The organism is Erwinia sp. Eh17-17 (assembly GCF_039675725.1).
Taxonomy (GTDB): Bacteria; Pseudomonadota; Gammaproteobacteria; order Enterobacterales; family Enterobacteriaceae; genus Erwinia.
In genome coordinates, this window is record NZ_JBDFQT010000010.1 from 1 (window position 1) to 57,671 (window position 57,671).

Below are 57,671 nucleotides of genomic sequence, written 5' to 3' on the forward strand. Positions count from 1 at the left end.
CGGGGACAGTTACTGTGGTACAGCTCTTAATGATCTGGCCGGGAAGAATCAGACGGTAGCAGACAGCGTGAAAGCGCTGATGCAAAGCGAAACCTGGTCAGCAGTCGCCGACACAATCAAACAGGCGTCTGAAGGCAATCAGGCAGCGCTGGAAGCCACAGGCGGGATGGTGGCGGGTATATTCCTGCCAGGTAAGAAAGTCCCGAATATTGGAACCGTTATTGTCTCTGATAGTATCGCCTTTAGTGCCAAACAGTTAGATAAGAAGTTTAAACATGCTTCTGATTTTGGCGTGGTAACTACTAAAAAAAATGGTGATACCATTACTCAATATCAAACAGCGATCAAGTCACACTTAGATAATAAAAATACTTATGAACACGGAACATACTTGTCAGTTCCAGATTCGAAAGTGTTCTTTAACCCGCAAACTAATAATGTCGTTGTGGTTGATAAAAAAGGTAATTTTGTCAGCGGGTGGAAACTTGACCCCCAAACAAAACAGTATGAAAACTTCATGAATAACGGGACATTAAGATGAGCCAATCACTTAAGAACTATATTGATAGTTTTATCTCCAAGGATATAAATGCTGACTGCTTTGCAGACGCTTATATGATGAAGTGGAAGATAGAACGCGATAGTAATTTACTTGTACAAGATGATGATAACTTAAGCGAATTGTTATCCAGCGTATTTTGCATCGCTGATATGTATAATCAAGATGATGATCGTGAAGAGTATGAGTTTAATGAAGAGCAGCTTCGGCATGAAATAAACAAACTCATAATCACTTATAATAATTAAAAGAAAATCCCGCCCTTATCAGGCGGGATCTTCGCTACTTCAGTTCCCGTGCATGATACCCGCTGTTGCGTTTAAACTTCGGCACGTCACAGGTGTTGTGTAACGCTCCCGGAAATTCCTTCAGCCACTGCGCCACCTTCCTGCGGTTAATCGGCACCACGTTCAGGCCCTCGATGCAGCCCCAAAGCTCGTGGATTTCCTGGTGGTGATCACGATGCAGTCCGGCATCGCGATGATAATGTTAAGCAAAGTACTGTGCTGATGACTGTGCGCGGTGATGTTAACCGGGGCGGTAGCGTGTCCGGGGGTGAAAAGGCGCGTCTGGGCAAAAGCAGCGGTCCCGAAAGTGCGTGACTCACAGAGCAGAACTCATCAAAAGCTCGTGTGCAAACAAAAGAGGAGTTCATGAATGAATTTGGAAAATAATTATCAGGGGTTGCTCAGAGCGCTTTTTGATGGTGAAAAGGCAATAGCTGTTTTTGTGGTTAAAGGAAATAACTATTATGTTGTTGATAATAAAGAAAATTATTGCATCGATGTGAGGCCGGAATATAAGTCCTATATTGAAAAGGGGCTTATGAGTGAATCTCTTTATGATGAAGCTATAAGACTGTTCAGGAATGGGGTGCCTGTTCTGACAGAAGATAATTTTCATGAGTATATTATGAAAAACAATGTCGCAACTTATTCAGTTGAAGACATGAAAAGGTTCTTTATATCAGGGCAGTCAGAATCTTATCTATGTAATTTTTATGATTATGTTGAAAGGTTTTTATCAGTGTTAACAGATCCTGTTTCAGATGAATGGGATCAGTGGAAAATGCGATTACCTAAGTTCTATATTAATTTTGATAAAAGAATATATCGTCATACTGATGGGGAGCGAAGTCACGAAACATCTGTACCATCAGACTGGAATGCTCAGGCTAAGAGTGATTTTGGTTTATTCATTCCAGATAAAGAACAATACTGGCTGATTGATGGTATGAATTTTTGGAAATTACAAATGTAGTATAACCCCGGTTAACGGATGCAATGATTAAGCCCTGAAATAGCTCAGCAGGAAGCTATTGATATTTTAAATAAATACCCGATGACAAAAGGAAGCGTTACGTGGTCAGCAATAAAACATTCAGATTATGAGAGTATTAATGCTCTGCTGAGCGCATATCATATCGAAAATGATCATACAACCTTTATTCCCCACTGACATGTTTTGTTTAGGGATAAACCCATAATCTGAAATAAAAACCCCGCCCAGCGTACTGTCCGTATCAGACAGCATAAGCCCTTGTTGTTATAGCGGAAAAATCACGACAGCACGACAGTCAGTCTGTTAAGAAGAAGGTATAATCTTGCTGAGTGCCATCCGCTAGCAACGGAAATAATGCGTTGTTTAGCGGGCAGAACGGAGTAGAGGATTGATATGACCCGAAGATTTGCATTCACAAATAAGAAATTGCGGGGCATCCCGCGCCGGTTACGCTCATTGAAACGATGGACGGAATCCTGCGAATCTTTCTTTCCTGATATTTCTGACGATGACTATAAGGCCGGTTACTGGAACGAGAAAATTCCAGTGGATATGGCCCTGGTACAGGGAAAACAGACTCATGCCGGCATCCAGTCGCTTTGCGCACAGGCCCTGATTGATGCTGCTTATAAGATTTATCACGCCAAACCTGCTGATGATGATGTCAGGGTGACCTGCTGTATTGTGCTACCCGATATGTTTGCCAGTGAATTATGCCTGTTCACAGCCGAAGAGTATTACAACCTGCATACCACGGTAGGAACAAGCCGGTTTGGTGAAATCACATTACTTCACGATCGCAGCCTGGCGACAGAGTGGTCTCTGCATCTTCCTGATGGCTTTTCCGAGCTGGGTGTTCTGAGAACCGAAGTGACTGAAGAGGGGAACGTGTATTGTTCAGAACACTGGTATCTGGGTGAAGTGGGGCCGCGACACCGAACTCTTTAGCGGGGCGGCAGACTCACCCCTTAACCTGTCCGTCATATCTCTGGCAGCGTTAAGGGGGAAACTCATTTTTTACAGGCTGTTAATTATTCTCTTTCTCTTGTGCTTCTTCACCTTCTTGCTCTTCACCGCCGCCCGAAATAAAATCAGACAGCTTCATCTCGCCCAGCTCATTCATCTTTTTCTTTGCGTCTTCCAGCGGCTGTACCGCATTCAGTTCGGCGACTTTGGCATCGGCCAGGTCCGTCGCCTGTTTTCTGGTTTCATCCCACTGGGTTTGCGCAGATTCCACCAGGCTGGAAGTGCGCTTGTCCGCCTCTTCTTTAATATTCTCTTTTGTTGCGTCATCACAGGCTGAAATTAATGTCATCATTGCCGTTAAGGCGAGAATGCCAAACTTATTCATCATATTAACCTTTATTAAACCTTAGTCAGATGCCGCTCAGGACGGGGCAAAAACAGTAATTGCATGTGCTTTAATGGCAAACCGGGCAGGCGTCTGCCCGATCAGTTCGCCATCGGCGTTAATATCATGGGGGCGTCGTGTACTCAGCGTCATGGCGGTGGTGGATATCGTACGCACTTTGCGCCAGCGGCCGTGGGTGCCGCGCCGCAGGGCGGGAAGCAGAGCAATCATCTCCCACCAGTGCGCCACTTCCAGGCTGTACACATCCAGGCGGCCGTCGTCGGGGGCTGCGCTCTGCTCCACCGTCATACCGCCGCCGTAAAAGCGGCCGTTGCCGACGGAAACCTGCACGGTTTTCACCCTCTCAACGATGCCGTCATGCTCCAGCGTGGCGCTGAACGGGCGGCTCTGCTTCAGCAGCCTGAACGCCGCCAGCGCATAGCCAAAGGTGCCCCAGCGTTTCTTGGATTCTGCGGTTAAGTGGTGTGCCAGCGTGGCGGAAAAGCCGATGCTGGAAACGTTGAAAAACAGGTGGCCGTTGACCTCGCCCAGGTCGACGGGGCGCTGATGCCCGGCGGCAATCACGCTGACCGCCTGGGTCAGGTTGTTGGCGATGCCAAGAGTGCGGGCGAAATCGTTGGCGGTGCCCAGCGGCAGCACACCCAGAGGCAGACCGCTGTGCATCAGCCCTTTCGCGGCGGCGTTCAGGCTGCCGTCCCCGCCGCCGACAATCACCAGATCGATGCGGTCAGCGTAGTCGAGTATTATCTCGCTGCTGTCACGCCTGTCGCCGGGTTCAGGTTCAATCACCTGAATTCCCTGTGCGATTAATTGTGATATTGCCTGCTGTTTATTCGCCTTTCCATTGCGGGAATTTTCATTAATCAGTAACAATCCGATTGGCTTTCCCTGAATATTTTCGTTGTTAATGCTCATCGTTATTTTCTCAGGTGGTGAAGCACAATTTGTGGAGGGTTGATGAAATCACAAAAAATTACGACGAGGCAATCCGCATTTCTTAATTTTACATTTATAGATAAATAATGACGCCGCCGCACCGGTCACGCGCGAAATAAAACCTAAAACCGATGAGAGTTTTTTCTGTAATAAATCTGTCATATTTTCCGGCTGCCGCTGAATGTTATTTTCTATTTTCCGGCCTCTTACTGGCGCGGGCGGCAATCATCAACGGTTATGACGATGCGCGGGTGATAACTTTTTCTTATGACCTGGTGGCGGTTTTTTTGCGCGTCAGCGCAGTGTTTATGCTGTCTGGCGACTTGTCCGCCGCTTTTCCCGAAACTTTACGGGTCATAAGTTTTTTGTTGTACACATAAAAGCCAGTGATATAGTCGCTGAGGTACAACATCATCCCTCTGATTACCCTAACAATACTTAACAACATCAGGGTTAGATCATTTCGCACAAGGAATCAGTCATGACAGCGTTTCACTCTCTGGAGTCGTTTCTCACCTCCGTTCAGCAGCGCGACCCGCACCAGCCGGAATATCTGCAGGCGGTGCGTGAAGTGTTCACCTCTCTGTGGCCGTTCCTGGAACGTCACCCGCAGTATCAGCAGCAGAGCCTGCTGGAGCGTCTGGTAGAGCCGGAGCGTGTGATCCAGTTCCGCGTAGCCTGGACGGATGACAGCGGGCAGGTGCAGGTGAATCGCGCATGGCGCGTGCAGTTCAGCTCGTCCATTGGCCCCTATAAAGGCGGCATGCGCTTCCATCCGTCAGTGAATCTGTCGATTCTCAAATTCCTCGGCTTCGAGCAGACGTTTAAAAATGCCCTGACGACCCTGCCAATGGGCGGTGGTAAAGGAGGGTCTGACTTCAACCCGAAAGGGAAAAGCAGCGCGGAAGTGATGCGCTTCTGCCAGGCGTTGATGACGGAGCTGTATCGTCACCTGGGGCCGGATACCGATGTGCCTGCCGGTGATATTGGCGTAGGTGGCCGTGAAGTGGCGTATATGGCCGGAATGATGAAGAAGCTGTCGAATAACACCGCCTGCGTGTTTACCGGCAAAGGTCTGTCGTTTGGCGGCAGCCTGATCCGCCCGGAAGCCACCGGCTACGGCCTGGTGTACTTCACCGATGCGATGCTGAAACGTCATGGCCTCGGCTTTGAGGGCAGCACCGTTGCGGTATCCGGCGCGGGCAACGTGGCGCAGTACGCCATCGAAAAAGCCATGGAGCTGGGCGCGCGCGTGCTGACTGCCTCTGATTCCGGCGGTACTGTGGTGGATGAAGCCGGGTTTACCCCGGAAAAGCTGGCGCATCTGGCGGAGATTAAAAACGTGCGTTACGGCAGCGTGGAAGATTACGCGCGTGAACGTCACCTCGTTTATCTTGCCGGGCAGCAGCCGTGGAGCGTGCCGGTGGATATCGCCTTACCGTGCGCGACCCAGAACGAGCTGGACCTGCCGGCCGCCCGTCAGCTGATTGCCAACGGCGTGAAAGCCGTCGCTGAAGGGGCCAACATGCCGACCACTATCCAGGCGACCGATGCGTTCCTTGATGCGGGCGTGCTGTTTGCGCCGGGCAAAGCGGCCAATGCCGGAGGCGTCGCCACATCCGGGCTGGAGATGGCGCAGAACGCAGCACGCCTGAGCTGGAAGGCCGAGAAAGTGGATGTTCGTCTGCAACACATCATGCTGGATATCCATCACGCCTGCGTTGAGCACGGCGGGGAAGGGAAGCAGACCCACTATGTCCACGGTGCGAATATCGCCGGGTTTGTGAAAGTGGCCGATGCGATGCTGGCACAGGGCGTGTTGTAACGCCGGTATTGTCAGGTGTTTTATGGGCGGACCTTCTGTACGGGTCCGCCCCCTGATGACTCCCGATAAAAATTTGCCGGGATACCCCGGCGGTCGCCCCCTACGAAACCGTAACGACTGCGTGCTGTTCACGGCGCTGCTTCACCCGCCAGACCCATGCCAGCAGAATAAACCACAGCGGCATCGCGCACAGTGCGGTCAGGGTATCCGGGTCAAACACCATCACCACCAGTGAAAACAGAAAGAACAGCAGCGTTACCCAGCTCATCACAATCCCGGCGGGCATTTTAAACGTCGAACGCTGGTGCAGCGCCGGGCTGCGTTTGCGGTACACCAGATACGCCACCAGAATCATCCCCCAGGTATAAATCACCAGAATCGCCGCCAGCGTCGATACCACGGTAAACAGCGTCATCACGTTCGGCACCAGGAACAGCAGCAGCGTCCCGCTCAACATGCAGCAGCAGGAGAACAGCAGGCTGCGCACCGGAATGCGCGTGGTGCGCGACAGAATACGAAACTGCCAGTGAGCGTGCTGCTCCAGCGACAGGCCGTACAGCATACGCGTACTGGAGTAGACCCCGCTGTTGGCGGAGGACATCGCCGATGTCAGCGCCACGAAGTTAATCACCGCAGCGGCGGCCGGCAGCCCGGCTTTGGCGAACAGCGTGACGAACGGGCTGGTCTCCGGCGAGATATGCTGCCATGAGGTGACGGCGATAATCACCACCATCGACAGAACATAAAAGATAATAATACGCAGCGGGATTGCTCTGATGGCCTTCGGCAGCACCTTCTCCGGCGAGCGGGTTTCCGCGCTCATGGTGCCCAGCAGTTCGATGCCGGTGTAAGAGAAAATAGCGATCTGGAAACCGGCGAAAAAGCCGACGATACCGTGCGGCATAAATACCGCCGGGTCGCTCAGGTTGTTCAGCGAGGCGGTCACCCCATCCGGCGAGGTCCAGCCGCTGGCAATCATCCAGATGCCGGTGGCGATCAGCGCGACAATGGCGATCACTTTAATAATCGCAAACCAGAACTCGGCTTCGCCGAACATTTTCACCGACAGCAGATTAAACAGGCACAGCAGCCCGAGGGTGAACAGCGCCGGGATCCACGGTGACAGCTCGGGCAGCCAGAACTGCATATAGCCGCCGCACACCACCACATCGGCAATGCAGGTCACCACCCAGCTGAGCCAGTAAGACCAGCCGAGGAAGAAACTGGCCTTCGGGCCAAGGTAGTCGGAAACAAAATCGGCGAAGGAACGGTAATCCAGCCGGGTCAGCAGCAGCTCACCCATTGCGCGCATCACCATATACATAAAGAAGCCCACCACCACATAGGTGATGAGGATCGAGGTGCCGGAGACGGCAATGGTTTTGCCCGCCCCCATAAACAGCCCGGTGCCAATCGCACCCCCCAGGGAAATCAGCTGGATATGGCGCGAACTGAGGCCACGATGCAAATTTTGCGGTGCATCTGTTTGGTCAGACATAGCATTCCTCTCAACATCGTCTTTTTAGCAGGCAAAACCTCCCTGACCCGGATAAAGATCAGGGCGACACGTCAAGGGGTAATGGGCAACTGGCGTTCATGCTGGCGCTGCGCTGTAACAATGTCAACACGCTGAAATCCTCATTTATTCACTTTTTGATCGCATTCAACTTTTTGAAAAACAGAGGAAAATATTTTTATATGCACGCTGAGTGAATAAAGAATGCATAGATAAGCTTTTCCTATAGGTTAATAAAAAGTTAAATATTTATTCATTTTTCCCGGCCGTCGCGAACAAAAAAAAGATTCGCAGGCTGGAATAAACGGCCCTGTCCGTTATGGCATCGCTGTTCATGTCACAACCTGACGGTTTTTCATAACCCGGCGCTGGCCCTGGCGCAGACCCCTCAGGTACAATCGCCGCTGCTAAAAAAATGAGCTATGGAGAGGCAGTCATAAGATGCAACACACCCTGACCCTGCAACAACTGGGCGATCTTGTCGGCTCAGACAATCTGATCACCGACAGCTATCAGAAAGCGTATTACTGCAAAGGCTTCCGCGTGGGCCACGGCGATGCGCTGGCGGTGGTGCTGCCGGAAACGCTGCTGCAACTGTGGCAGGTGCTCAGGGTATGCCAGCAAAATGACACCATTATCCTGATGCAGGCTTCTAATACCGGGGTGACCGGCGGCTCCACGCCGCACGGCGATGACTATGACCGGCCGCTGGTGATTGTCAGCACGCGCAGGATTAAAGGCGTGCAGGTGATCGATGATGCCCGGCAGATTATTGCCTTCCCCGGCAGTACCCTGACTGAACTGGAAGAGAGCCTGAAACCGTGGAATAAAGAACCCCATTCGGTGATCGGCTCCTCCTGCATCGGTGCGTCGGTGGTGGGCGGGATCTGCAATAACTCCGGAGGGTCGCTGTTGCAGCGCGGCCCGGCGTTTACCGAAAAATCCCTGTTTGCGCAGATCGACGATCGCGGCCAGCTGCACCTGATTAACCATCTCGGCATTGACCTGGGGCAGACCCCGGAAGAGATCCTCACCCGGCTGGAAGCGGGAGACTACACCACCGGCACCACGCCGGACTGGGAAGGGAAAATCTGGGCCGATGACTACGCGGCGGTGATCAAAGATGTCGATGCCACCACCCCGACGCGCTTCAACGGCAATCCGCAGTATCTGCATGACAGCGCGGGCTGCGCCGGGAAAGTGATCGTTTTCGCCGTCCGTCTCGCCACCTTCGACGCCACGCCGCAGGAAGATACCTTCTATATTGGCACCAACGATGAGCAGGTGCTGCTTGACCTGCGTCGCTATCTGATTGAACAGCTGGAGACGCTGCCGATTCAGGCGGAATATATCCATCGCAACGCCTTCCGCCTGACCCTGCGCTATGCCCGCCATATGTTCCTGTCGATCAAACGCTTCGGACCTGCGGCGCTGCCGGAGCTGATGCGAAAAAAAGCGGCGTGGGATGCGCGGGTGAAGAAGCTGCGGCTGCTGCCGGCCAATACCATCGACCGGCTGATCCAGTGGGGCAACCGCATCACACCGTCCACCGTGGCACCGCGCCTGCTCTCTTATCATCGTCGCTATGAGCATCATCTGATGATCAAACTGGCGCGTGATGAGGTCGCGGCAATGAGCCGCCTGCTGACGGCGTTCTTCGCTGCACGCAACGGTGACTGGTTCCACTGTACAGAGGCAGAGCAAAAAGATGCGTTCCTGGTGCGGTTTGGCGTCGGGGCCTGCACGGTGTTCTACTGCGATCGTGCGGGGATTAACACCGATGAGCGGCTAATCGCCTTCGATGTGGCGCTGCGCCGTAACGATGACCAGTGGCTGATCCGCCTGCCGCCGGAACTGCAGGCGCAGGTGCTGGAAGACTCCTGCTGTGGGCACTTTTTCTGCCTGGTAAACCATCAGGACTACATTCTTAAGCCGGGCGTGGATGGCGCACAGTTCAAAGCGGATGTGCTGGCTTATCTTGACCAGCGCGGGGCGAAATATCCGGCCGAACACAATATTGGCCACCTTTATCACGCCTCCGACGCGCATCAGCGCCACTTCCATCAGCTTGACCCGACCAACAGCTGCAATCCGGGCATTGGCAAAACCAGCAAGAAGAAGCACTGGGCCTGAACCTGCTGCGGGCGTTGCCTGTGCAACGGTTGCAGGACGTGCCGCGCAACGCGGCATAAACAGTTACTAAAAAAACCGCTGCACAGAGCCGCAGACGCTGGATTAGCCGGATAAATTCAATACAATCACTGTCGGCCAGGATGACCTGCGCCGGGAGTGAAAGGGGTGTTTTTTTCGGGATGGTTTGCATGAAAAAGTGGTTGCTGATGCTGGTGGTTTCGTTCGTTGCTTTTCAGGCAGCGGCGGCAGCACATAATGACGATCCTCAGGGCACCAGCCTGACATTTTACAGCTGGTACCTGGCGGCGCTGGATAAAGAAGAAAGCCCGATCGATGAACATGACCCGCTATTAAATGAGTACGTTACCGAGCGATTGCTGCAAAAAATTAACCTGCTGATCAAAAGTCCCGATGGTATGGATGATGATTACTTCCTGCAGGATCAGGACTACAGCGACGGCTGGGTGAATAACGTCAGCGCCAGCCGCTTTACGCTGAACGGCGACCGGGCAACGGGAGAGGTGATCCTCGGTCGCGACCCCGCTGACCAGCAGCATCTGCTGGTCTCTCTGGTTCACGAACGCGAAGGCTGGAAGATTGATGAAGTGGAAGCGGAGTCCACTCCGTCTGCTGCGCCTCAGTGAAAACGGCTGAACTGCTCGCGGATGTTTTCCAGTAGTTCATAGCGGCGGCGATACTCCGCACGTTTTTTACTGGGGATCTCCTCCATGGGTTTCTGGCTGAAGACCTGCGGTAGCTGCCAGAGCTGTTCAGAAACCGGTTCAGCACTCAGCGACTGCCAGAACTCATCATAGCTGGCGAGGAACACCGCTTTCTTTTTAAAACGATAGCGCACGCTGCGATAGGTATGGCTGCGATCGCTCACCGCCTGAATCGCCTGGATGCCCATAGCGCGCGCCAGCAGCGAAACGCCCTCCATCAGCACGCGTTTAGGGAACAGCCCGTAGCAGGACTTGGTCGCGGTGCGGATTAGCTCATGCGGGGTTGACGCATCCGCGCCCTGCATTCCGCCGACGATCATCACCGGCAGGCCCTGTTGCTCAACCACGGCAAAGGTCACAATCGCCAGCGTTTTACCATCGCAGTCCAGCAGCATATTCACTTCCCCCTCGCGCTCGCAGCGTCCGCGACAGTTCATGGTTATCCTGAACTCCTCACCGTCTTTCCCGCAGAAACGAGTCAGCTCCGTCGGCTGCGAAGAGAGCATGGCGTTGCGCAGAGCGATGCTGTTGAGCTGTTGCAGGAACAGATAATGCTGGCTCAGGGCCTGCACGCGCTGGCTGGCCGATAACCCCAGATACAGATAAGGGCGGTGGATCTTACCCGGCAACATCGGCTGCACGTTCAGGGCCTGGCGCATCGCAGGCTGGCTGGCGATGTGCTGCATATGGTGTGCCGTCGCGACAGGCCAGGCGAGCGCCCGCAGGAGGAACTTCAGGCGGCAGGAACTCCTTTTCCATGCAGCACTGGGGACGACCCTGCCGTTCAGCAGAGACAGAAAGAGCGCAAGACCACTCTCAGGACGTGTGATAAGTAAGGTGTCTGACATGTTGTGGTTAACCCATCCCGGTTAATAGAAGCGTATTTGAACACGCTGAAAATAAATGGGACGTCAATGTCAGATGAGCGAGGCCACCCCTTCGTGCGGTGGTTGAGATGGCGTTTAATATTGGGGGTCAAAAGAGGGGATGTCGTGGCATCAACCGCTAAAGAAGGCGTAGACTGACTCGCGTACTCTGAACCCCCTCATTTAAAGGAATTAAGTCTGATGAAACTGTTCTATACCCCAGGTGCCTGTTCGCTCTCCCCCCATATTGCACTGGAAGAGATTAATGCGACCTTCACGCTGGAAAAAGTCGATCTGAAAACTAAAAAAACGGAATCTGGCGCTGACTTCACTACCATCAACAGTAAAGGCTATATTCCCGCGCTGCTGCTGGATGACGGCAGCCTGCTGACGGAAGGCACGGTGATTGCGCAGTATGTTGCAGACCTGAAGCCCGAAGCGGGGCTGATCCCGGCGGCAGGCACGGCTGAGCGTTATAAGGTGCTCGAATGGTTGAGTTTCATCTCAACCGAGCTGCACAAGCCAGTGGGGTCGATGTTTAACCCTGCACAAAGTGCTGACTGGAAGCAGGCGACCGTCGCCACGCTGAATAAACGCCTCGACTGGCTCTCTTCTGCGCTGGCGGGGAAAACCTGGCTACAGGGCGAGCAGTTCACCATCGCTGACGGCTATCTGTTTACCGTGCTGGGCTGGACTAAAGTCGTAGGCTTCAGTCTTGACGCCTGGCCCGATCTCCAGGCATATGCTGGCCGCGTGGCAGCTCGCCCTGCGGTGCAGAGAGCACTGAAGGCCGAAGGCCTGATTTAAGGCGGCTGGATCGCGACAGGTAAAGATCGTAAGCTGACTCCCTGATCATTTTTTTACGGAGTTGGCTGTGGAAGGGGTTCCCGATCGGTTTAGCGATGAGCTGTATCGTGCCCACATCACCCGCTACGCCTTTGAGCCTCACACCCATGAAGCGTTCGGCATCGGCATCATCGATCGCGGTGCCGGGCGTTTTCGTTACCGGGGCGTGCAGCATTTAGCCCCGGGCGTTATGGCATCACGCCTTCGCGCTGACCGCAACTTGCTACAATCACTCCTTTCCATATCCCCTCATAATGGCGTTTTATCTCTGTCTGGAGTTGTCGATGTTAACCGGTATTTTATTCGCCCTGAGTGCGGGATTGATGTGGGGCCTGATCTTTGTCGGGCCGCTGCTGGTGCCGGATTATCCCGGAACCTTACAATCGATGGGGCGCTATGCTGCGTTTGGCCTGATTGCGCTACCGCTGGCGTGGCAGGATCGGCGGCGGCTGGCCGCGCTGACCCGCCGGGACTGGCAGGAGGCGCTGAAGCTGACGCTGGTCGGCAATTTGCTCTACTACGCCTGCCTGGCCACGGCGATCCAGCGCACCGGTGCACCGATCTCGACCATGATTATCGGTACGCTGCCGGTGGTGATTTCCGTCAGCGCCAATCTGTTTTACGGTAAAGATGAAGGGCATTTACGCTGGAGAAAGCTCTGCCCGGCCCTGATCTTCATTGTCGCCGGGCTGATATGTGTCAACGTCGCGGAACTGAAAGCCGCACAGCAGCAGATTGACCTGTGGCGCTACCTGAGCGGCATCGCTCTGGCGCTGACGGCGGTCGTGTGCTGGACGTGGTATCCGTTACGTAATGCCCGCTGGCTTCGGCAGCATGCGATACGCCCTGCTACCTGGGCCACCGCGCAGGGGCTGGTTACCCTGCCGATGGCACTGCTGGGCTACCTGCTGGTCATGGGGCAGCTGCATTTCAGCCAGGCTGACTTTACGCTGCCGTTTGGGCCCCGACCAGGGGTATTTATTGCGCTGATGCTGGCGATTGCCCTGTTATGCTCCTGGCTGGGGTCACTGTGCTGGAACGAAGCCAGTCAGCGTTTACCTACGGTGCTGGTGGGGCCGCTGATTGTTTTCGAAATCCTCGCCGGGCTGGCCTATACCTTCTTATTACGTCAGGCGTGGCCGCCGTCGCTCACCGTGGCAGGCATTATCTGCCTGATGCTGGGCGTAGTGGGGGCGATGCGTATCAAGCCAGAGCCGGTAGTAAAGTCCCTGAAAGTAAGCGATTAAACGTGCGCCATTCCGGCTGGAAAAAGCCGGATTTGGCCGCAAGGGCGGCGCATTCCCGCCTGGTCCGATCGTGAGACATTTAATCGTGATAATGTGATATCAGTCACTTTTTCTCCGGCATGATATCCGCTTCATTCATCACCACGTCACCCAATCGCCTGGCACAGGCAGGGATTGTTCGGCTATAAGAATAATCGCTAATCAGGATAACCTTTTTTTTGTACAGTGAATCCCGCCTACTGAATGTCAAAATCTCCATTTTTGAGACGACTTTCTCTATCAGAGACCAGACTTAACTCGAATTAGCCGACGAAAAAAGCGATGCTGTGGACAGCCCCTGTGAAGGAACAGATTAGCTAATGATAAGCCGGGGCGTCTCAAAAACATCATATTGCCTGGCCGGAGCAATGCAGTGATAAGTAGTGATAATGTATTTACCTCAGGCTGTATACTGGCGTGCCGCGCTGCAGGCAGTCATAGTGCGTAAAGCAATGTAAATTCCCTCTGGTGTGCTCCCGCCATTCATCAGAAATGGACGTCATTATTGAACCATTAAAAAAAAGAGAAGCATGACGGGGACTAACGTTTTTCTGTCGGAAGGGGAAGTGTTTATCAGAATCTATAAGATTTCTTTAGGCGCGTTTATCTTTGCCTGCAAAGATAAACGCGCATTGAACGCCTTGATGCTATTGAGGTTTTAGCTGGTGCCTGAGTAAGTTACAGCCAAATAACTGGGCGGGGTTTCAAATAAAACATTAGTAAACATCCGCGCAAAAAAATCGATCTGAACTTTTCAATAAGCTCTGAGAATATTTTAATTTGGTACTATCGCATATCATAATGACGTCGTTTGAGTAATAGCTAATTTTCCAGGTTATAGGGGTAATGGTAGACGCTACGGCTGATATCCAGCAGACGACAGCTGCGGCGTGTACCAATGTCATAGGTATCCTGCAGGAAATTAACGGCTTGTCGTTTATCATGGGTGGTGAAGAAATTTTTCAGGACACTTTGTAGCATCTCTTTGTCAGATGACAGAGCCTGAAGCTCGCGTTCCATGCTGTGAACCTTTTCTTCCAACTCTTTGATTTTCCTTCCCTCTTCTGAGGACAGACCGGCATATTTCTTTTTCCAGCTATAGAATGTGGCTTCAGAAATGCCGAGTTCATCACAAATCTCTTTCACCTTAATGCCGTTCTCAGAAGCTTTAATGGCGCTGGTGATTTGCTCTTCGGTATATCGTGACTTTCTCATGAATGCTATTACCTTTCTTAACAATAATGGGATGAGAATAACTGCATTAATCGATGGATCTGTTTTGTACGAATATTAGCGCAGTGTTTAAAAGTACGCGATTGGAATGGCAGGCTTTAAGTTAAGGGATTATGAAGAAATAACATCATGGGATTTCTCCTATTTTATTTCAAAAGGGTTCTGATAGCTTTCGATATTGGTTTTTTTGATATAGATTCGTCTCATGCCAGTTCAAGGCCACGGTGTAATTAGGAAAACTCCAGCGTGCAGGGAAAAAAATGTGTGCTAACTTTAATCCCGGTCACAGGGATGAGTGGATAAGAACACGCAAAAAATAAGACCACATAAAACCATAATCACAAAAATAAAAGTCTGTTTCGGTTAAAAAATAGTCTCAAAAATTGAAGGGCACAGCGATGCCTGCAATTAAAAAACATTTTATTTCCACCTTCTCGCCAGGGCTTCACTGTGCGTTATTGAATCAGTTGTGGACACGGATGTGTTGGTTTGAGGTTTTAAGTTAGTTGGAAACACAAAGGATGCTTCGATGAAATACAGTGTCATGTCAAATGCGGCGTGGATGATGTCCGAAAAAGTAGTGTCTGTTTTCGGTGTGATTTTTGTTACTTCATACGTAGCTAAATCTTTCGGCCCGGTTATATTTGGGCAAATAGCATTTTCTGCCTCACTGTTTTCAATTATTCAGACTATTGCCATTTTTGGCACTGAGACGATTCTCTTTAAGAGCATCAGCAAAAGTACGCCTAAAGGTATGCGGCTGATGGCGGTGGCAAAAACATTGCGTCTGAGTTTATTACTGGTGCTGTCACTGCCGGTATTGCTCTACGTCTGGCTGACCATGCGCGAAAATTTTATGGTGTTTGCTGTCGCCTCATTTTTAGCCGCGATGTTTGTGACCCAGGATATTTTTAGCGTCTACAATAACGCGCGCCTCGAATCGCGCAGGAATACGGTCGCTAATGCCATTGGAATGATACTGAGTTTTACCCTCAGCTTCATGGTGGCCTGGTGCAAACTCAGCCCACTCTGGCTATCCCTGTCGATAGTCGCGGTGACGCTGGTGCCCTATCTGATCAAGCGTAGCCGCTTTTATCAGACCAATACCATCAGCCCGCCGCCGCGCCATAAGCGTAAGAATTATCTGCGCTATTTACTTCATGCGGGGCTGCCACTGGCAATCTCCAGCGTGTTTATCGCGATTCAGGTGAAAACCGCACAGTTCTTTTTGCTCGGCGTGAGCTCGGCCCATGACCTGGGATTATTTACCGCAGCAAATACGATTTCTGCCTCATGGATCTTTATTCCGGTGGCAATCATTACATCCTGTTTTTCTGAAATTTTCAGGCAACGTGGGGATGTGGCAGTAAAACTGGCATCACGACTCAATGGTTATGTTATGGCCGTTTCACTTTTAATGCTCTCCGTTGTCGCGCTGTTTGGCGACAGGATCATTAACAGCCTGTATGGGCAAGACTACACACAATCGGGAAACCTCGTTACGTTATTGTCATTAGCAACCTGCTTTTCGGCAATGGGAACAGTAGCCTATCGCTATATGGTTAAAGAGGGTGGCTTCAATTACTTACTGGTGAAAGTTATTCTGCTGGTGGTTATTGGTCTGGCAACATCTTACTTCTTTATCCATTCCTGGGGATTAACAGGCGCAGCCTGGAGCGTGTTTATCACCGAACTCCTTTCCCTGACGATAATGAACTATTTCTTTAAGAATGGCGTCATTCTTAAAATACAGCTTTCCTCACTCAACTACAAAACCTACAGATGAGGTAAACCATGTTCAAGCTCAAAGCCGAGTTGAAAAAAGGTTTTGTTTACCTGTTTAAGAAAATGCCCTGGTCGTATCAGGATAAAGTTTATTACTATCAGAAATTCAAAAGAATACCCAATATTCGGGAACCAAAGCTATTCAATGAGAAAGTTCTGTATCGTAAATATGTCACAGGTGATCATGTGCGCTATGCGAATTTGTCCGATAAATTACTGGTCAGAGAGTATATCGCCCACACCATCGGCGAGTCGTATCTGATTCCACTGATTCATCAGACGGACGATCCGATCTCGCTGCTCAACCTGCCCAGCCTGAAAAATACGGTGATCAAGCCGAATCATGGCTCCGGCATGGTTGAGATCGTGCTGGAAGAGCCGGACTGCATCCAGAAACAGCTGCTGATCCGCCGCTGTGATGAGTGGCTGCATAAGGACTTTTCACACCATGCGCGTGAGATCCACTACCGCTACATCAAACCGCGCATTCTGGTTGAGCAGTATGTCGGGGACGGCAAATTTGCCGCGATTGATTATAAGTTTCACATGTTCAATAAGAAGGATGGCAACTTCGAGTACGTGCTGCAGGTGATCTATAACCGTGTGGGCAATTCAGCGCTGTCGATGAGCTTCTACGTCAATAATCTGAAGCAGAGTTTCTATAAGATTCGTGATACGGGTTTCGATATCAGTGCGGAAGCGGAAACCCTTGAACGTGCGCTGGAACTCAGTAAGCAGCTGGCGACAGATTTCGACTATGTGCGCGTGGACTGGTATATCCATGAAGGCAATATCTACTTCGGTGAACTGACGTTTACGCCAGGCGCAGGCATGGTGACCGGACTGGATAATGGTCTGAATCAGATCATGGGGGATATGTGGTTGCAGGATCGTAAAACGCAGGTGTTGCCGGAAGTGAAATCTTCCAGCGATGTGCCGTTACCGGCGGTGCTAAAAAAGATTTAAAGAGTGGCAAATAACCTCCTGCCCGGTGAGTCAGGTCAGTTCTCCGGGCAGGTGTCGCTTAGGGCATTGGCCAGTCGGTAGGGGTACGGCTCATCACTTCCACAAAAACATCTTTGGTGATGTTCCAGAAATTGTGCAGATTATCCATGCTCAGCGTAATGCCCAGCAGACCCGTAACAAACCAGCATGACATGCCGATACCGATGCCGGTAAACGCAAACGCCATCACGTTGCGGCTGGCTTTACGGCACTGCACGTTGAAGGTGCTGGCAAGGAACATCATCACTGCACTGAGCAGTTCCCATCTCATGAGAATAACGCTGGTGGTAATCGTAGCCATGTTCTAAAAACTCCGGGGCGATCGGTCCTGACAAACGGGGTACATCATCACCGGCAGCGGAACCCGAACGGCCAGGTATGCGCGATACCGCTCTGAAACAGGTCATGAAAGTGTGATGAAGGTCACATTATATCATTCGATTTTAAAAGTTGAACAAAATTTATACCCGGCAGGGCGATTTTTTTACCCTGGCAATAAAGGGTGTTCAGCCTGGCTCGTCATGCTTCCGGCGACGGGTTTGTTCTCTACTCATCTGGTTTTCTATTAAGTCAAATTTATCGGTTTAAGATGAATCCGACGCTGTTAAAAGTTGTACACACGGTTATTGATCTGTAGGATTTTTGTACTAACGCTTATTCTCACTGAGCTGTCATCACCTTCCCATTTTCAATATTGGGAGATGGCCGCTATCGGCAAAAAACAAGAATGATAAGAATTATTAATAGAAAGGCCAGCCTGCATACAGCGGCGATGATTAACGGAGACGGTATGTCATTTCATGGTCACTTCTGGCTTTTGTGCCTTACGTACCCGCTGACCTTCTGATGAAAAACAGAACGTCGCGGACGGCGCCCTCTGCGCGCGAACTCCCCACCATGCGCCAGTCATTTCAACGCATCCACCTGGTTATTATCCTGGTATCGCTGTTATTCAGCGGGCTTTCTCTGTCGGCGCTGTCGATGTTTGTGCTGCGCAGTTATGCGGAAAATAATATCCAGCTCATCGCCACCAGCGTCAGCTACAGTGCCCGCACTGCGCTGCTGAAAAACGATGCAGAAATGGCAGAAAATATTCTCAATGATATCGGCACCCACACCGACTTCTCTGCTGCGCGCATTTACAACGCCGAACGACAACTGCTGGTCAGCTGGCAGATGCCGGGAAAGGAAACCCACCGCGGCGTCAGCGCCGCCATCTCTACCTGGCTGTTCCCTGAGCCTGTCAGCGCACCGATTCTCTACCAGCAGCAGGAAATTGGCCGGGTGTGGATCCACGGCGATGCCACGCGCGTGCTGCGCTATTTATGGCAGGCGCTGCAGTGGCTGGGCGGCAGTCTGCTGGTGACAGGGGCGCTGGCATTTTATCTGTCGCACCGGATGCACGCCGGGATATTACAGGGGCTGAAGAATATCGCCTCCGTAACGCACGATGTGCGTCTGCGACGGGCGTTCTCGCTGCGCGTGCCTTCCGCATCCATTGCCGAGCTGGATAAACTGAGCGATGATTTTAACAGCCTGCTCGACGAGCTGGACCAGTGGCAGCGTCATCTGAAGCGTGAAAATGATTCGCTGGCCCATCAGGCTCTGCACGACGGACTGACCGGGCTGCCGAACAGAAAGGCGTTTGAGCATCAGCTTCAGGCCCTGCTGAACGATCCTCACCGCCGCCAGCACGTCGGCGTACTGTTTTTAGACGGCAACCATTTTAAGCAGGTGAACGACCGCTATGGTCATGCGGCGGGTGACCACGTTCTTACCGTGACCGCACACCGGCTGCGGGCGCTGCTGGATGAGGGCGATGTGGTGGCACGAATCGGGGGCGATGAATTTGCCGTGCTGCTGACCGCAGCGAAGGATGAAGAAGAGGTCGCGCAGGTGGCACGCGAGATTATTCAGGCGATGCGGCCGCCGATCCTGCTGCCGCAGGGCATCCGCATCATGCAGTCGTTAAGCGTGGGTGCAGCGCTGGCGAAACATCACCGCACGCCGGAAGCCCTGATTGCCCAGGCGGATGCGGCGATGTACCACATCAAAGAACTGGGCGGGGGGTGGTATTTATCACCGTCATACTGGGATCAGGAACCCTTAGCGATGCCAACGCCGCTGCTGATGGCATCGCGTTAACCTTCAGCTACAGGTCGGGCAGTTTTTTTCGCTGCTGCGCACGCTGAAACGGCTCGAAGCGTAGTCGTTACAGTCAAAGTTCCAGTTGGGGCGCTGAAGCATCTGTCGGCGCATACTGTGGCGATAGGCGGTCGGCGTCTGCGCAAACTGGCGGCGAAACACGCGGGAAAAGGTCTGCTGCGAGTCATAGCCATACTGCAGGGCAATATCGAATACCGGGCGCTGTGTCGCGCGCAGCGCTTCAGCGGCCAGCGTCAGGCGGCGTTCACGAATATATCCCCCCAGCGTCTGTTTCGTGACGGAACGGAACATCCGCTGCAGATGCCACTTCGAATAGCCCGATTTTGCCGCCACTTCGTCAATCGACAGTGTCTTTTCCAGATTACTGTCGATCCACTCTGTCAGGGTGCTGATGATGTCGTCATGCATACACTTTTCTCCCGGTTTGCTGCGTAAACAGGTCGCGAACTCAATGGTTGCTGAGTATAATTCCTCAAGTTAACTTGAGGTAAAGCGCTAAATGAAAAAAAATCTCAGCCCCTCCAGCAAGCGGGAACTGACCCCCGGCGATGTTGCGCAGCGCTGCGGTGTGGCGGTCTCCACGCTGCATTTTTATGAAAGCAAAGGGCTTATCAGCAGTTTTCGCAACCCCGGAAACCAGCGGCGCTACACGCGTGACGTCCTGAGGCGCGTGGCGGTGATTAAAATCGCGCAGCGCATTGGCATCCCTCTCGCGACCATCAGTGACAGCCTGATGCAGTACTCCCCCGGCAAGCGCATGACGCCGAAAGAGTGGGCGGTACTGTCGCAGAAGTGGCGCGACGAGCTGGACCGGCGCATAGAAACCCTCACGCACCTGCGCGATGATCTGGACAGCTGTATCGGCTGTGGCTGCCTGTCGATGGAGGATTGCCCGCTGCGTAATCCGAACGACCGCCTGAGCGAGCAGGGGACCGGCGCAATTCTGCTGGATGTGAAAGGATCTTAATCTTCTATACTCAGGTTTTGCCGAACAAGATAAGGAAGCGTCATGATCACCGTGCATCACCTGGATAACTCACGATCGCAGCGCGTGCTGTGGCTGCTGGAAGAGCTGGAAGTCCCGTACCAGATTAAACGCTATCAGCGTGAGGGGACCCTGCTGGCCCCACCAGAATTGAAAAAAGTACATCCGCTGGGCAAAGCGCCGGTGATCACCGATGAAAATCGCGTGGTGGCCGAATCCGGAGCGATTCTGGAGTATCTGGAAGCGCACTACGATACAGAAGAGCGGCTGAAACTTTTCGCTGACGAAGAGGTGATCCAGTCGCGCTACTGGCTGCACTATGCTGAAGGATCGCTGATGCCGTTACTGGTCATGAAGCTGATTTTCAGCCGCATGGGAAAAGCGCCGGTGCCCTGGCTGCTGCGCCCGATCGGCAGCGCCTTCGGTAAAGGGGTACAGAAAGGCTACCTGGATCCACAAATCACCAACCATCGTCAGTTTATTGAACAGCACCTGGCGCGCCACGAATGGTTTGCCGGCAGCCGTTTCAGCATTGCCGACGTACAGATGAGCTTCCCGCTTCTGGCGCTGACCGCGCGCGGCGGCGCTGCCGACTGCCCGGCCATCCAGGCGTGGCTGCAAAAAGTACAAAACCGCGCCGCCTGGCAGCGTGCCCTGCAGCAGGGCGGGGAAATCAGCTTTTCCTGAGGGAATATCCCCCGCTGAGTGACAAACGTTTCACGTTCCCTGCATCGTTATCGTGCCATAAGAAAGCACTATGACGATGCAGGAGCTCTCCCCGCTACAATTTTGCTGAGATCCGCTTAACAGGTGTTGAATATGCACCGTTAAACACCGGATAATCGTTTGCGTTAAGATACTTGTCACACTTCAGGGCGCACCTACGTTAGCGGCACTGGCTCTTCCTGGTCACATAGTGCTCAGGTGCGGTCGGTGGTCTCAGGCTTACCGCCTTTCTGCGCGCTGAAGTATTCAGAGTATTAGCATGGCAATAGCACGTTTTTTGCGTGGAATGGTAAACGTTTGCCTTTATCCGGTCGGTGCCTCACGTTGAGGTTTTTTCAACCGCGAATATGGCGTCAGGGATGCAAACGTTGGCTACCGCTGGGATGCAGCGGGTCCATGCAGCGATAACTCATAAGAAATTTCAGGGGATTACGATGTCGACGCCTTCTCAACCTGCCAGCGGCTCTTTAGACGCCTGGTTCAAAATTTCTGCGCGCGGTAGCAGCGTGCGTCAGGAAATCCTGGCGGGTCTGACGACCTTCCTTGCCATGGTCTATTCCGTGATCGTGGTGCCCTCAATGCTGGGTAAAGCAGGTTTCCCTCCAACGGCGGTGTTTGTTGCCACCTGTCTGGTCGCCGGGTTTGGTTCACTGCTGATGGGGCTGTGGGCAAACCTGCCGATGGCAATCGGCTGTGCCATTTCACTGACGGCGTTCACCGCCTTCAGTCTGGTGCTCGGCCAGCAGATCAGCGTGCCGGTTGCGCTGGGCGCGGTGTTCCTGATGGGGATTCTGTTCACGCTGATTTCAGCCACCGGTATTCGCTCCTGGATCCTGCGTAACCTGCCGATGGGCGTGGCGCACGGCACCGGCGTGGGTATCGGCCTGTTCCTGCTGCTGATTGCCGCAGACGGCGTTGGCCTGGTGGTAAAAAATCCGGGACCGGGTCTGCCGGTTGCGCTGGGTCATTTCCCCTCCTTCCCGGTGGTGATGACGCTGCTGGGCCTGGCGGTGATCTTCGGCCTTGAGAAACTGCGCGTGCCGGGCGGTATTCTGCTGACCATTATTACCATCTCGGTGATCGGCCTGATTTTTGACCCGGCGGTGAGCTATCAGGGGCTGTTCGCCATGCCAAGCCTGAGCGACGCGCAGGGCAATTCGCTGCTGTTCAGCCTGGATATTCTCGGCGCATTAAAACCCGCCGTGCTGCCAAGCGTGCTGGCGCTGGTTATGACCGCCGTATTCGATGCGACGGGCACCATCCGTGCGGTGGCCGGTCAGGCCAACCTGCTGGATAAAGACAACCAGATCATCAACGGCGGTAAGGCACTGACCAGCGATTCACTGAGCAGCATCTTCTCCGGGCTGGTGGGCGCAGCCCCTGCGGCGGTGTACATCGAGTCTGCGGCCGGGACGGCGGCGGGCGGTAAAACCGGCCTGACGGCGATTGTGGTCGGCATTCTGTTCCTGATGATCCTGTTCCTGTCGCCGCTGGCGTACCTGGTACCGGGCTACGCGACCGCACCCGCGCTGATGTACGTTGGCCTGCTGATGCTGAGCAATGTGTCAAAAATTGACTTCAGCGACTTCGTGGATGCGATGTCTGGCCTGCTGGCGGCGGTATTTATCGTCCTGACCTGTAACATCGTCACCGGTATCATGCTCGGTTTTGGCTCGCTGGTGATTGGCCGTATCTTCGCCGGGGAATGGCGCAAGCTGAACGTTGGCACGGTACTTATTGCGGTGGCGCTGGTCGCTTTCTATGCCTGCGGCTGGGCGATTTAATGCTGTTTCGGGGCCAGAATTTCTGGCCCCACCTTCAGATGTCACTGAATTTCTCCTGTTAAAGCACATCCTGTTTTTAAACACTTTCCTAATTTGCTTTACTATCCTTCAGGGTCTACAAATTCCTGTGCCCGTTACTGTTCTAAGCCATTCGGAAGACATATAAAAAGGAACGCATGGAAATCTTCTTCACCATTCTTATTTTGACGCTGGTTGTGTCGTTGTCGGGCGTCGCAGCACGTATCATTCCCTTTCAAATTCCTCTGCCGCTGGTCCAAATCGCCATGGGGGCGCTGCTGGCGTGGCCGACCTTTGGCCTGCACGTTGATTTTGACCCGGAGCTGTTTTTAGTCCTGTTTATCCCGCCGCTGCTGTTTGCGGACGGCTGGAAAACCCCGACCAGTGAGTTTCTGCATCACGGGCGCGAGATCCTTGGTCTGGCGCTGGTGCTGGTGCTGATCACCGTCGTCGGGATCGGCTACCTGATTTACTGGCTGGTGCCCGGCATTCCGCTGCTGTCTGCGTTTGCGCTGGCGGCGGTGCTGTCACCGACCGATGCCGTGGCGCTGTCCGGCATCGTCGGGGAAGGGCGCATCCCGAAAAAAATCATGGCGATCCTGCAGGGCGAAGCCCTGATGAATGATGCGTCGGGTCTGGTATCGTTGAAGTTCGCCGTGGCCGTGGCGATGGGGACGATGGTATTTACCGTCTCCGGTGCCTCGCTGGAGTTCCTCAAAGTCGCGGTGGGGGGGCTGCTGGCGGGTATCGCCATCTGCTGGCTGTACGGCAAGTCACTGCGCCTGTTCAGCCGCTGGAGCGGGGATGACCCGGCGACCCAGACCGTGCTGCTGCTGCTGCTGCCGTTTGCGTCTTACCTGATTGCTGAGCATATCGGCGTGTCCGGTATCCTTGCGGCGGTCGCGGCCGGCATGACTATCTCGCGCTCTGGCATTATTCGCCAGGCCCCGCTGGCGATGCGCCTGCGTGCTAACAGCGTCTGGCAGATGCTGGAATTTGTGTTTAACGGCATGGTGTTCCTGATGCTGGGCCTGCAACTGCCGGGCATTCTGGAAATCTCCGTGCGCCAGGCCGATGCCGATCCGAACGTTGAGCTGTGGGTGCTGTTTGCCTCGGTGGTACTGATCTATCTGGCGCTGATGATTGTGCGTTTCGGCTGGCTGTGGACCATGCGCTTTATCAGCCGCACCGCCTTAAAGAAGCGTCCGATGGAGTTTTCCAGCTACTCAACGCGCGAGCTGCTGATCGCTTCCTTTGCCGGGGTGCGCGGGGCGATTACGCTGGCCGGTGTCCTTTCCATTCCGCTGCTGCTGAGCAACGGCAACGACTTCCCGGCGCGCTATGAGCTGGTGTTCCTCGCCACCGGGGTGATTCTGTTCTCACTGCTGGTGGGGGTGGTGATGCTGCCGCTGCTGCTGCGCGGCGTCGAAGGGGTGGATAAAACGGTGCACCGTCGCGAGCTGCAGATGGCACGTGCCGTGATGGCTGGTACGGCGATTGAAAGCCTGTACAAAATGGAAGAGCGTCTTACCAATGATACGGAAGAGAACATTGACCCTGAGCTGATCAAAGAGGTCAGTTCACGCGTGATTGGCAATCTGCGTCGCCGTGTGGACGGTAAAGACGATCTGGAGCGGGCGCTGTTTGCGGAAAACCTGGAGCGTCGTTTCCGTCTGAGCGCGCTGCGTTCGGAGCGTGCCGAGCTGTATCACCTGCGCGCCACGCAAAAAATCAGCAATGAAACCATGCAGAAGCTCCTGCACGATCTCGACCTGCTGGAAACCCTGTTGATTGAAAAGGAAGAATAACCGCGCGCGGTTATTCTCGTAGGGGGCGACCTTTTTTTCCGGTCGCCCCGTGCAGCAGGTTTCCCCGGCGTTACGTTTCCCCCGGCGTTATATTTCCCCCGTAGGGGGCGACTTTTTTTCCGGTCGCCCCGTGCAGCAGGTTTCCCCCAGCGTTATATTTCCCCCTGCGGGTCGACCAATAAAGAAGGTCGACCCCTACGTCAGATCGGTGACAGCGAAATGCGCGGTGTTTCGCCCGGTGCGGCAGGTTTCCCCCGGCATTACATTTCCCCCGTGGGGGGGCGACCCTTTTTCCGGTCGCCCGGTGCCGCAGGTTTCCCCCGGCGTTATATTTCCCGCGTAGGGGGCGACCTTCTTTTCCGGTCGCCCCGTCCCGCAGGTTTGCACCATCGTTATATTTCCCCCGCGCCGATGACTGGCCCCGGCGGGTCGACCGAAAAAGAAGGTCGACCCCTACGTCAGATCGGTGACAGCGAGATGCGCGGTGTTTCGCCCGGCCAGAACTCGCGGCAGCAGGTTTCCCCCGGCGGGTCGACCGAAAAGAAGGTCGACCCCCACGTCAGACCGATTACAGCGAGATGCGCGGTGTTTCGCCCGGCCAGAACTCGCGGCAGCAGGTAATCCACGCCTGGGCGCTGCGCGACAGATAACTGCCTTCCCGCCAGATCAGCCCCAGCTTCCACACCAGCTCTGACTCCAGCGGCAACCACAGCAGCTGGCTCTTATCCAGCCGCTGACAGATAGGTTCCGGCAGGATGGCGATGCCCATGCCCGCCTGCACCATGGCCGCCAGAAAATCCCACTGCCCGCTGCGTACCGCAATCTGCGGCGTAAATCCACTGGCCTGAAACGCCCGCATCAACTGGCGATTAAGGGAAAACTCCTCGTTGTAGATCAAAATCGGATGCCCGGCCAGCTCACTGATCGGCATATGGCTGCGGCGCAGCCAGGCATCGGTGCGCGGCACCAGCACGCAGAGCGGATGGCTCATCAGCGCCAGCGAGTTGAGCGGCAGGTCATCGGCCACCGGCAGGGCGGTCATCGCAATATCCAGGCTACCCGACAGCACGGCCTGCTGCACGGTCAGACCGCCAAACTCCGATATTTTCAGTTCCACACCGGGATAGCGCTGACGAAAGGCCGAAATGGAACCGGCGATCTGCATACCCACCATCGGTGGAATGCCCAGCCGCAGCTCGCCGGTTTTCAGCTCGTTGATGTCGCTGATTTCGGCTTCCAGCTGCTTAAATTCCTGCAAAATAGTCAGTCCGCGCTGATAGACCGCCTGACCCGTATCCGTCAGATGCAGCTTGCGCCCCTCGCGGATCAACAGCGTACAGCCCAGCTCATCTTCCAGCTGACGCAGCATCTTGCTGATGGTCGGCTGCGTGACGTACAGCTGCTCGGCGGCACGGGTGAAGCTCTGCTGGCGAACCACTTCCACAAAATAGCGCAGGGCGCGAACATCCATAATCATTCCTGTCTGGCATAGTTTGGATAATATTAAGTCATTTTTTTCACCCTTCGTTACCGCTTTATAATCTTTCCCATAAAAACATTCACCAAAGGGGAAAACAGCATGGCATGGGCATTACGTCCACAGGGTTTGGCCTGGCGGCAGCGGGCTCAGGTTCCGCTACAGGTGGCGCTTTATGTTGGACTGTTTCTGGCATCGGAGCAGCTGGTGAACTGGCTACATCTGCCGCTCCCGGCCAATATTGTCGGCATGCTGCTGCTGCTGGCGATGATTATGCTGCGGGTGATGCCGCTCGGCTGGGTCAGGGCGGGGGCCAGCTGGCTGCTGGCGGAAATGCTGCTATTTTTTGTTCCGGCGGTGGTGGCGGTGGTCAACTACGGCGATCTGCTGCGGGTTGAGGGCTGGCGCATTCTGCTGGTGATCGGCCTCAGTACGCTGCTGGTGCTGGCCGCCACCTCGCTGGTGGTGGAGCGGGTCTACCGCTTTGAGATCTGGCTGGCGCAGCGTCAGCAGGGAAAAAAAGATGAGTGATTTTGTTCTGAGTATCGGCTGTCTGCTCGCCACGCTGATGGTCTATTTCCTGAATAAACGTCTCTATCGCCGCTGGCACCGTCTGCTGCTGATGCCGCTGGTCATGACGCCAATGGTGCTGGTGGCTTTGCTGCTGGTCGCGCATATCTCCTGGCAGGACTATATCGGAGAAAGCCGCTGGCTGCTGTGGCTGCTCGGTCCGGCCACGCTGGCCTTTGCGGTGCCGGTGTACGAAAACATGGCGATTATTCGCCGCCACTGGCTCTCTCTCAGCGCCGGGGTGATCACCGCCACGACGGTCGCCGTGTGCAGCTCGGTGTGGCTGGCGCGCCTGCTGGCCCTGCCAGAAACCATCCAGCGCAGTCTGGCGGTGCGCTCCATTACCACGCCGTTTGCGCTGGCGGCGGCGAAACAGCTGGGCGGGCAGCCGGACCTGGTGGCCCTGTTTGTGGTGATCACCGGGGTATTTGGCATGGCGGTTGGCGACCTGCTGTTTCTGCGCCTGGCCATCAGGCAGGGTCTTGCTAAAGGGGCCGGGTTCGGTGCGGCATCGCACGGGGCAGGAACCGCACGGGCCTATGAGCTGGGGCAGCAGGAGGGCGTGGTTTCCAGTTTAGTGATGATGCTGTCCGGGGTGGTGACCGTGGTGATCGCGCCCGCGATTGGACATATTATGTGGACCGTAGCCTGAGAGGCGCGCCGGGCGCTGTTTTGTAATGTTACTCAAATTCTTATTAATTGCTTTCTTTCTCATATAAATCTTAATTCTCTTGGTTTACTCTGCACCGCCGCCGCATTTCGGCGTGAGTAAAATTTAATCAGGAGAAAAAAATGAAAAGAGTGGCAATGACAACCGGCGCACTGGCGCTGCTGGCGCTGGCAGGCTCTGCTCAGGCTATCGAAGGTGGCGTGAATGTGGGCAAAGATTACACAGACGTACACGTAGGCCTGGGTACTAATACCCCTGGTTTTGCACTTTCAGGTGACTGGCTGCGCAGCGATCACGATGGCAATGTAGAAAGCCTGGGTCTGGGCTACAACGTGGCAGTCGGTGATGTGTTCCTGTCTCCAACCGTTAAAGCGATGTCAACTAACCCGAAAGACACCAAAGATGGCTACGGTGTGGCAATCGGTGGCGGCGTGAAAGTGCCGGTAACAAACATGTTCAACGTTTACGGTGAATACTTCTGGTCGCCGGATTCGTTCTCCAGCCATATCGACAACTATCAGGAAGCCTCTGCGGGCGTCAGCTTCCAGCCAGTTTCCCTGGTCGATGTGAGCGTGGGCTACAAATATATGGCACTGAACGGCAAAGATGGCCGTAAAGATAACGTCGTCGCTGATGGTCCATACGTGGGTGCTGCTGTTCATTTCTGACAGCGCGGGCGGACCAAAGGGTCCGCCCCTGTGAGGTCGTTCCAGGGGCCGACCACTTTTCTGGTCGGCCCTTTTCAATGCATCAATTAATGCCCTTTCCCTCCCTCAATCCCAATCCCGGTTTGTGAACGCACAAACTGCGCCTGGAAGCGCTGACGCTCCTCAGCACCGGACGCGGAACTATCGGTCACGGAGAACAGCCAGGTCCCGATAAATGCCGCCAGCATCGAGAACAGCGCCGGGTACTCATACGGGAACACCGCTTTTGCATTCCCCAGCACCTGTACCCAGACCGTCGGACCGAGGATCATCAGCAGCACCGCCGTCAGCAGACCCAGCCAGCCGCCAATCATCGCTCCGCGCGTGGTTAGTTTCGACCAGTACATCGACAGTAAAATAATCGGGAAGTTACAGCTGGCGGCAATCGAGAACGCCAGCCCGACCATAAAGGCGATGTTCTGTTTCTCGAACATAATCCCCAGCAGGATCGCTACGATACCCAGCAGCACCACGGTAATTTTCGACACCCGCAGTTCATCTTTCTCGCTGGCCTGACCCTTGCGGAACACGCTGGCATACAGGTCGTGAGATACCGCAGAAGCACCCGCCAGCGTCAGACCGGCAACCACCGCCAGAATGGTGGCGAAGGCCACGGCAGAGATAAAGCCGAGGAACAGGCTGCCGCCAACCGCATCGGCCAGATGCACCGCCGCCATATTATTACCGCCAATCAGCGCACCGGTGGCGTCTTTGAACGCCGGGTTGGCCCCGACCAGCAGAATGGCACCAAAACCGATAATAAAGGTCAGGAAGTAGAAGTAACCCATAAAGCCGGTCGCCCAGAACACGCTTTTACGCGCTTCGCGGGCATCGCTGACGGTGAAGAAGCGCATCAGAATATGCGGTAACCCGGCAGTACCGAACATCAGCCCCAGCCCCAGCGACAGCGCTGAAATCGGATCATGTACCAGCCCGCCTGGGCTCATAATCGCAATCCCTTTCGGGTGGACCTTCATCGCTTCGGTAAACAGCGTGTTGAAGCTGAAACCGACGGTCTTCATCACCATAATTGCCATAAAGCTGGCGCCAAACAGCAGCAGCACGGCTTTAATAATCTGTACCCAGGTGGTGGCCAGCATGCCGCCAAACAGAACGTACATCACCATCAGAATACCGACCAGCACCACCGCAACGTGATAGTCCAGGCCGAACAGCAGCTGGATCAGCTTGCCCGCGCCGACCATCTGCGCAATCAGGTACAGCGCCACAACCACCAGAGAACCGCAGGCGGAAAGGGTGCGGATTGGTTTCTGCTTCAGGCGATAGGAGGCCACATCGGCAAAGGTGTAGCGGCCGAGGTTGCGCAGACGTTCAGCAATCAGAAACAGGATGATGGGCCAGCCGACCAGGAAGCCAAGCGAGTAGATCAGCCCGTCGTAGCCGGAGGTGTACACCAGCGCGGAAATCCCCAGGAACGAGGCGGCAGACATAAAGTCCCCGGCCATCGCCAGGCCGTTCTGGAAGCCGGTAATATTACCGCCGGCCGTGTAGTAGTCGCTGCGTGAACGGGTGCGTTTTGACGCCCAGTAGGTGATCCCCAACGTAAAGGCGACGAAAATCAGGAACATGATAATCGCTTCAACGTTGGTAGGCTGGCGCTCGACGGCACCGCCGATCGCATCGGCAGCCAGCACCCCGCACGGGATCATGGCCGCAAAGGCAAATAACAGATGGCGTGATTTCATCCTTTCACCTCATTCAGCAGTTCGCGGGTCAGGCGGTCGAATTCACCGTTAGCACGCCAGACGTAAATACCGGTCAGCAGGAAGGAAACCACAATTAAGCCAACACCAATCGGAATACCGCGCGTCACGTTCGTCCCCTCATAAAGCGGCGTTCCAAGCCAGGCGGGAGCGAAAGCGATCAGCAGGATAAAGCCGACATACAGCACCAGCATAATAACGGAGAGGAGGGTGGCAAAGCTCTGGCGTTTTCTCACCAGCTCTTTAAAGCGAGCGCTCTTTTCTATTCTTTGATAAAGGACATCATTCATTGCAGCATCTCCAGAGGTATTCCCCCTGAATGTCTGAAGATGAAACTCCAGTTATTTTGGGGAAATGTGAAATATAATTTTTATAATTTCCTGGTACTGATAATTAAATGAGAAAGATGTTTTATTTAAGAGAGTGACGGGGGCACTGATGCCCCCATCAGATTATGGCATTTTAATCGACTGTTTCTCTTCGAGTAATTTCTCGACCACGCCAGGATCGGCGAGGGTGGACGTATCTCCGAGATTGCTGGTATCACCGGCGGCAATTTTGCGCAGAATGCGGCGCATAATTTTACCGGAACGGGTTTTCGGTAAGGAGTCGGTCCAGTGCAGGACGTCCGGCGTGGCAATCGGGCCAATTTCTTTACGCACCCAGTTACGCACTTCGGTGTACAGCTCCGGCGATGGATCTTCCCCGCTGTTCAGCGTGATGTAGGCATAAATCGCCTGGCCCTTCAGCCCGTGCGGAATACCGACGACCGCGGCTTCAGCGATTTTTGGATGAGAAACCAGTGCAGATTCAATTTCCGCCGTGCCGAGACGGTGACCGGAGACGTTCAGTACGTCATCGACACGTCCGGTGATCCAGTAATAGCCATCTTCATCACGGCGCGCGCCGTCACCGCTGAAGTACATATTTTTAAAGGTGGAGAAGTAGGTCTGTTCAAAGCGGTCATGATCGCCAAACAGCGTACGCGCCTGGCCAGGCCAGGAGTCAACAATCACCAGATTACCCTCGGTGGCCCCCTCCAGCGCATTGCCTTCGTTATCGACCAGCGCAGGCTGTACGCCAAAGAACGGGTTGGTGGCCGATCCGGGTTTTAACGCCGTGGCACCGGGCAGGGGAGCGATCATAAAGCCACCGGTTTCCGTCTGCCACCAGGTGTCAGAGATCGGGCATTTACCGTTGCCGATTTTCTTATGGAACCACTCCCAGGCTTCCGGGTTAATCGGCTCGCCGACGGATCCGAGAATACGCAGGGTGGAACGGTGAGTCCCTTCAATCGCTTTATCCCCTTCGGCCATCAGCGCACGCACGGCGGTCGGGGCGGTGTAGAGGATCGTGACCTTATGCTTATCAACCACTTCTGCCATGCGGCTTGGTTTTGGCCAGTTCGGCACCCCTTCAAACAGCAGGGTGGTGGCTCCGCAGGCCAGCGGGCCGTACAGCAGATAGCTGTGGCCAGTGACCCAGCCGACATCGGCGGTACACCAGTAGATATCGTCCGGGTGATAGTCAAAGACGTATTTAAAAGTGGTGGCGGCATAGACCAGGTATCCGCCGGTGGTGTGCAGGACGCCCTTCGGTTTGCCGGTCGAACCGGAGGTATAAAGGATAAACAGCGGATCTTCCGCGTTCACCTCTTCCGGCTGGTGGTGAGCGCTGGCTTTATTCACCAGCTCGTGCCACCACAGGTCGCGCTCGCTGTTCCAGCCCACGTCCTTGCCGGTACGCCTGAATACCACGACGTTGCCGACGCTGGTAACATTCGGGTTGTTCAGCGCATCGTCGACATTTTTCTTCAGCGGGATAGCACGGCCCGCGCGTATCCCCTCATCGGCGGTGATCACCAGACGGGCGTTACAGTCAATAATGCGTCCTGCCACCGCTTCAGGTGAGAATCCACCGAAGATCACCGAATGCACGGCGCCAATCCGGGCGCAGGCCAGCATCGCCACGGCGGCTTCCGGCACCATTGGCATATAGATAGCCACCACATCGCCTTTATTAATGCCCAGCTCTTTTAACGTATTGGCAAAGCGGCAGACGTCACGGTGCAGTTCACGATAGGTGATGGTTTTGCTTTCGCTGCTGTCATCGCCTTCCCAGATAATCGCCGGATGGTCGCCGCGCGTTTGCAGGTGACGGTCAAGGCAGTTGGCTGCCAGGTTGAGCGTGCCGTCCTCAAACCAGCGAATCGAGATGTTACCTGGGGCAAAAGAGGTGTTCTTTACCGTGGTGTAGGGCTTAATCCAGTCCAGGATTTTGCCTTGCTCACCCCAGAATGCTTCAGGGTCCTGCACCGACTGCTGATACATCGACTGGTACTGCTGAGCATTGATCAGGGTATTTTCCGCAATATTCGCGGGAACCGGGTACGTATGTGATTGGCTCATAGCTGGCCTCCTTGAAGATTGTTAATAATATGTCAATCAAAGGTTAAGTGAAGATATTGGTTTGGCTTTGTTTTCTTTTTGGGCGGCAGATCACGTCATAACCGAATGTGATGGATTGGGGTGTGACTCCTGCTTTAAAGATAGGAATAAATCGTAATAATCGTTGAAAAACGCATGTATTACCGCGCAAAAAAAGCGCACATAGACCATTTTGTTTCTGAGGGAAAGTGAGTTTTTTTGCATAGCTATGCTGAGGCAGGTAGAGATATTTCTAACTATTACAAAGAGTTATTTTAACACGGGTAAAGCAGCGCTTTATCCTGTGGCTGGAGGTTAAAGTAGCCACATCTCGCGTAGGGTTGCATTTCGGGGGGTGAAAATGGTACTGATTACGCGCCTGTAAAACAGGGTTCAACCATCCATTACCTGCGAATTGCCCGATCCCGGTCAGCCTCCCTTGAGTGTTATTCACTCCGCAAGCAGTACGCGGAAGCAGGTTTTGTTAAGGAAAAATACACGTTATGAAAGCCATAAAATTCAGCCTTGCCTGGCAAATTTTGATTGCGTTGGTTCTGGGGATCATCGCGGGTGCGATATTGCATAACCAGCCGGAGAATCGTGAATGGTTAGTCGCCAATGTTCTCAGTCCGGCGGGGGATATCTTTATCCACCTGATCAAAATGATTGTTGTACCTATCGTTATTTCCACCCTGATTGTCGGTATTGCCGGTGTGGGGGATGCCAAAAAACTCGGGCGTATCGGTGTTAAAACCATCGTCTATTTTGAAGTGATTACCACCATTGCCATTGTGACAGGTATTACTCTGGCGAACGTGTTTCAACCCGGCTCCGGCATTGATATGTCGACGCTGGCAACGGTGGACATCTCTAAGTATGAAGCGACAACGGCGCAGGTTCAGGGTCAGCCTCACAGCCTGGTCACTACCATCCTGTCATTGATCCCGCAGAATATTTTTGCGGCAATTGCCAAAGGTGACATGCTGCCGATTATCTTCTTCTCGGTGCTGTTTGGCCTCGGCCTCTCCTCTCTGCCGTCGGAACACCGCGATCCGCTGGTGAAGGTGTTCCGCTCAACGTCGGAAGCGATGTTCAAAGTCACTAACATGATCATGCGCTATGCGCCGATCGGGGTGTTTGCACTGATCTCCGTGACCGTGGCGAACTTCGGCTTCGCCTCGCTGTGGCCGCTGGCCAAGCTGGTGGTGCTGGTGTATGCCGCCATCGCCTTCTTTGCCCTGGTGGTGCTGGGCGGCGTGGCACGCTTCTGTAAGCTGCGTATTACGACGCTTATCCGCATCCTCAAGGATGAACTGATCCTCTCTTACTCCACTGCCAGCTCCGAAACCGTGCTGCCGCGGATTATGGAGAAGATGGAAGCCTACGGCGCACCGAAGGCGATCACCAGCTTTGTGGTACCGACCGGTTACTCGTTTAACCTTGATGGTTCGACGCTGTACCAGAGTATTGCTGCGATCTTTATCGCTCAGCTGTACGGTATTGACCTGTCGCTGGGCCAGGAGATCGTGCTGGTACTGACGCTGATGGTGACCTCGAAAGGCATTGCCGGGGTGCCGGGCGTCTCCTTCGTGGTGCTGCTGGCGACGCTGGGCAGCGTTGGCATCCCGCTGGAAGGTCTGGCCTTTATTGCCGGCGTTGACCGCATCCTCGACATGGCGCGTACCGCGCTGAACGTGGTCGGCAATGCACTGGCGGTGCTGGTGATTGCCAAATGGGAAGACCAGTTCGACGCTAAACAGGCTCTCGCCTATGAGGCAGAGTTAAAAGCACAGCCTGCGGGCAGATAAGTCCTCTGGGCTGGTGAGCGATCGCCAGCCCATTCCCCCGTCATTCTCCCCCGTCAAAGTCTGTCTCCTGCCTCACAGATTAATAAAAATTTGCTGCGTATTGGATTGTTTTGAATGTTACCTGCTTTGCAGCCCCGATCACGGAATTCGCAAAAGCCCGGCTAAAGATCCGCTATTTCGCGCCGAAAATATAAAAAAACGTTACTAATTTTTCCTGGTCCAACTCCCGTTGATCCATTAAAGGATTTAACTCATGCGCAATAATTTGCCCGTTACACAGCAAGAGTATGTGTTTGGCGATGACGCCACACTGATGTCTACTACCGATACCAACAGCTATATCACCTATGCCAACGATGCCTTTATGGAGGTCAGCGGCTTCACGCCGGAGGAGATTAGCGGCCAGCCTCATAATATGGTGCGCCATCCGGATATGCCGCCGGAAGCCTTTGCCGACATGTGGGCCACGCTGAAAAAAGGCGAGCCCTGGACGGCGCTGGTGAAAAACCGCCGTAAAGACGGTGACCACTACTGGGTGCGCGCTAACGCCATCCCGGTTGTGCGTAATGGCAACGTACAGGGCTATATGTCGGTACGCACCAAACCGAGCCAGCAGGAGGTCCGCGCTACCGAACGGCTGTATCAGGATTTCCGCAGCGGTAAGGCCAAGGGCAAGCGTTTTCATAAAGGGTTGATTGTACGTACCGGGCTGATGAGCTGGCGTTCCCTGTTCAAAACCCTGCCGCTGCGCTGGCGCATTCGCAGCGCGCTGCTGGCGCTGTTACCGCTGGCCACGCTGGGTGTCTGGGCGCTGGGGCTGAGCCACGGCGCACTGGGCATGTTTGCTGCGGGTATGGCGCTGCTGCTGCTGCTGGCCTCGGCCTGGCTGGAGATGCAGATCTCCCGGCCGATCGAACGGGTCTGCCAGCAGGCGCTGCGCGTGGCGACCGGGGCCGATCATAAAGTCGAGCAGATGGACCGGGTAGATGAGGTCGGCACCACGCTGCGGGCGATTGGTCAGCTGGGGCTGATGTTCCGCTGGCTGGTGGATGATGTCAGCGGTCAGGCGATTAATGTGCTCAGCGCCAGTGATGCGATTGCGCAGAGCAACAGCGAGCTGAGCCGTCGTACCGAACAGGCTGCGGCGAACGTCCAGCAAACCGCTGCGACCATGAATGAAATGACGGCCACGGTGAAGAGCAATACGGAAACTGCTGCCGAGGTGAAAAGCCTGTCGGTCAGCACCAGCAGTGCTGCGCTGCAGGGCGGCGAGGCGATGACCGATATGGTCAAGATGATGGCAGAAATTACCGAAAGTTCGAAGCAAATAGCCAATATTACCAGCGTTATCGACGGGATTGCCTTCCAGACCAACATCCTGGCGCTGAATGCTGCGGTGGAAGCGGCCCGCGCCGGTGAGCAGGGTAAAGGTTTTGCCGTGGTCGCCGGTGAAGTGCGCAGCCTGGCGCAGCGCAGCGCCAAAGCGGCCAGCGAAATCAAAGCACTGGTGGAAAGCAGCGCCGACAAAGTGAAATCCGGTACGTTGCATGTTAATGACGCAGGCAAAACGATGGAGGGCATTGTTTCCCAGGTGCAGAACGTGACCTCGCTGATTGCCCAGATCAGTGCGGCGACTGCCGAACAGGCAACGGCCCTCGGTGAGGTCAGCCTGGCGGTAGAGGATCTGGACAATATAACCCACCAGAACGCCGCGAAGGTGGAAGAGGGCGCGCAGGCGTCCGGGCGCATGACGCGCCAGGCCACGCGGCTGGTTGAAGCGATCAGCGTATTCCGCTAACCGCGGGAAACTGCAGGCTGACCGAAAAAAAAGGTCAGCCACTACAGGACAGAGGTGCATTGCAGGGATGCCCGTGCCGGATATTTGCACCGTCCATATGTAGGGGGCGACCTTTTTTCCGGTCGCCCCGTGCCGGATGTTTGCACCATCGATATGTAGGGGGCGACCTTTTTTTCCGGTCGCCCCGTGCCGGATATTTGCTATGCTGGTTCTCCGTCAATCCACGAGAATCCCATGTCAGCCATTCTCGATTTCTCCTTTGCTCATCGCCCGCTGGTCCCCTATGCGCATGACTATCATCACGGCGACGTCGAACCCCTGCATCATCACAACTGCGCACAGCTGGTCCATACGCTGACCGGGGTGGTGCGGGTTGAAACGCCGCTGGGACACTGGATTGTGCCACCGGGGCGCGGCGTCTGGCTGCCTGCCGGGATGAAACATGCCCTGCAGATGACCGGAGAGGTGGCGGCGCGCACGCTGTTTGTCGATCCGCTGGCGCGCGCCGATCTGCCTGCCAGTTGCCAGGTGGTGCAGATATCCCCGCTGCTGCGCGAACTGATCGTTACTGCCCTTGACCTGCCGGAAGCCTATGCGCCTGCCAGCCGCGCCGAGCGGATTTATGAGCTGATCCTCGATGAAATCCGCGTAATGGCCGAACTTCCCTTCAGCCTGCCAGAACCGCAAAGCGAGGCGCTGCTGGGGCTCTGCCAGGCGCTGCGCGCGGCGCCGGGTGAGAGCTGGACGCTGGAAAACAGCGCCCGGCGCATCAACGTCAGCAGCCGCACGCTGGCGCGGCGTTTTTATCAGGAAACCGGATTGCAGTTCAGCGACTGGGTGCGGCGCGCCCGGCTGATGGAAGCCCTGACGCGCCTTGCCCGCGGGGAGTCGGTGCTGACGGTCTCGCTGGAGCTGGGCTATGAAAGCCAGAGTGCCTTCAGCGCCATGTTCCGCCGTATTCTCGGCGTTGCGCCCAGCGACTATTTCCCGCCCGGCTGAGCCTGGGCAACGGCATTCAGCAGCGCCTGCAACGAGGCGCGTGACACATCGCTGTCGATGCCCACGCCCCAGGCGCTGTGGTTGCCGGGAAAAATACAGCGCAGATAGGTGACGGAGCGGCTGTCGCTGCGCTGGCCGAGCGTGTGTTCGTGATAGTCCTGAATGGTAAACGACACGTCCAGTGTCTGACGCAGCGCATCCGCCGCTGCCGACAGCAGGCCGTTCCCCCGTCCGCTGATGCTGTGGTGCTGCTCCCCCTGGCGGATACCCGCATCAAAGCGTAACTGGCCCTGGCTGTCACTCTCGCTGCGGTACTCGCCCAGCTGTAACTGAGGCGCTTCAATGCCGTAAACCCGGCGGAACAGCTGCCAGATAGCCGCCTGCGTCATCTCCCGGTTTTCGCGATCGGCCACCTGCTGCACCTGCTGACTGAAGTCCTGCTGCAGCGTGCGCGGCAGGCTCAGGCCGTGATTTTGCTCGATCATCCACGCCGCACCGCTCTTCCCGGACTGGCTGTTCACGCGGATGACCGCTTCATAACTACAGCCGATATCCGCCGGGTCGAGCGGCAAATAGGGCACTTCCCAGCGGCTGTCTTCCTGCTGCTGACGTGCGGCAAAGCCTTTTTTAATCGCATCCTGATGGGAACCGGAGAACGCGGTAAACACCAGCTCTCCGGCGTAAGGATGGCGCGGATGCACCGGCAGCTGGTTGCACTGCACTACCACATCCACCACCTGCTTCATCTGGCTGAAGTTGAGCCGGGGATCAATCCCCTGGGTGTAAAAGTTAAGCGCCATGGTCACCAGATCGACGTTACCGGTGCGTTCACCGTTGCCAAACAGGCAGCCTTCCACGCGGTCTGCCCCGGCCAGCAGCGCCAGTTCGGCAGCGGCAATTCCGGTGCCGCGATCGTTGTGCGGATGTACGCTGATACACACCTGCGCGCGCTGTGAGAAGCGGCGGCAGAAGTATTCAATCTGATCGGCATAGACGTTCGGCGTACTGACCTCAACGGTGGCCGGCAGGTTGATAATCATCGGTCGGGCAGCGCAGGGCTGCCAGACGGCTGCCACCGCTTCACAGATCTCCAGTGCAAAATCGGCTTCGGTAAAGCAGAAGGTTTCCGGTGAATATTCGAAGGTCCAGCGAGTTTGCGGCTGCTCTTCGCAGCGCTGGCGGATCAGCCGGGTGGCGTTGACCGCCAGTTCGATAATCTGCTCTCTGCTCTGGCGGAACACCAGGCGACGAAACACCGGCGCGGTGGCGTTATACAGATGCACGCAGGCGCTGTGTGCGCCTTCCAGCGCGACAAACGTGCGGTCAATCAGGTCGCTGCGCGCCTGAGTCAGTACCTGAATGGTGACGTCATCGGGGATCATGCGCTCTTCAATCAGCTCGCGCACAAAATTAAAATCGGTCTGTGAAGCCGAGGGGAACGCCACTTCAATCTCTTTAAATCCACACTGCAACAGCAGCTGCCAGAACTGTTTCTTACGCGCGGCATCCATCGGTTCCGCCAGCGACTGGTTGCCGTCACGCAGATCGGTAGAGAGCCAGCGCGGTGCCTGGCTTAGCGTGCGGCCGGGCCACTGGCGGTCGGTTAACTGCACGGGCGGGAAAGGATGATATTTGTCGGCAGGTTGTTGCAGCATGGTCAGGCTCCTTGTGAGGTGAGCCGTTATTCTGACGGGTGCCCGTGCCCCTGGCTGGCGCAAAACTGACAACCTGAGGTGAAAAAGTGACAGCAGAAGATGAAAAAAAAGGAGCAGAATGGAAGTTCTGCTCCTTTTACCGCCCTGGTGTTGGCGTTGGTCTTACGTACTGCACGGGTAGCAGAGAACGCTAAAAAAAGGAAAAAAAGCGTCTCTTGCTAAGCACCGTTTGATTGTGTAAAAGCAAGTGGCTGTTCTATTTTTACGGCTTTATCAGCCACAGGTAATCATAAAGTTACCTTTTTACTTTTACAATTAAATTAATAGCAAATTGTGATTGATACTGCAATTTCATTTAGCATTTTTTGGAACGGTTAATATGTATTTAAATATTACATTGATAAATAATACTTAAATTTCATTGTCTTATAATTTTTTCTGGCTGTAATTAGTTGAACGTGTAATCCGATAGTCAATATTTTACCTGAACCTGTAAATAGAGATGCAGTAACAATGTTGCTCTGTTAAGGTTTTATTAATATGCGAAAGGGTAACAATTATTCACCTATGGATGAGGAGTTGTCATGAGTCAGTTCTTTATGAATCAGAAGCAGAATGTGGTGAACGAGGCGATCGAGGGGATCCTGCTCAGCTCTCCTCACGCGAATCTTTCCCGCCTTGCGCTGGGGCCGCAGATGCGCGTCATCGTGCGTAACGACTGGGATAAATCACGCGTTGCGCTGATCTCCGGTGGGGGATCGGGCCATGAACCTGCGCACATTGGCTTTGTCGGTAAAGGCATGCTGACGGCGGCCGTGTGCGGCGATATCTTCGCCTCGCCCAGCGTGGATGCCGTCCTGCATGCGATTATTAATGTCACCGGAGAGGCGGGCTGCCTGCTGATCGTCAAAAACTACACCGGTGACCGCCTGAACTTCGGTCTGGCGGCGGAAAAAGCCAAACAGCTCGGCTACCGGGTCGCGATGGTGATGGTGCGTGACGACATTGCGCTGCCGGACAATCCACAGCCGCGCGGCATTGCGGGGACGGCGATGGTGCATAAAGTGGCAGGCTATGCTGCCGAACAGGGGCAGTCGCTGGAGCAGGTGACCGCTCTGGCGCAGCGGGCCGGTGAGGCGACCGCCTCCATCGGGCTGGCGTTTACGACCTGCCACGTCCCTGGCGAAGCGCGAGACGATCGCCGTGTACCGCAGGGAGGCAGCGAACTCGGCATGGGGATCCACGGGGAACCGGGGGCTTCAACGCTGAATACACAGAACAGCCGCGAGATTGTGACAGCGCTGGTGCAGCGGCTCTGTGCGAAAAGTACAGGCCGTTCGCTGGCGCTGATGGTCAATAATCTGGGCGGATTTTCAGCGCTGGAGATGGCGCTTCTGACGCGGGAAACCCTGCATTCGGCGCTGGGCAAACAGGTGAAGTTACTGATTGGCCCGGCAACGCTGGTCAGCGCGCTGGATATGAAAGGTTTCTCGCTGTCGATAATGCAGCTCGATGATGAACTTGAAACTGCGCTGCTGGCCCCGGTGGAAACCAGCGGCTGGGCGAACGCCATCCCGCCGGTAGCGGTCACCGAGGTTGAGGCGAAACGCGCGGCGCAGCAGCAGACCTTTACGCCTTCCGCTAACCCGACGGTGGCGGCGACGCTTAAAACGCTGTGTCAGACGCTGATGGACCTGGAGAGCGAACTGAACCAGCTGGATGCCAAAGTGGGCGATGGCGATACCGGCTCCACCTTTGCAGCCGGTGCGCGCAGCGTGCTGGAGGCCAGCGAAGCGCAGCAGCTGCCGCTCAACCAGCCGGATGCGCTGCTGACGGTGGTGGGGGAGAAGCTGGCGACCGTAATGGGCGGCTCCAGCGGCGTGCTGATGTCGATTATGTTTACCGCTGCCGGACAGCAGCTGACTCAGGGGGCATCGCTGGCACAGGCGCTGAGCACAGGCCTGGAGCGTATGCAGCATTACGGTGGGGCACAGGTCGGGGATCGCACGATGATTGATGCGCTGCATCCTGCCTTTGCCGCGTTGCTGAACGGTGAAGATCTGGCCGCGGTAGCCGCGGCGGCCAGACAGGGGGCCGAAAGCACCTGCACCATGCGCAGCGCACGTGCCGGGCGCTCCTCTTATCTTAATCAGGAGAGCCTGGACGGGGTGAAAGATCCGGGTGCCTGTGCGGTAGAGAAGGTGTTCGCCGCGCTGGCGGCTGGCCACCGGGCGTAAAGGCGGGAAACGCGTCTGGATGACGACCGGTGGAAATCAGGGGCGACCGGAAAAAAAGGTCGCCCCCTACGTATCTGTGTACCGGCACGGGGCAACCGGAAAAAAAGGTCGCCCCCTGCGTATCTGCGTATCGTCATGGGGCGACCGGAAAAAAAGGTCGCCCCCTACGTATCTGCGTACCGGCACGGGGCGACCGGAAAAAAAGGTCGCCCCCTACGTATCTGCGTATCGTCATGGGGCGACCGGAAAAAAAGGTCGGCCCCTACGTATCTGCGTACCGGCACGGGGCGACCGGAAAAAAAGGCCGGCCCCTACGTATCTGCGTACCGTCACGGGGCGACCGGAAAAAAAGGTCGCCCCCTACGTATTTGCGTATCGTCATGGGGCGACCGGAAAAAAAGGTCGCCACCTACGTATCTGCGTATCGTCATGGGGCGACCGGAAAAAAAGGTCGGCCCCTACGTATCTGCATTTCCCCGTAGGGGCTGACCTTCTTTTTTGGTCAGCCCGCAACATCCAGCGCCTGCTCGAAGCTGCGCAGACGTTTGTAGATCGACATCAGTTCAACCAGCGTGGTCCAGGAATTAATCAGATACTGGAACGCGCCGCGCACCTGGTCAAAGACGTTGGTGATCTGCGTCAGCAGACCGAGGGTGATAGCCCCGGTAACAATCGACGGAAACAGCACAAAGATACTAAAGACGGCATCCAGCTGCAGGTAGAAAATACGCGCAATATTAAAATAGAGATAGTGAAAATAGAGGCGGAAATAGTTCTTACGCACGTTGAAGAACAGCTCACGCACCTGCGGCGGGCTGGCACGCTGAGCATCATCTTCACCGTAGACCAGCTCTTTACGGTAGGCGGCTTCCACCCGCTGATTACGAAACGACAGCCCCGGCAGTTTAATCCCCACCACCGCCAGCATCCCGGTACCCAGCAGTGACCACACGACGGCGGCAATTACCAGCGCATAGGGAACGCTGCCCAGAATTGGCACGGTTTTCACATGTGCTGACAGCACCACCAGCACGGGCAAAAAGGCGATCAGTGTCATCACGGCGGCAATCAGCCGGACGCCCATATCCTCCAGCGTGGAGGCAAAGCGCATGGTGTCTTCCTGCACGCGCTGCGCGGCCCCCTCAATATGGCGCAGACGCTGCCAGTGCGCCATATAGTAGTTGTTCATCGCCGTGCGCCAGCGGAACACATAGTGACTGATAAAAAACAGATTCAGCACGTCAATCACCACAGCAATCATCGCAATGCTGAGGAAGCCGTAAATCTGGTGATAAAACGATGAGATCTGAATCGTATTGGGATGCGTCATCGCCTTTTGTATCAGGTCGTAGAACGGTTCATACCAGCTGTTGATCGCCACGCCCACCTGCACGGAAAACCAGGTGACAAAGATGATCAGCGCACTGCCCAGTATCGACCAGCGCTGCCACGGATGCGGGCTGAAGACAAACCAGAAGCCGGCAAACAACAGCGTTGCCAGCAGATAATAGCTGTAAAAGCCCAGCTCACCGGGAGAGATAAACCGCAGAGCATTGTTCGGCAACGCGCCGGGAGAGAACCAGGAAAAATGGACTATCAGCTGAGCTAATTTACTGTTGGCATAGCCAAACCAGAACATTACCGCCAGCAGGCTCCAGACCACCACGCTGGTGAAAAACAGCCCCGGCCTGGGGAAAAAAGATTTAAACATACGTACTCCACAGTCAATGTTCGCTGTTTATACCGCGATTAGCTGTGAGTAATCTCATTACGGTTGTATCTATTAATGTCCGTCACCGTTAACCACGCTTTCCTGTGGTTATTTATGCCGTTAATTGGGGGGTAACCTTTATTTTATGGAAGCGAAAGGGAGAAATTTCCTTTAATGCCACCCTGCATCGCGTTTACGGTTAAAAATTTATCCTGATTGTTTTTTGATCAAAGACTGTAAGGATCAATGAACTGCTGTGAATAGATTGAAATTGCTTGAATTGACTGATGTTTTCGGTTTATACCCGTGTGGTTTAAGCACACAGAAAGACAGGAATCCTGCTGCCTCCGGGGCAGCGGGAGCGGGTTATATTGCGCCAGCTAACGGCGTATTGCAGCGCTGACAGTATTTCCCATTACGGGGAAAGTCACCGCCAGCGTTCAGGCGAAATAATAATGAATGAAAACTCTGATGTTATGTACCGACTGCTGGTACAGAGCGTGGTCGATTATGCGATCTATATGCTGACGCCTGACGGAACCGTCGCTAACTGGAACCCAGGGGCACAGCGCGCCAAGGGCTATTTGCCTGCGGAGATCGTCGGGAAGAATTTTAGCTGTTTCTACAGTGAAGAAGATCGTCACAAAGGCGTACCGCAGCGCGGTTTACAGATCGCCTGCGACACCGGCCGCTATGAGACCAAAGGCTGGCGCTATCGTAAAGACGGCAGCGCCTTCTGGGCGCACGTGATGATCGACGCGATCCGCAATGACGATGGTCAGCTGATCGGCTACGCCAAAATCACCCGCGACTGCACCGAAGTGCGCGAGTACGAACAGCAGATCCTGCGTGCCAAAGATCTGGCCGAACAGAACAGTGAACAAACGGCGTCACTGTCGACATTCCTCGACACCATCATTGCCAATATCCCTTCCTGCGTGATCGTTGAAGATGTGGTGTCGCGTGAGATCCTGCTGATCAACAGTAAGGCGGAAAAGCTGCTGGGCGGTACGCAGCGTGATTTTATCGGCAAACGTGCGCCAGAGTGCATGACGGCGGCGATGGGCGAATATTTTATGCAGCTATCGGACGCCGCGCAGCGTAAAGAGGGGATGCAGCGTAACGAACGGCTGCTGGCCACGCCGTGCGGCGAGCGGATCATCAGTGCCAGTGCGTCGATCATTCGCGGCAATGATGAACATCATAACTACGTGCTGCTGATTGCCGATGACGTCACCGACCAACGGGCAGCAGATGCTCAGATTCATCATATGGCGCATCACGATAATCTGACCAGCCTGCCCAACCGCGTACTGTTCAGCCAGCGTCTGACCCAGGCGCTGCGTGAAGACCGTGATGCACGGCGCAAGACGGCGACGCTGGGTCTCGACCTGGATAATTTTAAAAATGTTAACGATGCGCTCGGCCATCAGGTCGGAGACGAGCTGCTGCGATCGGTGGCGGTTCGCCTGCGCGCGGTGCTGCGTGACCAGGATACGCTGGCCCGCAGCGGCGGCGATGAGTTCTCGATCGTGCTGCCGGGGCTGACGCACCAGCAGGAAGCGGAAGCGGTCGCCAGCCGCCTGATCGAAACCATTCGCCCCCCGTTCAGCGTGGATGGGCACAATTTGTCCGTGGGTCTGAGCGTGGGGATTGCCATCGCTGACAGCGGCATGACCACGCCGGACGAGCTGCTGCGCTGTGCGGATATGGCACTGTACGAAGCCAAGCGTAACGGACGTAACCGCTATGAACACTTCACCCCGGCAATGAGCGATATGGCGCAGAAGCGCCGCGTAATTGAAAACGACCTGCGCGAGGCGATCACCAGCCGCCAGCTGAAGCTCTATTATCAGCCGATCACCGACCATCAACACCGGGAGGTCATCGGCTATGAAGCGCTGATGCGCTGGCAGCACCCGCAGAAAGGGTTAATCATGCCGCTGGACTTTATCCCCATCGCAGAAGAGACCGGACTGATCCACAGCCTGGGCGCCTATGCACTGCACGAGGCCTGCCGTGAAGCGGCCACCTGGCCGGGCGACCAGAGCGTGGCGGTGAACCTGTCGCCTTTACAGTTTAAAAACAGCGCCCTGGTGTCGGTGGTAGAAGCGGCCCTGAAGGACTCCGGCCTGGCACCGCATCGCCTGGAAGTGGAAATCACCGAGTCCGTGCTGCTGGATGATTCGCTGGTGAATATCCATATCCTGCAGAAGCTCAAGGCGCTCGGCGTGCGCATCGCGCTGGATGACTTCGGCACCGGCTATTCGTCGCTCAGCTATCTGCGCTCTTTCCCGTTCGACAAGATCAAGATCGACAAATCGTTTATTAACGATATGCACGACAGCCGTGAAGCGCTGGCGATCATCCGCGCGATCACCGGTATGAGCCGCAGCCTGGACATTCAGATCACCGCCGAAGGGGTGGAAAGCAACGAGCAGTTTGAACGTCTGAAAGCCGAAGGATGCACGCTGTTCCAGGGCTACTATTTCGGTCGCCCGCAGCCGTCAGAAAGTCGTTTACAGACGTTTTAATCTCTCCGGGCCGGACAGGTCCCGAACGGGCGAGGTACGCCTCGCCCACCGTGGCCACGTAAATTGTTAATGAAATTGTGCCTTTTTGTTTCTATCCCCTCACGCTGTTGACCTGTTGCTGTTAAAGTATGTGTCATTGTTACCGGTAACAATAACGACACCAAATCACCGGAATAATGAAAATACCCCTACACTTAATGTGTTTAAGCATTCATCCGACCCCCATTTTTGCGATCGCACGCGCGAACGCTTGAGAAGGCAATGTCATGTCAGAGCAAAAAACAGGCAGTACACGCAGGGATTTTCTGCTGAAAACCATCACCCTCGCCCCGGCGATGGCGATTGGCTCCGCCGGGCTGGGTTCACTGGCCGCCGTCGCCCCCGCCGTGGCGAAAGAGGCTGCGGCCACCGGTCCGCAACAGGCGCGTGACTACCAGCCCACCTGGTTTACCCCGGAAGAGTATGCGTTTCTGCAGGCCGCCGTGGCGCGCCTGATCCCGGCCGATGAACGCGGCCCCGGCGCACTGGAAGCGGGCGTTCCCGAATACATTGACCGTCAGATGAACACCCCTTACGCCACCGGCAGCAACTGGTACATGCAGGGGCCGTTCCACCCGGATGCTGACAAAGCGCTGGGCTACCAGCTGCCGCTGACGCCGCGCGATATCTACCGCCTGGGCCTGGCCGATGCTGACGCGCTGGCAAAACAGCAGCACGGCAAGGTCTTTGCGCAGCTGAGCGGCGAACAGCAGGACACGCTGCTACAGGCGCTGGAAGCTGGCAGCGTTGAGCTGCCCCAGGTTCCGGCCAAAACCTTTTTCTCCTTCCTGTTACAGAACACCCGCGAAGGCTTTTTCAGTGACCCGATCCACGGCGGGAATCAGGGGCTGGTCGGCTGGCAGCTGATCAACTTCCCAGGCGCACGCGCCGACTTTATGGACTGGGTGGAACGCGGCGAGCGCTACACGCTGCCGCCGGTATCAATTCGCGGGGAAAGAAGCTAATCATGGCTAACGAACAGAAAAAAGTAGATGCAGTGATCGTCGGATTCGGCTGGGCCGGGGCGATTATGGCAAAAGAGCTGACCGAAGCCGGTCTGAATGTGGTGGCGCTGGAGCGTGGCCCGCACCGTGACACTTATCCTGACGGCGCCTATCCGCAGGTGATTGACGAGCTGACCTATAACATCCGTAAAAAGCTGTTCCAGGATCTGTCAAAAAGCACCGTGACCATCCGTCATAACGCCGCGCAGACCGCGCAGCCATATCGTCAGCTGGCGGCGTTTCTGCCGGGCACCGGCACCGGCGGGGCGGGCCTGCACTGGTCGGGCGTGCATTTCCGCGTTGACCCGATGGAGCTGCGCATGCGCAGCCACTATGAAGAGCGCTACGGCAAAGACTTTATCCCGGAAGGGATGACCATTCAGGACTTTGGCGTCACCTATGACGAGCTGGAGCCGTTCTTCGACCAGGCTGAGAAGGTGTTTGGCACCTCCGGTTCTGCATGGAGCGTGAAGGGTAAAGTGGTCGGTCAGGGCGGCAAAGGCAATCCGTTTGCTCCTGACCGCTCCAGCCCGTTCCCGCTGCCCGCGCAGAAGCGCACTTACTCGGCGCAGCTGTTTGCCCAGGCGGCGGAGAGTATTGGTTATCATCCTTACGATCTGCCCTCGGCCAACACCTCCGGCCCGTACACCAACACCTACGGCGCACAGATGGGGCCGTGCAACTTCTGCGGCTACTGTAGCGGCTATGCCTGCTACATGTATTCTAAAGCCTCGCCGAACGTCAACATTCTGCCTGCCCTGCGCCAGGAGCCGAAGTTTGAGCTGCGCAATAACGCTTACGTGCTGCGCGTGAACCTGACCGACGATAAGAAACGTGCCACCGGCGTGACCTATGTCGATGGGCTGGGACGCGAGCAGGTGCAGCCTGCGGATCTGGTGATCCTCTCGGCCTTCCAGTTCCACAATGTCCACCTGATGCTGCTGTCCGGCATCGGTAAGCCTTACGATCCGGTGACCAATGAGGGCACCGTCGGGCGTAACTTTGCCTACCAGAACCTGTCCACCATTAAAGCCTTCTTCGATAAAGACGTGTTCACCAACAACTTTATTGGCGCAGGCGGGGCGGGCGTAGGGGTTGATGACTTCAACGCCGATAACTTCGACCATGCGAAATATGGCTTTGTCGGTGGCTCCCCGATGTGGGTCAACCAGGCGGGTGTGAAACCGATTTCCGGCCTGCCGACGCCTCCGGGCACCCCGAACTGGGGCAGCAAATGGAAAGCCGCGGTGGCGGATCACTACACTCACCACGTCTCGATGGATGCCCACGGTGCGCACCAGTCGTACCGCAATAACTACCTCGATCTCGATCCGAACTACAAGGATATCCACGGCCAGCCGCTGCTGCGTATGACCTTCGACTGGCAGGAAAACGACATCAAAATGTCGCAGTTCATGCACGGCCGTATGCACAAGATCGCCGAAGCGATGAATCCGAAGCTGATCAGCGGCGCGCCAAAAATGCCGGGGGCGCATTTCGACACCACCGTGTATCAGACCACGCACATGAACGGCGGGGCGATCATGGGTGAAGACCCGAAAACCAGCGCGATTAACCGCTATCTGCAAAGCTGGGACGTGCCGAACGTCTTCGTTCCCGGTGCCTCCGCCTTCCCGCAGGGGCTGGGCTACAACCCGACCGGCATGGTCGCCGCGCTGACCTACTGGTCGGCAAAGGCCATTCGCGAACAGTACCTGAAAAACCCCGGTCCGCTGGTGCAGGCATAAGGATAAGCAGATGAAAAAGTTACTTCTTGTTGCCCTGTTGCCGGGCATGATGGCGTTTAACGCGCTGGCAGAGGACAGCGCGGACGCGCAGATAGCACGCGGTGAGTATCTGGCGCGCGCCGGGGACTGTGTGGCCTGCCACACCAAAGCGGGCGGTGAGCCGTTTGCCGGGGGTTTGCCGATGGCGACGCCTATCGGAACGATCTACTCGACCAACATCACCCCGGATAAGCAGAGCGGGATTGGCGACTACAGCTATGACGACTTCCAGAAAGCGGTGCGTCACGGCGTGGCGAAAAATGGCGATACGCTCTACCCGGCGATGCCGTACCCCTCTTACGCGGTGGTCAGCGACGAGGATATGCAGGCGCTGTACGCGTACTTTATGCACGGCGTGAAGCCGGTGAACCGTGCGAACCAGGAGAGCGATATTCCCTGGCCGCTGTCGATGCGCTGGCCGCTGGCGATCTGGCGCGGCGTGTTTGCCCCGGATGTGAAAGCTTTCCAGCCGATCAAAGGTCAGGACCCGGTGCTGGCTCGCGGCCAGTATCTGGTGGAAGGGCTGGGCCACTGCGGGGCCTGCCATACGCCGCGCAGCATAACCATGCAGGAAAAAGCGCTGAACAACGATGAGGGCAGCGACTTCCTGTCCGGCAGCAATGCGCCGATTGACGGCTGGACCGCCAGCAATCTTCGCGGCGACGGGCGCGATGGCCTGGGACGCTGGAGCGAGGATGATCTGGTGCAGTTCCTGCGCATGGGGCGTAACGACCATACGGCGGTATTCGGCGGCATGACCGACGTGGTGCAGCACAGCCTGCAACACCTGACGCCAGAAGATGCCACAGCGATTGCCCGTTATCTGAAGTCGCTGGGCGCGAAAGATCCGAATCAGGTCGGCTTTACGCCGGACGATACGGTGGCGAAAGCGCTGTGGAAAGGCGATGACAGTAAAACCGGTGCCTCGGTATATGTGGACAGCTGCGCGGCCTGCCATAAAACCGACGGCAGCGGTTACCCGCGTTTCTTCCCGGAGCTGCGCGGTAACCCGGTGGTGCTGGCAGAAGATCCGACGTCACTGATCCATATCGTGCTGAGCGGCGCGCAGCTGCCGGGTATGAAAGGTGCGCCGACCGCCATCACCATGCCGGCCTTCGGCTGGCGGCTGAACGACCAGCAGGTGGCGGATGTGGTGAACTTTATCCGTACCAGCTGGGGCAACACCGCAACGTCTGTGGTGTCAGCCAGCGATGTGGCGGAAGTGCGCAAGGATGAGGCAGTGGTTCATCAGCAGGGGAACGCCGACGTGGAGAAGCTGACGCCATAACGGCACTTCTGTACTCCCGCTAAAATGCCGGGGCGACGTTTTACTGGTCGCCCCGGCATTTAACGGCTACGGCTACAGATAAGCGCCTCCGGTTACCAGGGCATATCCTTTCCACTGAGATTTCAGCAGGTACAGCGGCATATGCCAGTGACCTCTTTCCGGGTCTGATATCTCCGCGTAATCCTCTTTCATTCCGGTTAAGACCACAAAGTGTGAATAGCTTTCAGACTCCAGCAGGATCAGCAGCGGAGTATTGACCGTTAAATCACTGATATCAGTGAACTTCACCCCTTTAGCGCGGAATCCCAGTCGTTGAGCTTCGTTTTTCAGATCCAGCAGCGAAAATCCCAGCTTTATTTTCTCACCCTCAGTGCCTCTTGCTGAGCGGTAGATAATATCGGAGAGGATCTCCATCTCACCGATCGTCACACCGTATTTCTCTTTGAGTAACAGGGATAGTGCCGCAGGTCCACAGGAGAAGTCGGTCGTTTGTCTGACAATGCCTTCCGTTTTTAAACTGTTCCATCCTTTGAGCGTCAGGTTATGAGCATTCACCTGAGCCGACAAAAGCAGTGCCAAAAATCCGAAGGTCATCCTCATTTAAAAGTTCCTGCTAAAACCAACACCTACCGTTGCGCCGCTTGAATCTAACGGGAACGAAATTTCTGGCGTTACGGTGAGCTGATGACTGAGAAGATATGAGAAATAGAACTGAAGCATTTCGCCTTCCGTCGAGGTCCCTTTCATCTCCCGGCCGTCATATCTCAGGTTATCGCTCCAGGCGTATTGGAACTGGGTACCGAAAGAACTGACATCATTGAGAGAATAGCCCGTGCCGAAAGTCAGTGAGGCAATATCACCATATTTCAGCCGCTCGCCACCCTTACTGGTTTCAAAGATTTTTTCGTAGGAAATACCACCGTACACGGTCACCGGGTCGCTGATACGTACAAAATTCAGCGCTGGCGTGATGCTCCAGTAGCCTTCGCTATTGTTTAGCGGCTGCTTCCATGAATCCAGGACAGCGACAGCTTTTTTTCTACCGGTCGGTGCATTCACGGCCAGTGAGCCGGTCAGAGATGGGTGTGATTCAGTCTCTTTTAATAGCTTATATTGCACACCGGCGGAAATATCGCCGATATGACCCTGCGCCGCATCACGGGTGTAGGCATTGCTTGAAACATCTTCTATTCGGGTATAAGTCCAGGGCAGGGTAAACCAGGCGCTGAGGTTTTCGGTGATGCCAAAACGCGGTGTCATATACAGATACAGCTTCTTAACCGAGTAACTGGAAACTTGGTAAGGGCCTTCCTGCGGCAGTGAGGCCGAAGATTTATAGGTTCGGTATTTAAAACCAAAATCCAGGTCCACTTCGCCGGGATTGAGCAGAACGGTATAATCAGAAAGATAATTAAGAGGGGAGGAATAGCTCTCTTTTTTCTTTTCTACATTTGCCAGTGCGCTGTTATCTTCTCTGACTATCGAAAAGTCTTTAATTTCACTGAAGCTGAATGAGGATACAGACCCATCACGAATCACCTTCGCCTGACCCGACGCACTGGTTTTAAGCTGGCCAGTGACACGATCGCCATTGTTCAGGGTGACGGCATATTGAGTCTCAGTCAGCAGCTCTTTAATATCAGAGGCGGCGACTCTTAAGCTTGAACCATAAGGGGTGCTGAATACGCAGAGTCCATCCTTGAAGGAGACAATATTACCGGTAATAATGTCTCCGTTTTCAAGTTTAAGGACGTCAGCATAAGACAGGGAAGACATACAAAGCAGTGCAAACGCGCTAATCGTCCTGAATTTCATTTTTAAAAGCCTGTTACCACTTGGTCATATTAATGTCACGATTCCAGTTCGACCAGCGCAGTGCTTTAGCAGAAGCCGTACCATCAGCATTCATTACACGATAATACTCTTCGACAACGGTGTTATTTACCGTGTCAAATTCGCCATGTGTACTTTTTGACGAACGCCATATATCCCCGATAACAGAATATTTCTTCCCATCGCCGCTGTCGGTAATGGTCTTTGGACCGTTATCAAAGAATTCACTGTGCATGACGTAGTTTCGGTAATCTTCATCTACGCCAAAGTTATGAACTAAGTTTATGGTATGGATACCCTGGAATTTATCTCCCACCGGCATTGACTCAAAGCCTTCAAGCGGTTTTTTAAACGTGGTGCTGCTGGTGAGATTCAGGGTGGAATATTTAGGGAATTTAACGCAACCTATTCCTGCGATGCCGCATGGCTTTGTAGGGATAATAATTGGAGGGGTGATCAGACCATTGCCTTTGCCGTTCACCACAGACAGCTCAGCGTCACTTAATTCCACTGAGGTTGCATATGATAGGGTCGGGCAGGCGAGAATGAGCGCAACAAGTAAACAACGTTTCATAGAATCCCTTTAAGATAACAAGAAAATAACGCACTAAACATTAACATTTCTTTACATTATCTTATTGGAAAGCTGATTAAACAATGATTTCTTTACAATAACTAAGATTTTTCTCACGATCAAAATGTAAATTATTGATTTATAAGTAATGATTTCTGGAATTTATTGGTTATATTTTCTTATGAAGTGGCGTTTTTTTTCTCAGGTGGAATGAACAGAAAAGTTAATATTCTCAGACGAGGCGGGAGATTATTATGAGAATTAACTGGTCAGCAGGGATGTTCGGTGCGTGTAGGGGCCGACCTTCTGTTGCGGTCGGCCCGACAACAGGCAATCACTGCCCGTAGTACGCCCCCGCTCCGTGCTTGCGCAGATAGTGCTTATCCAGCAGCACCTGCTGCATATCCTGCATCCCCGGCGTCAGCTGGCGCGAGAAAATCCCCATATAGGCAATCTCTTCCAGTACCACCGCATTATGCACGGCGTTGTCGGCGCTGCTGCCCCAGGCAAACGGTCCGTGGGCGTTGACCAGCACCGCCGGGATTGCCGTCGGGCTGATGCCGCGCGAGCGGAAGGTGTCGATAATCACCTCGCCGGTATGGTGTTCATAATTTTCAGCGATCTCCTGTGGTGTCATTAGGCGGGTGCAGGGGATGGTGCCGTAAAAATAGTCGGCGTGGGTGGTGCCCCAGGCGGGCAGATCCAGCCCGGCCTGCGCCCAGATAGTCGCGTGACGCGAATGAGTGTGGACGATGCCGCCGATATCGGCAAACGCCCGGTACAGCGCCAGATGAGTGGCGGTATCGGACGACGGCTTCTTGCTACCCTCCACGGTGCGGCCGCTCTCCAGCTCTACCACCACGATATCGTCAACCGTCATACCCTCGTACTCCACCCCGGACGGCTTAATCGCCACCAGCCCGCGGCTGCGGTCAATAGCGCTGACGTTGCCCCAGGTAAAGGTCACCAGACGGTGACGCGGCAGCGCCAGATTGGCCTCGAAAACCTGCTGTTTCAGCGTTGTTAAGCTCACTGTAAACCTCCTTCCTTCATTTTCTGTTCAATCCAGCGCCGGGCCTGCACAATCTCGGCCACCGGCTCCTCGGCTTTTTCGGTCCACATCTCAATCAGAAACGCGCCGCGGTAGTTCAGCTGTTTCAGCGTGCGGAACACCCCGACAAAATCGACGCAGCCCTCGCCAAACGGCACGTCGCGAAACTGCCCCGGCGAGCTGGCGGTGACGGGCTGGGTGTCTTTCAGATGGATGGCGGCGATGCGGTCAATGCCCAGCGCCAGCTCGGCGGCAACGTCGTTGCCCCAGGCGGTGAGGTTGCCGACGTCGGGATAGACGGTGAACCACGGCGAGGCCTGCTGCTTATCCCACAGTTTCCACTTGCTGATGGCGTTGATAAATTCGGTGTCCATAATCTCGACCGCCAGCATCACCTGCGCGGCGGCAGCGCGATCGACCGCCCAGGCCAGCCCTTCGGCAAAGCGCGCCACCGTGCCCTCATCGTGCGGTTCGTAGTAAACGTCATAGCCCGCCAGCTGGATGGTGCGGATGCCGACGTCCTTCGCCAGCTGGATCGCCTGCTCCATCAAGGTATAGGCCTGCTGGCGCGTGGCCGGGTCGCGGCTGCCAAACGGGAAACGGCGGTGACCGGACAGGCACATTGACGGGATGGTGACCCCGGTTTCCATCATCGCGTTGACCAGCGACAGGCGCTGCTCTTTGCTCCACTGTAAGCGCGACAGGCGCAGATCGGTTTCGTCCACCGACATCTCGACGAAGTCGAAGCCGCAGGCTTTCGCCAGGGCCAGACGTTCCGGCCAGCTCAGGTGCGCAGGCAGCGCTTTTTCATAAATTCCCAGCGGGTGTTGGCGCATGGTTAGTGTCCCCAGATGTTGGCAATGGCCTGATGGAAGTCGGCAGCCGTCGCCAGCCCGTCAGCACTTTCGCTGAGCGCCCGGCCAACGATAAACGCCTTCACGTCGATCTCTTTAAACTGCGGCAGCTCATCTGGCGTGATGCCGCCGGTCACCGACAGGGCAAAGCCCAGATCGGACAGCGCTTTCATCGCGTCCAGATCCTGATGGCTCCACTGCTGGCCGCTGGCCTGTGCATCCCGTCCGCGATGGTAGATCGCCTGCGTCAGCCCCAGCTCGCGCCAGCGCCTGGCATCGTCCAGCGTCCAGTGGCCGAACAGCTCAATCTGGATATCGCCCTGATGCTGATGCGCCACCTCCAGCGCGCTGGCAAAGGTCGCCAGCGGGGCGCTACAGATCACCGTCATCCAGCTGGCTCCGGCCTCAAACGCCAGCGTGGCGAGGGTGGCCCCGGCGTCCGCGACTTTAAAGTCGGCCACCAGGGTTTTGCCGGGCAGCTGCTGGCGCAGCTGGCGCACGGCGTCAATTCCGGCGCTGAAGCACAGAATGGTGCCCGCTTCGACAATATCGACCTGCTGATGCAGGCGCTGCGCCGTCTCCAGGGCGGCATCCAGCCGGGTGTGGTCGAGCGCCAGCTGAAGCTGAGGAACCCGTGAATGGCTCATGGTTTGACTCCTTGTACGGCGATCAGCGCCGTCAGTAGCTGCTGATATTGCTGGTATTTTTTCTGGTACAGCGCGTGGCGTTCGCCGTCGGGCTGATAGCTGACGATGGCCGGTTGCAGCGCCTGCTGCGCCTGTTGCAGCGAGGTATACGCCCCGGTGCCGGTCATCGCCGCCAGCGCTGCGCCCAGGCAGCCGCTCTCTTCAATCTGCGGGATCTCCACCGGCAGGCCGCTGGCATCGGCAAACATCTGCATCCATGCTTCGGAGCGCGTCGGCCCGCCGCTCAGACGCAGCGCAGTAACCTGCGGGAAGCGTGTCAGAACGCGGTTGAGGTGCGTGAGGTGCGAGAACACCACGCCTTCGTAGATCGCCTGCACCAGGTGACCACGCTGGTGGCCGGCCTGTATGCCGAAGAAGCTGCCGTGCAGGTCGGCCCCGGCGTTGCAGCCGTAGAGGAACGGCAGAAACAGCAGAGAACTTGCCGCAGGCGGTAGCGCTGCGACCCACTGATTCAGCAGCGCATAGTCGTCAATGCCCCACTGCTGACAGAACCACTCCAGGTTGGCCGCCGAGGTCGGGCTGGCTTCGTGAATGATGTACTGACCGTCTATGGCGTAGCGGCCATAGACAAACGGGTGGCCGGTTTCGTCGCTGATGCGGTCGGTGATACCGCTGGTGACGGACCAGGTGCCCATCACCGCGTTCAGCCGGGTGTCATCGTGCAGCCCGGCACACAGCGCAGTGGAGACCACATCGAACAGCCCGCCCACTACCGGCGTCCCTTCGCGCAGCCCGCACAGTGCGGCCGCTTCAGCGGTGACATGACCGGCGATGTCGGTAGGGCCGACTATCGGCGGCAGGGCCGGGAGAATGTCACTGAGGCCGAGGGTGTCGGCCAGCGCGGCAGACCAGCCGCCCTGTTGCATGTCGTAAAGATTAGATTCGGAGATGTTGGTCTCTTCACAGGCCAGCTCTCCGGTCAGACAGTAGCGCAGATAGTCGTGGGCCATCAGCACGCTGCCGATGGCAGCATAGCGCTGCGGCTCATGCTGTTTTAACCAGCGCAGCAGCGAAACCGGGTGCCCGGTCCACAGCGTCTGTCGGGTAAGCGGATACAGCGTCTGCGGCATGCCGTCGCGCTGCCACTGCTGCACCAGCGCCAGCGCCCGGCGGTCAGAGGAGAGGATGCCGTTGCCCAGCGGCTGCCGCTGTTTATCCAGCAGAAACAGCCCTTTGCCCTGTGCCGAAATGCCGACACCGGCCACGTCAGCGGCCTGCAGCCCGCTGCTTTTTAATACGTCTGCAATCACCCGTGCGGCCTGCTGCCACAGCTGCGGCATATCGCGCTCGGCGCACCCCGGTTCCGGCACCAGCACCGGCAGCGTCTGGCGTGACACCGCCCGTTCGCGCCCCTCTGCGTCATACAGCCCGGCCTTGATAAAGGTGCCACCGCAGTCCAGTCCTAACCAGTAGCTCATGCTGCCTCCTTATTTTGCGCGTCACAGCGGGCAGGGAGCGTCAGCGCCAGCAGTGAGGCAATCGCCAGGGAGATGGCCAGGCTGAAAACCCCGGCGTCTTTGCTGTAAGCGACAATCAGTACGCCGACCATATACGGGCCACAGAAGCCACCGAGGTTGCCCAGGGCGTTAATTACCCCGCGCGCGCCGCCGGCCACTTCGGCATTGAACAGGCGCGGAGGAATACTCCAGAACACCCCGGCCGCCGACTGAATAAAGAACCCGCAGCCGACCAGCGCAGCGTAAGACCACCAGATATGTGCTTTCAGCAGCACCGACAGCGCCATACACAGGGCAAACCCGGCCAGCGGCAGGGCGACGAACAGCTTGCGCCGCCCGGTCGCATCTGACAGGGAGGAGAACAGGAACATGCCAAAAATCGCGCAGACGTAAGGCAGGATCGCCAGGAAGCCAACCTGTTCGAGGTTGCCGTTGGTCAGCCCTTTAAGAATGGTGGGTAGCCACAGGGTGTAGCCGTAGATCCCGGTCTGATAAAAGAAGTTGACCAGGATCAGCCGCCACATCACCGGCTCACGCATCACCTGGCGCAGCGAGGCTTTGCGGGTGTTTTTGCCTTTGATCAGCAGCTGCTCGTCGTGCAGGGTTTTGATCAGATACTGTTTTTCCGCCGGGGAGATCCACTTTGCCTCCTGCGGGCGGTTGCTGATGGTAAAGTGCCACAGCGCCATCACAAACAGCGACAGCACGCCCTCAACGAAGAACAGCATGCGCCAGTCCCAGGCGGTGATGATCCAGCCGGAGAGCGGGGCCGTGAGGATCCCGGCGATCGGCACAAACATGATCACAATCGCGTTGGCGCGCCCGCGTTCAGCATCAGGGAACCAGTTGCCGATCATGGTTAGCACCACCGGCAGCATCCCGCCTTCGGACACCCCCAGTGCAAAGCGCAGCGCCAGCAGCTGATACTTATCCGTCGCCAGACCGGTCAGCAGGGAAATCACTGCCCAGGCCAGCAGCGACCAGCCGATAAAGCGCTTGCCGTTGCCGTACACCGCCAGCTTGCCGCCCGGCACCTGTAGGAACAGGTAGCCGATAAAGAAGATGCCTCCGGCCAGTCCGGCCATCGAGGCGCTGATACCTAAATCAGCATCCATTCCCCCCGGCATGGCAAAGGCAATATTGACCCGATCCATGTAGGAGATAATGCAGGTGATCAGGATCGGGGGAATGATCCGCAGCCAGCGCAGAGCGGGGATCCTGTCATGGGTGACGGTGGTGGAAGTCAGGCTCATCGTGATCCTCTTTTAGTCAGCGAGATCGGCCGTGGGGATCTTCACCACCACCTTGCGGATCGCTTCGGGAGCGTCCAGCGCGCAGTTGGGGCGGTGAATGTCCTGCGGATAGAACACGGCAAAATGGCCCGGCTGCATCAGAATCAGGGTTTCGTTGGGCACATCCTGATAAAAGATAATGTCGCGCTCATCGTCATAGGGCTGGTGGACGGGCGGTTCGGCTTTCTCCGTCGCGACCCCCATCAGCTCATTGCCGGACACCAGGTACTGCACGTCGATAAAGCGGCGGTGCGCCTCCGGGTAGTTATCGCCGTGGGGGGCGGTGTGCAGATCCAGCACCTGCACCTGCCAGCCAGTCTCACTGTCCTGATAGCGCCCGGCTGCCATACCGGCCAGATCGTGCGTGGCTAAGTAGGCAATGGCGCGCGCAATCGCAGGCGGGTAGTGGTGGGCGTCGGTGTTGTTGATATGGCCAAAAATCATGATCTCTGCTCCCGTTACAGCGCCTGAATACGTGCCCAGACGCGTTCATCGACCGGAATGCCCAGGCGCTGGTTTTCCGCGCGGATACCGGGGAATTTATGGCCCGGCAGACGGATCGCCTGCTGGTCATCGGCGCGTTCGGCACCGGTGATGGACTCGCGGATACGCGCCAG

Annotated in this window: 50 protein-coding genes and 2 pseudogenes (1 of these 52 running past the window's edge); 28 read left to right on the plus strand and 24 right to left on the minus strand. The window is 55.6% G+C overall.

Annotated features, from left to right (window positions below; all coding sequences use genetic code 11):
* On the plus strand, window positions 1-541 hold a 541-nt coding region (locus ABEH87_RS19135), incomplete at its 5' end, for a colicin D domain-containing protein (protein WP_346578680.1).
* Complete coding sequence (locus ABEH87_RS19140; RefSeq protein ID WP_346578682.1) at window positions 538-807, plus strand: colicin immunity domain-containing protein; 270 nt, start codon at window positions 538-540, stop codon at window positions 805-807. The genes ABEH87_RS19135 and ABEH87_RS19140, both read left to right, overlap by 4 nt.
* 34 nt (window positions 808-841) lie before the next feature.
* On the opposite strand, the pseudogene ABEH87_RS19145 reads toward ABEH87_RS19140, so the two are convergent.
* A pseudogene (locus tag ABEH87_RS19145) lies at window positions 842-1,038 on the minus strand (hypothetical protein); the annotation flags it as partial.
* 178 nt (window positions 1,039-1,216) lie between these two features.
* Between ABEH87_RS19145 and ABEH87_RS19150 the strand changes: the two are divergent.
* Together ABEH87_RS19150 and ABEH87_RS19155 are read left to right on the plus strand one after the other, a co-directional pair.
* The gene (locus ABEH87_RS19150) at window positions 1,217-1,819 is read left to right on the plus strand and encodes a hypothetical protein (protein WP_346578683.1); all 603 of its coding nucleotides are present in this window, start codon (window positions 1,217-1,219) and stop codon (window positions 1,817-1,819) included.
* 414 nt (window positions 1,820-2,233) lie between these two features.
* Window positions 2,234-2,788, plus strand: a complete 555-nt coding sequence (locus ABEH87_RS19155; protein ID WP_346578685.1) for a DUF3916 domain-containing protein — start codon at window positions 2,234-2,236, stop codon at window positions 2,786-2,788.
* Between the two features lie 79 nt (window positions 2,789-2,867).
* On the opposite strand, the gene ABEH87_RS19160 is transcribed toward ABEH87_RS19155, so the two are convergent.
* Together ABEH87_RS19160 and ABEH87_RS19165 are read right to left on the minus strand one after the other, a co-directional pair.
* Entirely contained in the window at window positions 2,868-3,194 is a 327-nt protein-coding gene (locus ABEH87_RS19160; RefSeq protein WP_346578686.1) for a hypothetical protein, read from the minus strand.
* Window positions 3,195-3,227: 33 nt separating this feature from the next.
* Complete coding sequence (locus ABEH87_RS19165; RefSeq protein ID WP_346578687.1) at window positions 3,228-4,127, minus strand: lipid kinase; 900 nt, start codon at window positions 4,125-4,127, stop codon at window positions 3,228-3,230.
* A 502-nt stretch (window positions 4,128-4,629) separates the two neighbouring features.
* On the opposite strand from ABEH87_RS19165, the gene gdhA reads away from it, so the two are divergent.
* Window positions 4,630-5,973 (plus strand): NADP-specific glutamate dehydrogenase, encoded by a 1,344-nt coding sequence (gdhA, locus tag ABEH87_RS19170; RefSeq protein WP_346578688.1) that lies wholly within the window; start codon window positions 4,630-4,632, stop codon window positions 5,971-5,973.
* A 100-nt stretch (window positions 5,974-6,073) separates the two neighbouring features.
* Here gdhA and ABEH87_RS19175 read toward each other — a convergent pair whose 3' ends face one another.
* Complete coding sequence (locus ABEH87_RS19175; protein ID WP_346578690.1) at window positions 6,074-7,471, minus strand: amino acid permease; 1,398 nt, start codon at window positions 7,469-7,471, stop codon at window positions 6,074-6,076.
* Between the two features lie 459 nt (window positions 7,472-7,930).
* Between ABEH87_RS19175 and dld the strand changes: the two genes are divergently transcribed.
* Window positions 7,931-9,622 carry a D-lactate dehydrogenase gene (gene dld / locus ABEH87_RS19180; RefSeq protein WP_346578693.1) on the plus strand — a complete coding sequence of 564 codons (1,692 nt, stop codon included), beginning with the start codon at window positions 7,931-7,933 and terminating at the stop codon, window positions 9,620-9,622.
* 188 nt (window positions 9,623-9,810) lie between these two features.
* A complete protein-coding gene (locus ABEH87_RS19185) occupies window positions 9,811-10,266 on the plus strand; it encodes a DUF3828 domain-containing protein (protein ID WP_346578695.1) in 456 nt (151 codons plus the stop codon).
* Here the strand turns inward: ABEH87_RS19185 and ABEH87_RS19190 are convergent.
* The gene (locus tag ABEH87_RS19190) at window positions 10,260-11,192 is read right to left on the minus strand and encodes a VirK/YbjX family protein (RefSeq protein ID WP_346578697.1); all 933 of its coding nucleotides are present in this window, start codon (window positions 11,190-11,192) and stop codon (window positions 10,260-10,262) included. The genes ABEH87_RS19185 and ABEH87_RS19190 overlap by 7 nt on opposite strands.
* 219 nt (window positions 11,193-11,411) lie before the next feature.
* Between ABEH87_RS19190 and gstA the strand changes: the two genes are divergently transcribed.
* The 3 genes and pseudogenes from gstA (at window position 11,412) to ABEH87_RS19205 (ending at window position 13,303) form a co-directional block, all read left to right on the plus strand.
* Window positions 11,412-12,017 carry a glutathione transferase GstA gene (gene gstA / locus ABEH87_RS19195; protein ID WP_346578699.1) on the plus strand — a complete coding sequence of 202 codons (606 nt, stop codon included), beginning with the start codon at window positions 11,412-11,414 and terminating at the stop codon, window positions 12,015-12,017.
* Between the two features lie 97 nt (window positions 12,018-12,114).
* Window positions 12,115-12,237, plus strand: a pseudogene (locus ABEH87_RS19200) (AraC family ligand binding domain-containing protein); the annotation flags it as partial.
* A gap of 103 nt (window positions 12,238-12,340) precedes the next feature.
* On the plus strand, window positions 12,341-13,303 hold the full coding sequence (locus ABEH87_RS19205; protein WP_346578701.1) for a DMT family transporter: 963 nt from the start codon (window positions 12,341-12,343) through the stop codon (window positions 13,301-13,303).
* Window positions 13,304-14,164: 861 nt separating this feature from the next.
* Here ABEH87_RS19205 and ABEH87_RS19210 read toward each other — a convergent pair.
* Complete coding sequence (locus ABEH87_RS19210) at window positions 14,165-14,557, minus strand: transposase (RefSeq protein WP_346578703.1); 393 nt, start codon at window positions 14,555-14,557, stop codon at window positions 14,165-14,167.
* A gap of 547 nt (window positions 14,558-15,104) precedes the next feature.
* On the opposite strand from ABEH87_RS19210, the gene ABEH87_RS19215 reads away from it, so the two are divergent.
* Both ABEH87_RS19215 and ABEH87_RS19220 read left to right on the plus strand, forming a co-directional pair.
* Window positions 15,105-16,361 (plus strand): polysaccharide biosynthesis protein, encoded by a 1,257-nt coding sequence (locus tag ABEH87_RS19215; protein ID WP_346578704.1) that lies wholly within the window; start codon window positions 15,105-15,107, stop codon window positions 16,359-16,361.
* Between the two features lie 8 nt (window positions 16,362-16,369).
* Window positions 16,370-17,326 carry an ATP-grasp fold amidoligase family protein gene (locus tag ABEH87_RS19220; RefSeq protein ID WP_346578706.1) on the plus strand — a complete coding sequence of 319 codons (957 nt, stop codon included), beginning with the start codon at window positions 16,370-16,372 and terminating at the stop codon, window positions 17,324-17,326.
* A gap of 58 nt (window positions 17,327-17,384) precedes the next feature.
* Here the strand turns inward: ABEH87_RS19220 and ABEH87_RS19225 are convergent, their stop codons facing one another.
* Window positions 17,385-17,666 (minus strand): YjcB family protein, encoded by a 282-nt coding sequence (locus ABEH87_RS19225; protein WP_346578708.1) that lies wholly within the window; start codon window positions 17,664-17,666, stop codon window positions 17,385-17,387.
* A gap of 545 nt (window positions 17,667-18,211) precedes the next feature.
* On the opposite strand from ABEH87_RS19225, the gene ABEH87_RS19230 reads away from it, so the two are divergent.
* Window positions 18,212-19,510 (plus strand): diguanylate cyclase, encoded by a 1,299-nt coding sequence (locus ABEH87_RS19230; protein ID WP_346578710.1) that lies wholly within the window; start codon window positions 18,212-18,214, stop codon window positions 19,508-19,510.
* A gap of 3 nt (window positions 19,511-19,513) precedes the next feature.
* On the opposite strand, the gene soxS is transcribed toward ABEH87_RS19230, so the two are convergent.
* A complete protein-coding gene (gene soxS, locus ABEH87_RS19235; RefSeq protein ID WP_346578712.1) occupies window positions 19,514-19,939 on the minus strand; it encodes a superoxide response transcriptional regulator SoxS in 426 nt (141 codons plus the stop codon).
* 91 nt (window positions 19,940-20,030) lie between these two features.
* Here soxS and soxR point away from each other — a divergent pair, with 91 nt between their 5' ends.
* From soxR to ABEH87_RS19255, 4 genes are all read left to right on the plus strand, one after another.
* Entirely contained in the window at window positions 20,031-20,498 is a 468-nt protein-coding gene (soxR, locus tag ABEH87_RS19240) for a redox-sensitive transcriptional activator SoxR (RefSeq protein WP_346578714.1), read from the plus strand.
* A 42-nt stretch (window positions 20,499-20,540) separates the two neighbouring features.
* Window positions 20,541-21,203, plus strand: coding sequence for a glutathione S-transferase (locus tag ABEH87_RS19245; protein ID WP_346578715.1), 663 nt, complete (start codon window positions 20,541-20,543; stop codon window positions 21,201-21,203).
* A gap of 473 nt (window positions 21,204-21,676) precedes the next feature.
* Window positions 21,677-23,026 (plus strand): NCS2 family permease, encoded by a 1,350-nt coding sequence (locus tag ABEH87_RS19250; protein ID WP_346578717.1) that lies wholly within the window; start codon window positions 21,677-21,679, stop codon window positions 23,024-23,026.
* Between the two features lie 176 nt (window positions 23,027-23,202).
* Window positions 23,203-24,852, plus strand: coding sequence for a Na+/H+ antiporter (locus ABEH87_RS19255; RefSeq protein WP_346578719.1), 1,650 nt, complete (start codon window positions 23,203-23,205; stop codon window positions 24,850-24,852).
* Window positions 24,853-25,420: 568 nt separating this feature from the next.
* Here the strand turns inward: ABEH87_RS19255 and ABEH87_RS19260 are convergent.
* On the minus strand, window positions 25,421-26,323 hold the full coding sequence (locus ABEH87_RS19260) for a LysR family transcriptional regulator (protein WP_346578721.1): 903 nt from the start codon (window positions 26,321-26,323) through the stop codon (window positions 25,421-25,423).
* A gap of 108 nt (window positions 26,324-26,431) precedes the next feature.
* Between ABEH87_RS19260 and ABEH87_RS19265 the strand changes: the two genes are divergently transcribed.
* From ABEH87_RS19265 to ABEH87_RS19275, 3 genes are all read left to right on the plus strand, one after another.
* Window positions 26,432-26,860: a CidA/LrgA family protein gene (locus ABEH87_RS19265; protein ID WP_346578722.1), complete on the plus strand. Its 429-nt coding sequence runs from the start codon at window positions 26,432-26,434 to the stop codon at window positions 26,858-26,860.
* Window positions 26,853-27,551, plus strand: a complete 699-nt coding sequence (locus ABEH87_RS19270; protein ID WP_346578724.1) for an LrgB family protein — start codon at window positions 26,853-26,855, stop codon at window positions 27,549-27,551. The genes ABEH87_RS19265 and ABEH87_RS19270 overlap by 8 nt, the downstream gene beginning before the upstream one ends.
* A 140-nt stretch (window positions 27,552-27,691) precedes the next feature.
* Window positions 27,692-28,237, plus strand: coding sequence for a YfaZ family outer membrane protein (locus tag ABEH87_RS19275; protein ID WP_346578726.1), 546 nt, complete (start codon window positions 27,692-27,694; stop codon window positions 28,235-28,237).
* Window positions 28,238-28,323: 86 nt separating this feature from the next.
* On the opposite strand, the gene ABEH87_RS19280 is transcribed toward ABEH87_RS19275, so the two are convergent.
* From ABEH87_RS19280 to acs, 3 genes are all read right to left on the minus strand, one after another.
* Window positions 28,324-29,982 (minus strand): cation acetate symporter, encoded by a 1,659-nt coding sequence (locus ABEH87_RS19280; protein WP_346578728.1) that lies wholly within the window; start codon window positions 29,980-29,982, stop codon window positions 28,324-28,326.
* The gene (locus tag ABEH87_RS19285; RefSeq protein WP_346578730.1) at window positions 29,979-30,290 is read right to left on the minus strand and encodes a DUF485 domain-containing protein; all 312 of its coding nucleotides are present in this window, start codon (window positions 30,288-30,290) and stop codon (window positions 29,979-29,981) included. Before ABEH87_RS19285 ends, ABEH87_RS19280 begins: the two co-directional genes overlap by 4 nt.
* A 162-nt stretch (window positions 30,291-30,452) precedes the next feature.
* On the minus strand, window positions 30,453-32,408 hold the full coding sequence (gene acs, locus ABEH87_RS19290) for an acetate--CoA ligase (protein WP_346578732.1): 1,956 nt from the start codon (window positions 32,406-32,408) through the stop codon (window positions 30,453-30,455).
* A gap of 521 nt (window positions 32,409-32,929) precedes the next feature.
* Here acs and gltP point away from each other — a divergent pair.
* The 3 genes from gltP to ABEH87_RS19305 all read left to right on the plus strand — a co-directional run bounded on the left by gltP (window position 32,930) and on the right by ABEH87_RS19305 (window position 37,031).
* Window positions 32,930-34,234 (plus strand): glutamate/aspartate:proton symporter GltP, encoded by a 1,305-nt coding sequence (gltP, locus tag ABEH87_RS19295; RefSeq protein ID WP_346578734.1) that lies wholly within the window; start codon window positions 32,930-32,932, stop codon window positions 34,232-34,234.
* 253 nt (window positions 34,235-34,487) lie between these two features.
* Entirely contained in the window at window positions 34,488-36,032 is a 1,545-nt protein-coding gene (locus tag ABEH87_RS19300) for a methyl-accepting chemotaxis protein (RefSeq protein WP_346578735.1), read from the plus strand.
* A gap of 234 nt (window positions 36,033-36,266) precedes the next feature.
* Window positions 36,267-37,031, plus strand: a complete 765-nt coding sequence (locus tag ABEH87_RS19305; RefSeq protein ID WP_346578737.1) for a helix-turn-helix transcriptional regulator — start codon at window positions 36,267-36,269, stop codon at window positions 37,029-37,031.
* On the opposite strand, the gene leuA is transcribed toward ABEH87_RS19305, so the two are convergent.
* Window positions 37,013-38,686 (minus strand): 2-isopropylmalate synthase, encoded by a 1,674-nt coding sequence (gene leuA, locus ABEH87_RS19310; protein ID WP_346578739.1) that lies wholly within the window; start codon window positions 38,684-38,686, stop codon window positions 37,013-37,015. The genes ABEH87_RS19305 and leuA overlap by 19 nt on opposite strands.
* Before the next feature lie 584 nt (window positions 38,687-39,270).
* On the opposite strand from leuA, the gene ABEH87_RS19315 reads away from it, so the two are divergent.
* A complete protein-coding gene (locus ABEH87_RS19315; RefSeq protein ID WP_346578740.1) occupies window positions 39,271-40,923 on the plus strand; it encodes a dihydroxyacetone kinase subunit DhaK in 1,653 nt (550 codons plus the stop codon).
* A gap of 502 nt (window positions 40,924-41,425) precedes the next feature.
* Here the strand turns inward: ABEH87_RS19315 and sbmA are convergent.
* Window positions 41,426-42,634 carry a peptide antibiotic transporter SbmA gene (gene sbmA, locus ABEH87_RS19320; protein WP_346578742.1) on the minus strand — a complete coding sequence of 403 codons (1,209 nt, stop codon included), beginning with the start codon at window positions 42,632-42,634 and terminating at the stop codon, window positions 41,426-41,428.
* Between the two features lie 455 nt (window positions 42,635-43,089).
* Here sbmA and ABEH87_RS19325 point away from each other — a divergent pair, with 455 nt between their 5' ends.
* The 4 genes from ABEH87_RS19325 to ABEH87_RS19340 all read left to right on the plus strand — a co-directional run bounded on the left by ABEH87_RS19325 (window position 43,090) and on the right by ABEH87_RS19340 (window position 49,286).
* Window positions 43,090-45,168, plus strand: coding sequence for an EAL domain-containing protein (locus ABEH87_RS19325; protein ID WP_346578743.1), 2,079 nt, complete (start codon window positions 43,090-43,092; stop codon window positions 45,166-45,168).
* A 266-nt stretch (window positions 45,169-45,434) separates the two neighbouring features.
* On the plus strand, window positions 45,435-46,172 hold the full coding sequence (locus ABEH87_RS19330) for a gluconate 2-dehydrogenase subunit 3 family protein (RefSeq protein WP_346578745.1): 738 nt from the start codon (window positions 45,435-45,437) through the stop codon (window positions 46,170-46,172).
* Window positions 46,173-46,174: 2 nt separating this feature from the next.
* Entirely contained in the window at window positions 46,175-47,959 is a 1,785-nt protein-coding gene (locus tag ABEH87_RS19335; RefSeq protein ID WP_346578747.1) for a GMC family oxidoreductase, read from the plus strand.
* A 10-nt stretch (window positions 47,960-47,969) separates the two neighbouring features.
* Entirely contained in the window at window positions 47,970-49,286 is a 1,317-nt protein-coding gene (locus tag ABEH87_RS19340; RefSeq protein WP_346578749.1) for a cytochrome c, read from the plus strand.
* Window positions 49,287-49,358: 72 nt separating this feature from the next.
* On the opposite strand, the gene ABEH87_RS19345 is transcribed toward ABEH87_RS19340, so the two are convergent.
* From ABEH87_RS19345 to yiaK, 10 genes are all read right to left on the minus strand, one after another.
* Window positions 49,359-49,886 carry a cysteine peptidase family C39 domain-containing protein gene (locus tag ABEH87_RS19345; protein ID WP_346578750.1) on the minus strand — a complete coding sequence of 176 codons (528 nt, stop codon included), beginning with the start codon at window positions 49,884-49,886 and terminating at the stop codon, window positions 49,359-49,361.
* Window positions 49,887-51,101 carry a transporter gene (locus ABEH87_RS19350; RefSeq protein ID WP_346578752.1) on the minus strand — a complete coding sequence of 405 codons (1,215 nt, stop codon included), beginning with the start codon at window positions 51,099-51,101 and terminating at the stop codon, window positions 49,887-49,889.
* A 13-nt stretch (window positions 51,102-51,114) separates the two neighbouring features.
* Entirely contained in the window at window positions 51,115-51,693 is a 579-nt protein-coding gene (locus ABEH87_RS19355) for a hypothetical protein (RefSeq protein WP_346578754.1), read from the minus strand.
* A gap of 334 nt (window positions 51,694-52,027) precedes the next feature.
* The gene (gene araD, locus ABEH87_RS19360) at window positions 52,028-52,726 is read right to left on the minus strand and encodes an L-ribulose-5-phosphate 4-epimerase (RefSeq protein WP_346578755.1); all 699 of its coding nucleotides are present in this window, start codon (window positions 52,724-52,726) and stop codon (window positions 52,028-52,030) included.
* On the minus strand, window positions 52,723-53,580 hold the full coding sequence (locus ABEH87_RS19365; protein WP_346578757.1) for an L-ribulose-5-phosphate 3-epimerase: 858 nt from the start codon (window positions 53,578-53,580) through the stop codon (window positions 52,723-52,725). Before ABEH87_RS19365 ends, araD begins: the two co-directional genes overlap by 4 nt.
* Before the next feature lie 2 nt (window positions 53,581-53,582).
* Window positions 53,583-54,245 carry a 3-keto-L-gulonate-6-phosphate decarboxylase UlaD gene (gene ulaD / locus ABEH87_RS19370; RefSeq protein WP_346578759.1) on the minus strand — a complete coding sequence of 221 codons (663 nt, stop codon included), beginning with the start codon at window positions 54,243-54,245 and terminating at the stop codon, window positions 53,583-53,585.
* Window positions 54,242-55,723 carry an FGGY-family carbohydrate kinase gene (locus ABEH87_RS19375; protein ID WP_346578761.1) on the minus strand — a complete coding sequence of 494 codons (1,482 nt, stop codon included), beginning with the start codon at window positions 55,721-55,723 and terminating at the stop codon, window positions 54,242-54,244. Before ABEH87_RS19375 ends, ulaD begins: the two co-directional genes overlap by 4 nt.
* Entirely contained in the window at window positions 55,720-57,015 is a 1,296-nt protein-coding gene (locus ABEH87_RS19380; RefSeq protein WP_346578763.1) for an MFS transporter, read from the minus strand. The genes ABEH87_RS19375 and ABEH87_RS19380 overlap by 4 nt, the downstream gene beginning before the upstream one ends.
* A 12-nt stretch (window positions 57,016-57,027) precedes the next feature.
* On the minus strand, window positions 57,028-57,498 hold the full coding sequence (locus ABEH87_RS19385; RefSeq protein WP_346578765.1) for a YhcH/YjgK/YiaL family protein: 471 nt from the start codon (window positions 57,496-57,498) through the stop codon (window positions 57,028-57,030).
* Window positions 57,499-57,512: 14 nt separating this feature from the next.
* On the minus strand, window positions 57,513-57,671 hold the 3' portion of the coding sequence (gene yiaK, locus ABEH87_RS19390; RefSeq protein WP_346578767.1) for a 3-dehydro-L-gulonate 2-dehydrogenase. The gene runs 840 nt beyond the window's last position; the window shows 159 of its 999 coding nt (coding positions 841-999); its start codon lies off the right edge, out of view; its stop codon occupies window positions 57,513-57,515.

Bases quoted from the DNA above. Each gene is read 5' to 3' on its own strand.
- soxR (WP_346578714.1), top strand. From the start codon at position 20,031: ATGAAAAAAAATCTCAGCCCCTCCAGCAAGCGGGAACTGACCCCCGGC.
- ABEH87_RS19160 (WP_346578686.1), bottom strand. From the start codon at position 3,194: ATGATGAATAAGTTTGGCATTCTCGCCTTAACGGCAATGATGACATTA.
- ABEH87_RS19140 (WP_346578682.1), top strand. From the start codon at position 538: ATGAGCCAATCACTTAAGAACTATATTGATAGTTTTATCTCCAAGGAT.
- ABEH87_RS19185 (WP_346578695.1), top strand. From the start codon at position 9,811: ATGAAAAAGTGGTTGCTGATGCTGGTGGTTTCGTTCGTTGCTTTTCAG.
- leuA (WP_346578739.1), bottom strand. From the start codon at position 38,686: ATGCTGCAACAACCTGCCGACAAATATCATCCTTTCCCGCCCGTGCAG.
- ABEH87_RS19150 (WP_346578683.1), top strand. From the start codon at position 1,217: ATGAATTTGGAAAATAATTATCAGGGGTTGCTCAGAGCGCTTTTTGAT.
- ABEH87_RS19260 (WP_346578721.1), bottom strand. From the start codon at position 26,323: ATGGATGTTCGCGCCCTGCGCTATTTTGTGGAAGTGGTTCGCCAGCAG.
- ABEH87_RS19270 (WP_346578724.1), top strand. From the start codon at position 26,853: ATGAGTGATTTTGTTCTGAGTATCGGCTGTCTGCTCGCCACGCTGATG.
- ABEH87_RS19345 (WP_346578750.1), bottom strand. From the start codon at position 49,886: ATGAGGATGACCTTCGGATTTTTGGCACTGCTTTTGTCGGCTCAGGTG.
- gstA (WP_346578699.1), top strand. From the start codon at position 11,412: ATGAAACTGTTCTATACCCCAGGTGCCTGTTCGCTCTCCCCCCATATT.
- sbmA (WP_346578742.1), bottom strand. From the start codon at position 42,634: ATGTTTAAATCTTTTTTCCCCAGGCCGGGGCTGTTTTTCACCAGCGTG.
- gltP (WP_346578734.1), top strand. From the start codon at position 32,930: ATGAAAGCCATAAAATTCAGCCTTGCCTGGCAAATTTTGATTGCGTTG.
- gdhA (WP_346578688.1), top strand. From the start codon at position 4,630: ATGACAGCGTTTCACTCTCTGGAGTCGTTTCTCACCTCCGTTCAGCAG.
- ABEH87_RS19275 (WP_346578726.1), top strand. From the start codon at position 27,692: ATGAAAAGAGTGGCAATGACAACCGGCGCACTGGCGCTGCTGGCGCTG.
- ABEH87_RS19375 (WP_346578761.1), bottom strand. From the start codon at position 55,723: ATGAGCTACTGGTTAGGACTGGACTGCGGTGGCACCTTTATCAAGGCC.
- ABEH87_RS19155 (WP_346578685.1), top strand. From the start codon at position 2,234: ATGACCCGAAGATTTGCATTCACAAATAAGAAATTGCGGGGCATCCCG.
- ABEH87_RS19225 (WP_346578708.1), bottom strand. From the start codon at position 17,666: ATGGCTACGATTACCACCAGCGTTATTCTCATGAGATGGGAACTGCTC.
- ABEH87_RS19245 (WP_346578715.1), top strand. From the start codon at position 20,541: ATGATCACCGTGCATCACCTGGATAACTCACGATCGCAGCGCGTGCTG.
- ABEH87_RS19205 (WP_346578701.1), top strand. From the start codon at position 12,341: ATGTTAACCGGTATTTTATTCGCCCTGAGTGCGGGATTGATGTGGGGC.
- acs (WP_346578732.1), bottom strand. From the start codon at position 32,408: ATGAGCCAATCACATACGTACCCGGTTCCCGCGAATATTGCGGAAAAT.
- soxS (WP_346578712.1), bottom strand. From the start codon at position 19,939: ATGCATGACGACATCATCAGCACCCTGACAGAGTGGATCGACAGTAAT.
- dld (WP_346578693.1), top strand. From the start codon at position 7,931: ATGCAACACACCCTGACCCTGCAACAACTGGGCGATCTTGTCGGCTCA.
- ulaD (WP_346578759.1), bottom strand. From the start codon at position 54,245: ATGAGCCATTCACGGGTTCCTCAGCTTCAGCTGGCGCTCGACCACACC.
- ABEH87_RS19335 (WP_346578747.1), top strand. From the start codon at position 46,175: ATGGCTAACGAACAGAAAAAAGTAGATGCAGTGATCGTCGGATTCGGC.
- ABEH87_RS19265 (WP_346578722.1), top strand. From the start codon at position 26,432: ATGGCATGGGCATTACGTCCACAGGGTTTGGCCTGGCGGCAGCGGGCT.
- ABEH87_RS19330 (WP_346578745.1), top strand. From the start codon at position 45,435: ATGTCAGAGCAAAAAACAGGCAGTACACGCAGGGATTTTCTGCTGAAA.
- ABEH87_RS19285 (WP_346578730.1), bottom strand. From the start codon at position 30,290: ATGAATGATGTCCTTTATCAAAGAATAGAAAAGAGCGCTCGCTTTAAA.
- ABEH87_RS19210 (WP_346578703.1), bottom strand. From the start codon at position 14,557: ATGAGAAAGTCACGATATACCGAAGAGCAAATCACCAGCGCCATTAAA.
- ABEH87_RS19280 (WP_346578728.1), bottom strand. From the start codon at position 29,982: ATGAAATCACGCCATCTGTTATTTGCCTTTGCGGCCATGATCCCGTGC.
- ABEH87_RS19325 (WP_346578743.1), top strand. From the start codon at position 43,090: ATGAATGAAAACTCTGATGTTATGTACCGACTGCTGGTACAGAGCGTG.
- ABEH87_RS19250 (WP_346578717.1), top strand. From the start codon at position 21,677: ATGTCGACGCCTTCTCAACCTGCCAGCGGCTCTTTAGACGCCTGGTTC.
- ABEH87_RS19380 (WP_346578763.1), bottom strand. From the start codon at position 57,015: ATGAGCCTGACTTCCACCACCGTCACCCATGACAGGATCCCCGCTCTG.
- ABEH87_RS19315 (WP_346578740.1), top strand. From the start codon at position 39,271: ATGAGTCAGTTCTTTATGAATCAGAAGCAGAATGTGGTGAACGAGGCG.
- ABEH87_RS19365 (WP_346578757.1), bottom strand. From the start codon at position 53,580: ATGCGCCAACACCCGCTGGGAATTTATGAAAAAGCGCTGCCTGCGCAC.
- ABEH87_RS19355 (WP_346578754.1), bottom strand. From the start codon at position 51,693: ATGAAACGTTGTTTACTTGTTGCGCTCATTCTCGCCTGCCCGACCCTA.
- ABEH87_RS19190 (WP_346578697.1), bottom strand. From the start codon at position 11,192: ATGTCAGACACCTTACTTATCACACGTCCTGAGAGTGGTCTTGCGCTC.
- ABEH87_RS19230 (WP_346578710.1), top strand. From the start codon at position 18,212: ATGAAAAACAGAACGTCGCGGACGGCGCCCTCTGCGCGCGAACTCCCC.
- ABEH87_RS19305 (WP_346578737.1), top strand. From the start codon at position 36,267: ATGTCAGCCATTCTCGATTTCTCCTTTGCTCATCGCCCGCTGGTCCCC.
- ABEH87_RS19350 (WP_346578752.1), bottom strand. From the start codon at position 51,101: ATGAAATTCAGGACGATTAGCGCGTTTGCACTGCTTTGTATGTCTTCC.
- ABEH87_RS19165 (WP_346578687.1), bottom strand. From the start codon at position 4,127: ATGAGCATTAACAACGAAAATATTCAGGGAAAGCCAATCGGATTGTTA.
- ABEH87_RS19340 (WP_346578749.1), top strand. From the start codon at position 47,970: ATGAAAAAGTTACTTCTTGTTGCCCTGTTGCCGGGCATGATGGCGTTT.
- ABEH87_RS19255 (WP_346578719.1), top strand. From the start codon at position 23,203: ATGGAAATCTTCTTCACCATTCTTATTTTGACGCTGGTTGTGTCGTTG.
- ABEH87_RS19220 (WP_346578706.1), top strand. From the start codon at position 16,370: ATGTTCAAGCTCAAAGCCGAGTTGAAAAAAGGTTTTGTTTACCTGTTT.
- ABEH87_RS19215 (WP_346578704.1), top strand. From the start codon at position 15,105: ATGAAATACAGTGTCATGTCAAATGCGGCGTGGATGATGTCCGAAAAA.
- ABEH87_RS19175 (WP_346578690.1), bottom strand. From the start codon at position 7,471: ATGTCTGACCAAACAGATGCACCGCAAAATTTGCATCGTGGCCTCAGT.
- ABEH87_RS19385 (WP_346578765.1), bottom strand. From the start codon at position 57,498: ATGATTTTTGGCCATATCAACAACACCGACGCCCACCACTACCCGCCT.
- ABEH87_RS19300 (WP_346578735.1), top strand. From the start codon at position 34,488: ATGCGCAATAATTTGCCCGTTACACAGCAAGAGTATGTGTTTGGCGAT.